The following is a 57,671-nucleotide window of genomic DNA, read 5'->3' as shown; positions in this document are numbered from 1 at the left end:
GCCGGATCTGCCGCGCCACCACCAGCCACAACAGCACGCTGAACACCAGAATCGCAGCACTCGCGGTCAGCGTGCCGGTGTAGAACGCTGCGGGCAACTCGCTGCTTGCTACCAGCAATAAATGTCCCGGTGCCCGCTCGCCTTTGGGGATGGTGATCAATTGTGTGCTGCGAAACTCGGTCAGGCGCCAGGCTTCGATGTCTTCATAGCGAAGCGGCAACGCAAGGTCTTCGCCTTGCTGAACCTGGGCCAGCCTTGTGCCGTCGTTGTCGTAGATCGCCGCCGCCCGCAACGGCCCATAGCTTTTCAGCTCCTTGAGCAACGCCTTGGCGTCGTTGGGCGAGTAGAGCGCCCGCTCGTTGAGGTTGGCGCTGCTGATCAGGCGGCCGATGGTCTGCAACGCCTGAGGCGCCATGGCTTCCTGGGATATGTAGTAGGCGGCGCTGATGAAGGTCAGGTTGGCGACCAGCAGGACGGTGGTCATCAGGACCAGCAGGGCGGCCAGCAGTTTTTGCCCGACCGGCAGGTTTTCCAGGCGTTGACGCAAAGGCATGGCAAGTCACACACGGATGAGGAACCCGCAGGGTAGCGCGGGCTAGTCGGTACGCAAACCCTTGGCGGCCAGATGAGCCGTCAATCGGTCCTGCAATGGCTGCAAGTGCGGCACCGGACAGTGATGGCGCCGTGCAGCGTCACAGGCATGGCCGAGCAGGTAGCTGATTTCCGTGCGCCGCCGGTGGGCGACATCCTGATACATGGAGGAAAAATTGCTCGCAGTGGCCTGGATGACGCGCAGCACTTCCTCGTGCAACTGGTGGGCGGCGGCAGGGTAACCGCAGCAGGCAAGCAGCTCGGCCAGTTCGGCGCATAGCGTCGCGACTTCGCCACGGTGCTCCAGAAGCCCGCCATTGCGGCACTGATAGAGCACGGTCAGCGGGTTGATCGCGCAGTTCAGCGCCAGCTTGCGCCACAGGCGGGTCAGGATGTCTGGCGTCCATTCGTGGGATATCCCGCTGTCCGCCAGCGCTGTCAAAAAACCGGGTGGGGCTGGATTGTCCGGGTCGCCCAGCCAGGTATGGCCATGGCCGGCAAAAACCACGCGCCAGTCCGCTTCGCGAAACGCGCCCTCGGTGCTGGAGGCAAAGATGCATCGCGCATGGGGCACGCATGCGGCCACGGCGTCCTGACTGCCCAGGCCGTTCTGCAACAGAATGACCTCGGCGCGCGGCGCAAGTCGCGGCGCCAGCAGCGCCACGGCCTGTTCAGCGTCGTAGGCCTTGCAGGCCACCAGCAGCCGGACGATGGGTTCCGGGCTGGCCGCGGTCTGGGCCTCGATGGCGAAGGATCGAACCCGGTCCTCTTCCACCAGCGTCAGTCGGCCGCCAGCCGCCTGGTAGGCCTGCACCCGCTCATCGTTGCGCAGTATCAGGCGCACCCGATGCCCGGCCCGAGCCAGACGAGTTGCCCACAAACCGCCGAGGCTGCCGGCGCCCACGACATGCCAGACCTCGCTCATCGAACACGCCCCGCCAAACGATTGAACAACCCCGGCACACTGAAATCAGAGAACGACATGAAAGGCTCGCAGTGAAGGTCGGGAAAGTCTCGTTATAATGACCGGTCTTTCATACCGTCAAGTCATGCGCGCGATCACCATCGTCTGCGCCGTTTACCTGGAGAACATACATGCCCTCGTTCGACGTAGTGTCCGAATTGGATAAACATGAAGTCACCAATGCCGTCGACAATGCCATCAAGGAGCTTGACCGTCGTTATGACCTCAAAGGCAAGGGGACTTTCGAGTTCAAGGAATTGACCGTCACCCTGACCGCCGAAGCCGAGTTCCAGCTCGAAGCGATGATCGAGATCCTCAAGCTGGCGCTGGTCAAGCGCAAGATCGACGTCAAATGCCTGGAAGTGAAGGATGCCTACGCGTCCGGCAAGCTGATGAAGCAGGAAGCAGTCCTGCGCGAAGGGATCGACAAGGAACTGGCCAAGAAAATCGTCGCCCACATCAAGGACGCCAAGCTCAAGGTCCAGGCCGCGATCCAGGGCGAGCAGGTCCGTGTCACCGGCAAGAAACGTGACGACCTGCAGGACGCCATCGCCGCATTGCGCGCCTACGATTCGGGCATGCCGTTGCAGTTCAACAACTTCCGCGACTGAGCCTGTGAATCGACAGACGGGGGAACCCCGCGTTCCCCGGTCAGTCCGAACCAGTTCGGTATGGCTGAAACGATTGCGCGTCTGTGACGTTTCAATGCCGGTTCATGACAGGCGAGGAGTTACAAGATGGATTTGAATGCAGAAGTCGACCAGCTGTGGAGAGCTTCCCAGGCCTGGATTCCAATGATCATGCAATACGGCAGTCGACTGCTGCTGGCGCTGGTGACCCTGTGCATCGGCTGGTGGTTGATCAACCGGGTCACCAACAAATTGGGGGCGTTACTGGCACTGCGTCACGCCGATCAGGCGTTACAAGGGTTTGTCAGCACCCTGGCGAACGTCATTCTGAAGATTCTGCTGATCGTCAGCGTCGCGTCGATGGTGGGCATTGAAACCACTTCGTTCGTGGCCGCGATCGGTGCTGCCGGCCTGGCCATTGGCCTGGCGCTGCAGGGCAGCCTGGCGAACTTCGCCGGTGGCGTGCTGATCTTGCTGTTTCGGCCATTCCGCATCGGCGACTGGATCGAAGCCCAAGGTATTCAAGGCACTGTGGACAGCATCCAGATTTTCCACACCGTGTTGCGCACCGGCGATAACCGCACCGTGATCATGCCCAACGGCAACCTGTCCAACGGGATCATCACCAATACCAATCGCCAGCCGACCCGCAAGATCGTCTTCGACGTGGGCGTCAATTACGAAGCCGACCTGAAGAAAGGACTGGAAGTGCTGCTGGACATGGCCCGAGACCCGCGTGTCCTCGAAGATCCGGCTCCGCAAGCGGTAGTGGCGACGCTGGGCGAAAGCGCAATCACCTTGTCGCTGCGTGTCTGGACCAAGACCTCGGACTATGGCGATGTGATCTCGCTGTTCAACGTCGAAGCGCGTGACCGCCTGCAAGCGGCCGGGATCGACATTCCGTTCCCGCAGCGTGTGATCCGCGTGGTTCAGGACGCTGCGCAGCAGTAAGCAGTCGCCTCTGTGGGAGCGGACCGGGCGGCGCTCCGCTTGTCCGCGAAGACGTACTTTCAGCCCATCCAAGGCTGCGGATGTACTGGCCTCTTCGCCAGCAAGCTGGCTTCCACAGATCCATTTGCAATTCAGCAAAGCGGTATTTAAAGCTTCTCCGCAGCCGCGGTCTCGTCGCTTTCCGGAGCCGGCGTGCCGCGGCCTTCCTTGCTCCACTGCAACAGGATCATCACCAGGGTTGGCACACCCAGCAGGGCGGTGATCAGGAAGAAATTGTGGTAGCCGAATTTCTCCACCATCACCCCTGAATAACCGCCGATCAGGCGCGGCAGCAGCAGCATGATCGAGCTGAGCAGCGCGTACTGGGTCGCCGAGAACTTGAGGTTGGTCAGGCTCGACAGATACGCCACGAAGGCCGACGTCGCCAGCCCCGAGCTGAGGTTGTCCAGCGAGATGGTCAGGATCAGCATCTTGATGTTCGGCCCCATGTCGGCCAGCAACAGGAACAGGATGTTGGTGGCTGCCGAACTGAGGCCGCCGATGAACAGGATCGGCATGATGCCGAAACGCACGATCAGCAAGCCGCCCGCGCCTGCGCCGAGCAAGGTCATGATCAGCCCGAAGATCTTGCTCACGCTGGCGATCTGGTCCTTGGTGAAGCCCTGGTCGATATAGAAGACGTTGGCCATGACGCCCATGACCGTGTCCGACATGCGATAGGTCGCGATCAGCCCCAGCAGCAGCAATGCCTGCCAGCGATAACGCAGAATGAAGTCATTGACCGGCGTAAGCACCGGCGCCAGGCCGCGGCGTCCGGCGGAAGACAGGCAGGCGACGGTCAGCACGGTATAAAGGATCGAGCGCAGAAAGGCGCGATCTTCCATCAGCAGGTCCCACCAACTGGTGCCGTGGAACAGCACGCTGGCGAAATCGGTGTTGTAGAACTGAGTAAACATTGCCGGGACCGACACCAGCAAAACGATCAGTACGAACACCGATGCCAACTGGTGAGTGAAACCGTAGCGGGCCGCCGACAGCTGGGTGCGCAACGGCACCGGAGGTTCGCGCATGATCAGGGTGGTGATCAGCGCCGGAATCATCAGCACGCCGAACAACACGTAGGTGCCGGTCCAGGCCGAGTGCTTGTAGGCAAAGCCCGTCGAGCCGAACCCTTCGGCGAAATACAGCGCGCCGGCGGTTGCCAGCAGTGCAGCAACCCGGTAACCGGACATATAGCTGGCGGCCAGGGCGGCCTGCTGGGTGTCCTGGGCGATTTCCAGGCGGTAGGCGTCGATGGCGATGTCTTGAGTTGCCGAGGCAAAGGCCACTACCACCGCAATGGCGATCAACCAGGAAAGATGGTACTGCGGGTCGCAGAAACCCATGCCGATCAGGCCCAGGATCACCAGCGACTGCGCCAGCACCAGCCATGAGCGGCGACGGCCGAGCCGTCCGAGGATCGGCAGGCGCCATTGGTCGAGCAATGGCGACCACACCCATTTGAATGCATAGGCCAGCCCGATCAGGCTGGCATAACCGATGGTTTCGCGAGCGACACCGGCTTCGCGCAACCAGACGGACAAGGTAGAGAAGACCAGCATGTAAGGCATGCCGGCAGCGAATCCGAGCAGCAGCAACACTAAAGTCGAGGGGCTGGCATATGCGGCGAGCGCGGCGCGCCAGGTTTTACGGGGCATGGGCTGGAATCTGCCTCAGGTTCTGAAAACAAAGGGCGCACTCTAACCGCTGTGCTACGTGGGACGCCAGCCATGGCGCTGCATATTGACCCGATTGTTCATAATGGTAAGGCCTTCGGCGCGTAACCGGGCGCGCTGTTCGTCACCTGACGCGGTTCCGGCCGGCAGACTGAGCTTGCCACCTGCGCCCAGAACGCGGTGCCAGGGCAGCGATGACCCCTCCGGCAACTGACTGAGGGTTCTTCCTACCCAACGTGCCGCTCGTCCGAGACCGGCCAATTCTGCCAGTTGCCCATAACTGACGACCCGGCCGTGCGGAACCTGAGCCAGCGTCAGGTACAGCGCCGTGCGTCGGGCCTCGGCGGCGGACAGTCCGGTTGGGTCGGCATGTTCGGCGGCGGTTTGTTTCACGATGCAGGTCCTGCCAGAGATGATGTTGATTTTTGTTTACGGGAACTACGGAAATTTCCGACTGTCAGTCATACTCGTGCCCGGCGGTCACCGATTGCCACAGGTCATCCACCAGGATAATGCCCACATTCCGCTACCAGAGCCTAGTCGTTGCTTATGTTGTCCAGAACTCTGCTGTGCCTCGCAATAACCACTGCTTCCACTCCATTGTTCGCTGACACCGTCTGGTTGAAGAACGGCGACCGTCTGACCGGCGTCATCAAGGTTTTCGACGGCGGCAAACTGCTGCTCCAGACCGACTACGGCGGTGCGATTCCCCTTGACTGGAAACAGGTCAAGACCCTGGAAAGCGACCAGCCGTTGCTGGTCAAGCAAGGTCAGTCCGAAGGTGTAGTGACCAAATCGCTCCAGGCCGCCGATGACGGCAAGGTCGTCATGGCCAATGGCGATGCGCCCAAGACCGTCGAGCTGGCCAGTATCGACCAGATCATCAAGCCCAAGCCGGTCATCACCGATCTGGTCTGGAAGGGCAACATCGACGCTGCGCTGGACTTCCAGCAGGCCGAGAATGATACCGACGATTACAACATCTCGTTCAACACCTCGGCTCGTCATGGCAACTGGCGGCATAACGCCAAGGGCGAGTACAACCGCGAGACTACCGACGAGGTGGTCGGCACCGACAACTGGAGCGCCGAATACTCGCTGGATCGCTTTTTCACCGAGAAATTCTTCTGGGATGCGCGGGTGAATTACAAGCGTGACAAGATCGAAGACCTGTCGCGCCAGCGCACGGTCGGTACCGGTCCCGGCTACCAGTTCTGGGACGACGAACTGGGCGCGTTCAAGGTTGGCGCATTGCTCAACCGAACCGACTACCAGTTCTCCAACGGCGAGAAGGAAAACTTCTACTCGGTGGCGGGCACCTGGGACTACAACCGTTATCTGGTGGGCAAGAAATTCGAATTCTTCACTAACGGCGAGCTGGGCAAGCCGTTGAGTGGCGTGGCGGACTACGCGCTGGATGTCGAAGCAGGCCTGCGCTACAAGGTCACCGACTGGGCATCGCTCAACGTGAAAGCCGAGAAGGACATCATCAGCGGTGCCGACAACGGCAACGTCGACAAGACTCGGTACACCGCCGGTTTCGGCGTGACCTGGTAATCCGTTGCAGACAGGGCGCTTCCCCGGCGCCCTGTCTGCAGCTTGTCTTACGCGACAACGTTACAGACGCATCGCGCCGTCCAGCTCCAGAATCCTTCCGCTGAAATAATCGTTCTCCAGAATGTACGCCACCGAGTGGGCGATTTCCTGGGGCGTGCCCATGCGTTTGAGCGGGATAGCGGAAGTCATCTTTTCCAGCGCTTCGGGTTTCATGCTGCCGGTCATCTCGGTTTCGATGAAACCTGGCGCAACACCTGCCACGCGAATCCCGTAGCGCGCCAGTTCACGCGCCCAGGTCACCGTCGCCGACGCTACCCCGGCCTTGGCGGCGGAGTAATTGGTCTGGCCAATGTTGCCTGCGCGGGAAATAGAAGAGATGTTGATGATCGCGCCCTGCGTCCGGGTCTCGATCATCTTCGCCGCCACCTCCCGCGTGCAGAGGAAGACGCCGGTCAGATTGACATCGATTACGGCCTGCCATTGCGCCAGGCTGAGTTTGGTCATCACGCCGTCCTTGACCTTGACCAGCAGGCCGTCGCGCAGGATGCCGGCATTGTTGATCAGGCCGTCGATGGCGCCGAAGTCGTCGGCGACCTTTTGCACCGTGTCGACGACCTGAGCTTCGTCGGCTACGTTGCACAGGTAGCTTCGCGCCTCGACGCCCAGCGCCTTGCAGCTCGCTACGGCCTGGTCGAGTTTTTCCGGATTCAGATCCACAAGGGCCAGGCGCGCGCCTTTGCCTGCCAGATAATGCGCCATTGCCAGGCCCAGGCCCTGGCATCCGCCAGTGATTATTATTAACTTGTCTTTCAATTCCATGTGCGTGCCCAATCTGCTGATCTTTTCATCATGGCGTCGCCAGCGTCTTGCTCGCGCAGTGCCATGGCCAGAGCACGTTATAAGCCTTTTCCCCGCGTGCGTCTCCAATCTGACGCTCACGCTTCAAGGAGTCACGAATGAGCGCGAAAGCCTCGAGTCAGGCGCGAAAACTCTTGCTCAACGAGTATCGCGGCGTGTTGTCCACCCATTCGAAGTCGATGCCGGGTTTTCCGTTTGGTTCGGTGGTGCCGTATTGTCTGGACGGGCAGGGCAGGCCGCTGATCCTGATCAGCCGCATTGCCCAGCACACCCACAACCTGACCCTTGACCCGAAGTGTTCGATGCTGGTCGGCGAACGAGAGGCCGTGGATGTGCAGGCGGTCGGGCGCGTTACGGTGATGGCCGAGGCGCGCAAGTTGGCCGATCCGCAGCGCATTGAAGAGTCGGCCTTGCGCTATTACCGCTTCTTCCCTGAGTCGCAGAGTTACCACACCGCCCATGATTTCGATTTCTGGGTACTGGAACCGGTGCGATATCGCTACATCGGCGGCTTTGGGGCCATTCACTGGCTGGATGACGTGGCGTTGGCCAACCCGTTTGTCGGCGCGGCGGAAACCAGCATGATCGAGCACATGAATGCCGACCATGCCAACGCCATTGCGCATTACGTGCAACTGAGCGGCCTGCCGCAGACCGAAGCTGCGCAACTGGTGGGAATCGACAGTGAAGGCCTGCACTTGCGTATCGGCCAGGGCATCCACTGGCTGGCCTTCCAGACCCCCTGCAATACACCGAAACAAGTGCGCGAAGCCTTGGTGGAGCTGGCTCACGCCACAGTCTGGCCCGTGAAAGATGACCGGCAAGCTTGATTTAACGACTTTCCGACATCACTTAGGGTCTACTGGAAGGCATTCTTCCGTTGAGGAACTGATTTGATGCGTGTTTTTTTGCTGCTGTTCTTACTGTTTCCGGTACTCGAACTGTTCATTCTGGTTCGGGTCGGGATGTCCATCGGCTTTTTCTGGACGTTCCTCCTGGTGCTGGCGACGTCGGTGCTGGGCTTCTTCGTAATGCGGGTCGCCGGGTTCGCCACGGCGCTGCGCGCCCGCGAGAGCCTGTCCCGTGGCGAACTGCCCGCCCAGCAAATGCTTGAAGGGCTGATGGTTGCGGTCGGTGGCGGCCTTCTGTTGTTGCCCGGCTTCATCAGTGACGTCCTGGGTGTGATCTGCCTGTTGCCGATCACCCGTCGGGCGCTGATCGACAAGGTTCGCCGCCGCGCCGAAGACCAGGCCATGCGCCAGCGCGCGTTCGCCGACGACCTGCAGGCCGAGGCCAATCCAGGGTCGGCCCGTCGTCCTGGCGCGATTCACCAGTCCAGCCATGAGCCGGATGTGATCGAAGGTGAATTCGAACATCGCGACAAGTGATCGATCGCAAGTCTGACACGGCACCTTCGGGTGCCGTGTTCATTTACTGAACCTGCTGAATCGCAAAAAATTTTCTTGCCTCGGACTTGTAATAGCCCGGCCCGCCCTTATGTATGGGTCACCGCAAGGTTTCTGGCCCAGCGCCAGACCGTTTTCTGCGGTTCGCTCGTCGAACCGTAACCGGCACAGCCGGATTTTTAACCCGCCGGTGCAGTCACCGGGCGTCTAAAACCATAATCAGGAGATCGACAATGAAGCTTCGTCCTCTGCATGACCGCGTCGTAATCCGTCGCAGCGAAGAAGAAACGAAAACTGCCGGCGGTATCGTGCTGCCAGGTTCGGCTGCTGAAAAGCCTAACCGCGGCGAAATCGTCGCTGTGGGTACCGGCCGCGTGCTGGACAACGGTGAAGTGCGTGCGCTGGCCGTGAAAGTGGGTGACAAAGTAGTGTTTGGCCCTTATTCCGGCAGCAACACTGTGAAAGTTGACGGCGAAGACCTGCTGGTGATGAGCGAGAACGAGATCCTCGCTGTCGTCGAAGGCTGAGTGCTCACCGCTGATTTCTGTTACTACAAAGTATTCAAGGAATAATGATCATGGCTGCTAAAGAAGTTAAATTCGGCGATTCTGGCCGCAAGAAAATGCTCGCCGGTGTGAACGTCCTGGCTGACGCAGTAAAAGCGACCCTTGGCCCAAAAGGCCGTAACGTCATCATCGAGAAGAGCTTCGGCGCTCCTCTGATCACCAAAGACGGTGTATCGGTCGCCAAGGAAATCGAGCTGAAAGATCGCTTCGAAAACATGGGCGCGCAGCTGGTCAAAGACGTTGCCTCCCGTGCCAACGATGACGCCGGCGACGGTACCACCACTGCAACCGTACTGGCTCAAGCCATCGTCAACGAAGGCCTGAAAGCCGTCGCTGCCGGCATGAACCCAATGGACCTCAAGCGCGGCATCGACAAGGCGACCATCGCCATCGTTGCTCAGCTCAAGCTGCTGTCCAAGCCTTGCACCGACACCAAGGCTATCGCTCAGGTGGGTACCATCTCTGCGAACTCCGACAATTCCATCGGCGACATCATTGCCGAAGCCATGGAAAAAGTGACCAAAGACGGCGTTATCACCGTTGAAGAAGGTTCGGGTCTGGAAAACGAACTGTCTGTCGTCGAAGGCATGCAGTTCGACCGTGGCTACCTGTCCCCGTACTTCATCAACAAGCCGGACACCATGGTTGCCGAACTGGACAGCCCACTGCTGTTGCTGGTCGACAAGAAGATCTCCAACATCCGCGAAATGCTGCCGGTGCTGGAAGCTGTCGCCAAAGCCGGTCGCCCACTGCTGATCGTTGCTGAAGACGTTGAAGGCGAAGCGCTGGCGACCCTGGTCGTCAACAACATGCGCGGCATCGTCAAAGTCGCTGCCGTCAAGGCACCGGGCTTCGGCGACCGTCGCAAGGCAATGCTGCAGGACATCGCTGTCCTGACCGGCGGTACCGTTATCTCCGAAGAGATCGGCCTGAGCCTGGAAAGCACTACCCTGGAACACCTGGGTAACGCCAAGCGCGTCGTCCTGAACAAAGAAAACACCACCATCATCGACGGTGCTGGCGAAAAAACCGAAATCGACTCGCGCATCGCTCAGATCCGCCAGCAGATCGGCGACACCAGCTCCGACTACGACAAAGAGAAACTGCAAGAGCGCCTGGCCAAGCTGTCCGGCGGTGTTGCGGTAATCAAGGTCGGCGCCGGTTCCGAAGTCGAAATGAAAGAGAAGAAAGCCCGCGTTGAAGACGCCCTGCACGCTACTCGTGCAGCCGTTGAAGAAGGCGTGGTACCTGGCGGTGGCGTAGCACTGGTTCGCTCGTTGCAGGCCATCGAAGGTCTGAAAGGCGACAACGCCGATCAGGACGTCGGTATCGCTCTGCTGCGTCGTGCGGTTGAAGCGCCTCTGCGCCAGATCGTTGCCAACTCCGGCGACGAGCCAAGCGTGGTTGTCGACAAGGTCAAGCAGGGTTCGGGTAACTTCGGTTACAACGCTGCTTCCGGCGAATACGGCGACATGATCGAAATGGGTATCCTGGACCCGGCCAAAGTGACTCGCTCTGCTCTGCAGGCCGCGTCCTCCATCGCCAGCTTGATGATCACCACCGAAGCGATGATCGCTGACGTGCCTGAAGACAAGCCAGCAGGCGGCGGCATGCCGGACATGGGCGGCATGGGTGGTATGGGCGGCATGATGTAAGCCGGCTTTACCCTCCAGCTACACCAGAAGAACCCCGCCTTGTGCGGGGTTTTTTTATGCCGGCAGTGCCTGTAGGAGCGAGCTTGCTCGCGGAAGCGGTCGGATCAGGCTTAACCGATATGTCGTGCGCAACAACGTCTTCGCGAGCAAGCTCGCGCCTACGGAATTTGCGCCGTTCCCCAGGATTTACCGCCTCCAGGCCAATCGGTACTGGCCCTCACGCGTGCTTCGTCTTAAAGTGCGGCAGCCTAAATTGCAGACGAGAAAGCCCCATGCGAATTCTTCTGGTTGAAGACAACCGCGACATCCTGGCGAACATGGCCGATTACCTGGGCATGAAAGGCTACACCGTCGACTGCGCACAGGATGGCCTCTCGGGACTGCATCTGGCGGCCACCGAACACTACGACCTGATCGTGCTCGACATCATGCTGCCGGGCATCGACGGTTACACCTTGTGCAAACGCCTGCGCGAAGACGCCCGCCGTGACACGCCGGTCATCATGCTCACGGCCCGTGACCAGCTCGATGACCGTTTGCAGGGTTTCCGCTCCGGCGCAGACGACTACTTGCTCAAACCATTCGCCCTGTCCGAACTGGCCGCGCGTATCGAAGCAGTGCTGCGTCGCGCCCAGGGCGGCGGGCGCCGGACCCTGCAGGTCGCCGATCTGGTATATGACCTCGACACCCTGGAAGTCACCCGCGACGGCCGCATGCTCAAGCTCAATCCGGTTGGCCTCAAGCTGCTGGCCGTCCTGATGCAGAAAAGCCCTCACGTCCTGCGTCGTGAAATCCTTGAAGAAGCGTTGTGGGGCGACGATTGTCCGGACAGCGACAGCCTGCGCAGCCACGTGCATCAGCTGCGCCAGGTGATCGACAAACCGTTCCCCAAACCGCTGCTGCAAACCGTACACGGCGTTGGCTATCGCTTGGCTGAGGGTCGGGATGGAGTTTAAGCAAAGCCTTGCCCAGCGGATCATCATCGCCTTTGCCCTGATGAGTGCGCTGGTCGCCGGATCCTTCGCCATGGGGATCATCTCCACTGTCCACCTGGTCGAGGAAAAACTCATCTCTGCGGGCCTTGGCGGCGATCTCAACCGGCTGATGCTGATGGACAGCGTCAGCGACTGGAGCCATCGACCCAAGCCCGACCAGTTGTTCTACTTCAGTGGCGGCCCGGGCGATTTCGATCTGCCCCAGGATCTGCGCCATCTGCAGCCCGGCTTTCATGAGGTGTTTCGGGGTGATCTGTCCTACCACGCGATGATTGAAGTGGTGGACGGGCGCCATTACGCCTTGTTGCAGGACCAGAGTGATTTTGAAGAACGCGAGCGGGTCCTGTTTGCCGTGGTGCTGGTGGGCTTCGTCCTGGCACTGGCGCTGGCCGTGTTCCTCGGCTGGGTGCTGGCGCGGCGGGTGATGGCGCCGGTGGTGCGTCTTGCCCGGCAAGTCCGCCATCGCGACCAGTTGCTGGGTCTGGCGCCGCCTCTTGCACCGGACTACGCCGCCGATGAAGTAGGCGAGCTGGCCGTGGCGTTCGATGCAACCCTGGGCCGTTTACGCCAGGCGTTGATTCGCGAGCGAATGTTCACCAGCGACGTCAGCCACGAGCTGCGCACGCCGTTGATGGTACTGGCCAGCTCCTGTGAACTGCTGCTGGAAAACCCGGCCCTGGACCAGCGCGCTCGCAAGCAGGTCGAACGCATCGCCCGGGCGTGCGAAGAAATGCGCGACCTGGTCCAGACCTTCCTGATGCTGGCGCGTACCCAGCGTGAAGACCCGGCCATGACCCCTAGTGCAACCCTCAGCGGTGTCGCCGAGCAGTTGGTTTCCCAGTGGCGCGGCCCTATCGAGGGCAAGGGCTTGCAATTGATCTACAACGCGCAGGAGGCCGACCAGCAGTCCGAAGCACGTTACAACGCCACTTTTCTGCATGCGGTAATGGGCAACCTGTTGCGTAACGCATTGCACTACACCGACGACGGCTTCATCGCGCTGACGCTCTACGATGACGGCTTCATGGTGGAAGACAGCGGCGTGGGTATTCCCGAAGAGAAGCGTGAGGCCATGTTCGAACCTTTCGTGCGCGGCAATGAGCAGCGGGGCGAAGGGTTGGGCCTGGGGCTGTCGCTGGTCCAGCGGATCTGCGCGAACCAGAACTGGAGCGTGAACCTCACGCCCAGGGAACCCAATGGTTGCTGTTTCAAGGTCAGGCTGGACCTGGCCAAGGCATGACCAGCGTGTAAAGCCCTGTACGGGGCGTTTACACGCTGGCGGAGCCTGCAAATGGCTGCCCGGCAGCTGAACATTTTTTTCACTTGTGCATGACCTGCTTACGACGATGCGCCGCCTATTTTGATGCGCATCCGAACCAGGAGCCGCTGTCATGGGCAAGCGTATTGAACTCGATTTCTCTCAAAAATACGATCGGCAGCATGCCGCTCAATATCTTCAGAAACACCAGAACGGTCTGTCGCGCCAGCTGTCTCATCAACGCGATGAGCAACTGGCCCGCAAGGCGCTGAAGCTGGTCGGCGACCCCGGGCTGGTACTCGACTTGCCGTGCGGCGCTGGTCGGTTCTGGCCGCTGCTCGCAGAAAAACCCAACCGCAGCATCATTGGTGCAGACTATTCGGCCGCGATGCTGGACGTTGCCTGCAACGCTCAATCGGCCGAAATAGCCAAACGGGTACAGCCCTTGCAGACATCTGCTTTCGCGATCGATCTGCCGGCCAATGCGGTAGACAGCATTTTCTGCATGCGGCTGCTGCACCATGTTGGTCAATCGAATGACCGCATGGCTCTATTACGCGAGTTTCATCGCGTGACCCGAGATAGCGTCATCATTTCGTTGTGGGTGGACGGCAACTTCAAAGCCTGGAAACGCAAGCGCCTCGAGCAGAAACGAATGCTCGGAAGTGGGCAGGAAAGTTACCAGAATCGCTTTGTGTTACCGGCTGCGGTTGTGGAATCGGAATTTGAACAGGCAGGTTTCAGCGTCCAGAAGCATTTGGACTTCCTGCCGCTCTACGCCCTTTGGCGGGTCTACGTATTGCGTAAAAGGTAATCAGATGAACGTCCAGGCGGCAAACCAGACAACTGCGCGACCAGAACCACTGCCCTTCAAACATTTTTGGGAACAGCGCGGCGAATGGGTGGAGGCGCCCAATGTGCGTCGTGGCGGTGAAAGCGGCGTACAGCGTTTTGTCACATGCGACGGGCAGACTCTCTACAGCAAGCGCCAGACAGGGCATCTGTATCGCAGCTGGCTGCACCCGCTGGGCCGACCGACCGTGTTGCGCGAGCGAGATGCACTGGAAGGTTTGCGGCGCCTGGATGTCGGCGTACCGGAAGTTGTGTTTTGCGGGGCCGAGCGAGACGAGCGCAATCAATGGCGTGCCTTGCTGGTAACCGCCGCGCTGGAAGGTTTCGAGGAATTGGACCATTGGTGTGCCGCCGGCGGACGAGAGCGCCACGGCGAGTTGCTATGGGAAGAGATGCTCAAGCAAATCGCGTTCACTCTGGCGCGCATGCATTTGGGGCGCTGGCAGCACAGTTGTCTCTACAGTAAGCATATTTTTGTGCAGGTCGAGGGCCAGGGCGCCGATGCTCAGGTGCGAATCGCCTTGCTCGATCTGGAGAAAGGCCGGCGTCGCTGGACGGCGCAGGGTGCCGCCCGGCACGACATGAAACAGCTAAAACGCCATTCGTCATTCATCGACGCGGACTGGAAAAAACTGGTCTACTTTTATGAGGCGGCGTTTGGCAGCGCTATCAAGGGTTTAGAGTCATGAAGCTCGAAATTGCTAGAGGTTTGTTCGTTCTCGGAGCGTTGGTAACGACAACGGTAGCCGTGGCGGCATGGCAGCAGCCTTCAACGAAGATCTTGAGTGCCCAGCACGGCGAGGGCAATTGCCCTTTGCCGCGTGTCGCCAAGGCCCAGGAAGTGATCAAACCCGATCATGACTTGTTGCTTCTCATGTACAGCCTGGCGCAGGGCACGGGATCAAAACATTGAAAATGTCCTCAACCTCAAGGCCCCATTACCGGGGCCTTTTTCATAGGTGCAGGTCGGAAAGGGGATGACGATCAGGAACGCGTGCGCTCACCGGCTCGGTGCCTGTTCTACGGGAACGGACCGCGCCGCCAGAAGGGTGTACACGCAGGGCAGCACGAACAGGGTGAACAGCGTACCCACCGACATGCCCGTCGCGATCACCATACCGATGTCGAATCGGCTTACGGCCCCGGCACCAGTGGCAAGAATCAGCGGCACCATGCCGAATACCATCGCAGCGGTGGTCATCAGGACCGGGCGCAGGCGAATCGCAGCGGCTTCTTCGACAGCCTGACGCGCGGAAAGACCGTGTGAACGCCGCAACTGGTTGGCGAACTCGACAATCAGGATGCCGTGCTTGCTGATCAGCCCGATCAACGTCACCAGCCCGACCTGGGTGTAGATGTTCATGCTCGACAGGCCCAGGAACAGCGGGATCAGCGCCCCGCAAATCGACAGCGGTACGGTTACCAGAATCACCAGCGGGTCGCGGAAGCTTTCGAACTGCGCCGCCAGCACCAGGAAGATGATCGCCAGCGCCAGGGCGAACGTTATCCAGAGCGCGCTGCCTTCCTGTACATACTGGCGTGATGCTCCCGCGTAGTCATAAGCGAAACCCGCCGGCGCTTCTTCGCTGGCGATCTGGCGGACCGTTTCGATGGCCTCGCCCATGCTGACGATGGGAAAGCCCTGAATGATTGCCGAATTGAGCTGTTGGAACTGATTCAGTTGCCGAGGCCGGGCCCGGTCGGTGACGGTGATCAGCGTGGACAGCTGCAACAGCTTGCCCTCGTTGTTTTTCACGTAGTAATTGTTCAGCCAGCCGGGGTTGTCGCGAAATGGACGCTCTACCTGGGCGATGACCTTGTAGCTTCGACCCTCGATGGTAAAGCGGTTGATCTCGGCTTCGCCCAGCAGGGTCGCGAGGGTGCCCCCCAGGTCCTGCATCGATACACCCATTTGCGCGGCCTTGGCCCTGTCGACGTCCACCACCACCTCGGGCTTGTCGAAAGCCAGGTCGATGTCCATGAACGCAAATTTGCCCGACGCCTCGGCGCGCTTTTTGATTCTCTCGGCCACTTCCAGCAAAGCGGCGTAATCGTTGGGGGTGTTGATCACGAACTGGAAGGGCAGACCTTCGCCCGTGCCCGGCAGTGACGGCAGGTTGAACCCGAAGATCTGCAAACCCGGAATCTGCGCGAGTCGGGCCTGAACCTCCGGGAGGATTTCCATTTGAGTGCGCTCGCGATCATTCCATGGTTTGAGCAGGAAGCCTCCGACACCGGTCTGCACGCCGTTGAAGCCATTGATCTGGAATGAGGAGTAGTACTCCGGGAACTCCCGGAAGATCGTGGTGAACTCCCTGGTGTAGGCGTTGATGTAGTCCAGATTGGTGGGCTGGGGAGAGGTGGACATCATGAAAATGATCCCCTGGTCCTCATCCGGTGCCAGCTCCGATCGCGTGAACATCAGCAGCACCGGGATCAGGCAGAGCACGATGACCGCGAACACGATGACCACCGGACGTGTGTCGAGCGTGCCATGCAGCAGACGCCGATAGCGGACCTTCAGACCCTCGAACACCTGATCCAGCTTGTGGGCGAAACCGCTGGGGTTGGGGTCATGACGCAGCAACAGGGCGCACATCATCGGCGACAGGGTCAGGGCCACGATCCCCGAGATCACCACCGCGCCGGCCAGGGTCAGCGCAAATTCCTTGAACAGTGCTCCGGTAAGTCCCTGCAGGAACCCGATGGGGGCATAGACCGCCGCCAGAGTGATCGTCATCGACACCACCGGCATGGCAATTTCCCGGGCGCCTTCCAGCGCTGCGTCCAGCGGAGTCTTGCCTTCCTCGATGTGGCGATGGATGTTCTCCACGACCACGATGGCGTCGTCCACCACCAGCCCGATGGCCAGGACCATGGCCAGCAGCGTCAGCAGGTTGATCGAATAGCCCATCAGTTGCATGAAGAACAACACCCCGATCATCGACAGCGGGATAGTGATCACCGGAATCAGCACCGACCGCAGGGCGCCCAGGAACAGGAAGACCACCACGATCACGATCAGCACCGCTTCGATCAAGGTCTTGACCACCTCATTGATGGACGCCTGGATGAACAGCGTGGCGTCGTAGGCGATGGACACCTTGAGGCTGGGCGGCAACTGGCTTTCCAGCTCGGGCATGATGCGCCGGACTTCCTTGATCACTTCCAGCGGGTTGGCACTGGGCGTGCCCTTGATACCGATATAGACCGAAGGCGTGCCGTCGAACGAGCTGAGTGCGTTGTAGTTTTCCGCCCCCATTTCCACGCGCGCGACATCGCCCAGCAGCACCCGGCTGTCGCCTTGGGTCTTGAGCGGAATTGCGGCAAAGGCCTCGGCGGATTTCAGCTCAGTGGCCGCATTGATGCTGGTGACAACGTACTCGCCCTTGAGCTCGCCGGCCGCTGAAAGGAAGTTGTAACTGCGTACCGCGGCGGTCACGTCGGCGGCGGTCAGGCCGAAGCCGGCCAGTCGAACGGGGTCCAGCCACAAGCGCATGGCAAAGACCTGATTGCCCAGGATCTCGGCTTCGGCCATGCCGGGCAGGGTTGCAAGCTTGGGCTGAATGACCCGCGACAGGTAATCAGTGATCTGCGGGTTGCTGAGTTCCGAGCTGTAGAAACTGATGTACATGAGGGCCGAAGCATCGGCAGCTTCCTTGCTCAGCACCGGGTCTTCGGCGTCCTGCGGCAGCTCGTTCTTGACCTCGCTGGCCTTGGCCAGCAGTTCGGTGAACAGCCGGTCGCTGTCCGCACCGATCCGCGCATAAATGGACACGATGGAAAAGTTCTGGCGGCTGACCGAGGTCATGTAGTCGATACCTTCGGCACTGGCCAGACTCTGCTGCAAGGGCTGAGTGATGTAGCCCTGGATGGTCTCGGCATTGGCGCCAGGGTAGGCAGTGGTGACGGTGATCAGCGCGTTTTCCATCTGCGGATACTGCCGGATGCTCAGCGTGCTGAACGCCTGGAAACCCAGTAGCACGATGAGCAGGCTGACCACCGTGGCGAGGACCGGACGACGGATGAAAGGGTCGGTGAAGGCCATGAGCGATTTCCTGATCAGTCAACGCGCGGCGGGCCGGCAGGATCGACAGCCAGCTTGTCCGGGCTGATGGCGACGTGCACACCGTTATCGAGCTTGAGTTGTCCGCCACTGACCACTTGTTCTCCAGCGGCGAGGCCCTTGTCGATCACGACCAGTCCGCTTCGTCGCTCGCCTGTGGTTACAAAACGTCGCTCGACCGACCATTGCTGCCGACCCTGGTCGTCCAGCTCCGGCTCGCCCTTCTGGTTTTTCCTCGGCACCACTGCGTACACCGAGTTGCCATAGAGGGTGTAGGTGATTGCGCTCTCCGGCACCACGAGCCGGACAGGCGAACCCGGCAACAGTACCTGCAGGCTGGCGAACATTCCCGGCAGGAGCCGGCCTTGAGGGTTGGGCAGCGTCGCGCGAATCAGAATGTTGCGCGTGGTGTCATCGACCTTGGGGTTGATCGCGCTGACCCTGGCCTCGAACGATTCCTGCGGGTAGGCCGCCACGCTGACCTGCGCGACCTGGCCGACGGCCAGCGACGGCAGCGCCTGCTCGGGCACGTAGAAGTCCAGATAAAGGCTGCTCAGATCCTGCAGGGTCGCGATCACCGTACCGCTGGCCAGATAGTCCCCGACATCCACCTGACGAATACCGATGGTGCCGGTGAAGGGCGCCAGGATCTGTTTTTTCGCCAGGGAAGCCTTGAGCTGGGCGACGGTGGCATCGGCCTTCTTGAGCTGGGCTGCCAGCTTGTCGAAGTCGCCTCTGGAAATGGCCTGGTCACCCACCAGCCGGCTGCCCCGGCCGTACTCGACCTGCGCCAGACCCAGATCGGCTTCGGCCGTGCCCAGCAGGGCGCGCTCGACGTCGCTGTCCAGCTGCAGCAGCGGCTGGCCGACGCGGACGGTCTGCCCGGACTCGAACGACAGGGCTTTCACCGTGCCGGCGATCTCCAGGCTCAGGTCAACACCCTGTAACGCCTTGAGCGTACCGATTGCCGGCAGCCGGCTCTGCCACGGTTGTTCGCCGACGCTGACCACGGCAACGCTGATCGGCGGCTTGGGCGCGCTGACCTGTTGAATCTGTTGATAAATCGAAAAAGCCTTGTAGCCCGCGAGCGCGAGTACCACAAGTAACACCACACCGAGCATGACCAGCATACGTCGACGCAACATGATTCCACATCCTTGGGGAAATTCTGGCGGGTGATCCCGCTGATGAAGACAGGCTCGCAGTATTTCAAATTCGTGCGGTTATGCAAGTTTTTAGAAGAACTCAAAGCGAGGACTCTCTGATCGTCAAGTTTTGAGGAAATATCTTACTTAATTGAATGGAGAGTCCTACATCCGCTCAACGTCATATATGCGATCTTCTGCCCGCCTCCGGATATGTGAATTTTCATTTATCCGTCTTTCCCGCTGTTTTTCTTGCTGTTTTTCCTGCTGTAGCGGCCTGGTGAAAAGGGACTTTTTCATGGTGCGAATCTGGACACGAATATTGACTGCCCTGCGTGGCGGTGCCCACGAGATCGGTGAGTCGGTCATCGCCAGTCAGGCACTGCGCATTCTTGACCAGGAAATCCGGGATGCAGAAGCGCAGCTCACGCACAGCCGATCGAGTCTCGCGAGCTTGATGGGCAAGGGTTTGCTTTGCGCCGCAGATGTAACCCGGACCGAGGAGCGTCTGGCGTCACTGACCACCAGTGCCGAAATGGCAATCGCTGCCGGCCGTGAAGACCTCGCGCTGGAGGTCGCGGGGCAGATCAGCAGGCTCGAGCCCGTGCTGGCACAGGACACCCGCATCGCCCGGGAATATTCGGACATGGCCTGCACTCTTCGCGACGCGGTGACAGCCGGTGAAGACAGGCTCAGGGAACTCAAGACCCAGCTCGAAGTGGTACGTGCCACTGCCCGGATGCAACAGGCCCAGGCAGCACTCTCGGCATCCGGTCATGGTTCGACGGCACGGCTCAAGGCTGCGGCGGATGCCCTGGACGAGGTTCGCCAGCGTCAGCGGGAAACCGCGGCCCGCCTGCAAGCGCAGGAGGAAGTCATGGCCGGCGAAGCCGGTCTTGAACAGCGCCTGCGCAAGGCCGGCATCCCTCCCGACGGTTCCAGCGCGTCACGGGTGTTGCAGCGGATCAAGGCAAACGCCTCGCGCTCCGCCTGCGCCGGCAAGGATCGCTGACATGGACCGCTTTCTTGAAGTGACATTCTCGTTCCCGGTGGTTGTCTTCAGCCTCGGTCTGGCCTTGGCGTTCATCTATTGGCTGCTGGTTTGCACCGGAATGCTCGACACCGAATCCGTGGAGATCGACCTTCAGGCGGTCTCAGCCTGTGACAAGGCCGCCGCCGATGCTGAAAAAGGGTTGTTTTTCCAGTTGGGAATGGCCGCAGTACCGGTTTCGGTAGTGTTCACCTTGATCAGTCTGGTTGGCTGGCTGGTGAGTTACTTCATTCAGTTACTTTTGATAGAACAACTGTCACTCGGGTTCTTTTATTACCCGCTGGGTTTTGTCAGTGGAGTGATCTCGTTATTGGCGGCATTGGTAACTACGGCGCTGATCGTCCGGCTATTCAAACCATTGATGAAGAAGATAAAAGGCCCGCCGCCAATACCTGTTATCGGTAGCGTTGCCGTTGTGCGAAGTTCGACCGTTACTTGCCAAAGAGGAACGGCCCTTCTGAACGACGGGGGCGCAGGACTGTTGCTGCAAGTTCGCGCTTTTGGCGAACGAACATTCACGCGTAATGAGCGGGTCGTCATTCTTCAATACCTCGCTGACGAGCATGTCTACCTCGTCATCGCCGAATCGGATTTCAAGGGCTGAGCCCTGGAGTGGAGTAATTCAGCATGCTGGACTTGGCTTTACCGTTTCTCATCGTTCTGTGCATCGCCGTGATGGCCCTGATCGCCCTGGCGGTGCTGATCAAGACGTTCTACGTCAAGGTCCCGCAAGGCACGGCATTGATCGTCAATGATCTGTCCAGCAGACCCAAGGTCTATTTCACCGGCGCCATGGTGCTGCCTTATCTCTACCTCATGGAAAAGATGCAGATCAGCGTCATCACCCTTGAGATCGAACGCAAGGGCAAGGGCGGGCTGATCTGTCGCGACAACATGCGGGCCGATATCACCGTCGCATTTTTCCTGCGGGTCAACGAAACCCAGGACGACGTGCTCAAGGTGGCCAAGGCCATCGGTGTGCAGCGAGCCTCGGACAAGGCGGCCGTGAATGAGCTGTTCAACGCCAAGTTTTCCGAGGCGCTCAAGACGGTCGGCAAGCAGTTCGATTTCGTCGAGCTGTTCGAGGACCGTGTGCGGTTTCGCGACGAGATCGTCAATGTGATCGGCCAGGACCTGTCCGGCTACGTGCTGGAAGACGTAGCCATCGACTACCTGGAGCAGACACCCAAGGCAGAGCTGGATCGCGACAACATCCTCGATGCCGAGGGTATTCGCAAGATCACCGAGCTGACGTCTTCACATAACGTCGTGACCAACGAACTGGAGCGGGACCAGGATCTCAGGATCCAGAAGAAAAATGTCGAAGCGATCGAGGCGAGCCTCGCGCTGGAGCGCCAGAAGGCCGACGCCCAGGCCCGGCAGAAACGCGAGATCGCCTCGGTGATCGCCCGCGAAGAAGCCGAGACCCTGAAAATCCAGTCTGAAGAGCACCTGCGGGCGGAAGAGGCGCGTATTGCCACGGCTCAGCGAATCGACATTGCGCAGGTCAACCACCAGCGTGAGGTGGATGTCGCCAATCAGAACAGCGAGCGGGTGGTCATGCTCGAAAAGGAAACGGTCGTTCGCGCCCAGTCGCTGGCTCAGATCGACCGCGAGCGGGAGGTGGCGCTCAGCCGCATCGAGCGTGATCGGCAGCTTGAAGAGAAGCGCAGCGAGATCGCCAACGTCACGCGCGAGCGAGTCAGCGTCGAGAAAACCGTTGCGCAGGAGGAAGAAGCGATCACCACCTTGCGTGTGGTTGCCGAGGCAGATCGCAAGAAAATCGTGGTACTCACCGAAGCCCAGGCCCAGGCTGAGCGCGATCTGGTGTGTCTGGTCAAGCAGGCCGAGGCCGACAGCGCGGTCTCGGAGCACCGCGCCAGAGAGCTGGTGACGCTGGCCGAAGCTGATCTGAGCAAGGCCGAGCGCGAGTCCCAGGCCGCCATGAAACGCGCCGAAGGAATACGCGCCGAAAAAGCAGCGCCGGGACTTGCCGAAGCACAGGTGCGTATCCAGACCGCTGAGGCCGCCGAGCGCGAAGGCCTGACGGAGGCTCTGGTACTCAAGCAGCGCCTGTTGTCTCAGGCAGAAGGTGATCGGGCGATCGGCGAGTCCAAGGCAGAGATCCGCATGCAGATCGCTCAAGCCACCGAACGCGAAGGGTTGGCCGAAGCAGCCGTGCTCAGGCAGCGCCTGCTGTCCCAGGCCGAAGGCGACAAGGCTGTCGGCGAATCCAGAGCGGCCACCATCCACGAAGTCGGCGCTGCCGAAGCGCAAGTCTTGCAGAAGCGTTTCGAGGCCGAGGCGGCAGGGCTTACCGAAAAATTCGAGGCCATGCAGAAGCTCACCGGTGACGCCCGCGAGCATGAGGAATTCCGCCTCGCCCTGCAAAACCAGTTCGATATCACCCTGGCGAGCATTGCCGCCAACGAAAAAATCGCTGAGCAGCAGGCTCAGGTGCTGTCTTGTGCCATGAGCAAGGCCAGCATTCAATTCGTCGGCGGTGGCGACAACTCCGTGTTTGACGCCTTCGTGAAATCGCTTTCCGTCGGCAAGGCCATCGAAGGCTTGAACCAGAGCAGCCCGCTTGCCGCGCAGGTCATTCAGGCCGGGCTCGGCATGCTCTCCAGGGTCGCCGGCGACAAGGTCGTTGCACGTCAGCCGGAGTCACAGGCCCGTTAAGCAAGGTCGTCCAGGGCGGGACTGGTGCCGCGCCCTGGATTTCAATCCCTGATCATCTTGTCCGGACGCAAGCATGTCGAACGATTTACCTCAAGCCCCGGCCGTGGACAACGCCGTCGCCGAAGGCGGCGCTTATGAGGTGTTGCTCAAGCGTTTGAGGAACCTGGGCAGCCGCCTTTCCCTGAACATCGACAGTCTCAACGAACAACGGCTTGCGGAGTTCGGCGGCAGCCGCATGGAAGTCCTCGGACGGCTACGGGTCCGCACGGAGAATAACTGCCTGTCGCGGGACATCGTGCGGGTCGGCGAGTACCTGCTGTTCGGTTACAACGTGTTCCTCGGCCTAAAAGTCGAGACGCGTATCGCAGAGGTCTTCGGCCTCTTCCGGCTGGTTGAAGGCGACGACGGCTACGATGCTCAGGCGGTAGCCCTGGAAGGAAGCTGGCTCGACGATCCGGCTTTTCGCAAGGACTTCGAGGAACTCTATACCTACTACCGCGACGCACGACTGCTTGAACTGGCAGTGCATGACAACCTGTTGCTGGCCAGCTTTCAGGTAGGCGAGCGCATCGATGACATCCGAGTGTTTCGCTGGTCCCTTGCCGATGGCGGCGCCCGGGTTCGCTATATCGACAATCGGGGAGAGCGTGACATCGCTTCTGTCGCTCCTTATGACTTCGAATGGACGTCGGTCACCCGGGACATGATCGTCAGCGACCGTCATCCGCGCGTCAGTATTCTGGACAGCATCTATGTCCAGCTCGACGCTGGCGACCTGACGCTGAAGATCGAAAACAACACCGCTGCCGGAGAAGTGCTGTATCGACACGCATTGTTCGAAAAGAACCAGTCGCTGCCTGACCTGCAGATCGCCTATGCCAGGCTCGGCAACCTGATCCTGTTGAACATCCGTCCCTACAAGGAGGAGTCTCAGCACTACCTGGTCTACAACACGCTGCTGCGCACCATCGTCCGGATCGATGCCATCAGCCAGGCGTGCCAGCAACTTCCTGAAGACCACGGAATCGTGTTCCCCGGCGGTCTGTATCTGCAAAACGGCGAATACAGGACGTTCGACGCGTCCATGCAGCGAATGCAGTTCAAGCGCCGAATCCGCTCCCCCAACGGCGAGGATGTGTTGTACATCTTCTACGATGCGCTCGAAGGGCGTTCAGCGCTTTTCACCTACAACACGATCAGTCGGCAGTTGCAGACACCCTTGTTCGGCCACGGTTATGCCCGACTGGAAGACGGGCGCATGGTGATCTTCTCGGCGCAGGACCAGCCGACTCGCAACCATCCCATGCAAATCTGGCAGACGCCCTTCAACACTGACGAGCATGCTGCGCGGCAGCCAGCGAGCAACACGTTTCTGGGGCGGATCGGCAATGCCGAACTGGTCCGCGGGATATCCGGACTCTACGCTCTGGCAAGAGAAACCCAGGCCAGCGATCTGACGGCGGCGCGCTTTGCCCTGCTGACGCCGCAGGTCAGCAGCCTGCTGGACACCTATCACTGGCTGGCGCACGAATCTACGGCGCAGACAGCCGCTCTATTGCGCGATATCGGCCAGACCGGTGAATCCATCGCCGACGAGTTCGAGAAGGTCGAGCATGTCCGCCGCCGTTCCGCCCAATTGCTGGAGCAGGCCCGGAGCCGCCACGCAGCGCTGTCCGACCAGCTGCGCAGGCCGGTCCGGGACGATATCCAGGCGTTCGTCGACCAGCTCAACGCCATTACCGGGTTGCGCGGTCATTTGCTGACGATCCGCGAACAACGCTACATCGACGTGGCGGCCGTCGATGCGCTGGAGCAAAGCCTGAACGACCCGTTCGAGCGTATCGCCGGCGATGCTGCGCAGTTCATGGAACAGCCGGAAGCGTTGCTGCCCTATAGCCAGCGCATCGAAGCGCTGAGCGCACAGGTTCAGGCGGCCGCTACTGCGTTCGACCTGGTGCAACCCGAGGCGGGGCTGGCTGATATGGCTGCGAGTCTGGACGTGCTGTCGGGTCTCGCCAATGCCTTGGGTATCGATGATGCCACCCGCCGTACTCGTGTCATCGAGGCCATTTCCCAGGTCTATGCCCTGTTGAACCAGGTGACGGCGCAGGCCAAGGCGCATCGCAAGGCGATGACCGCGTCGGAATCCATGGCGGAGTTTGCCGCGCAATTCCAGCTGTTCACCCAGGGCATCACCCACGCTCTGGGACTGGCGAGCACGCCACAGGCGTGTGACGAGCAGTTATCGAAGCTCTTGATTCAGGTGGAAGATCTGGAAAGCCGCTTCGGCGAGCATCAGTCATTCCTGGATGACATCATGCTCAAGCGCGAAGAGCTCGTGGAAGCCTTCGAGCAACACCGACAGACGCTGCTCGATACCCTGCAGCGCCAGATGCAGGCGCTGCAGGATGCGGCTAATCGAATCCTCGCCAGCCTGCCACGGCGCATGGCCGGTTTTACAGGCGCGGAACAGCTCAATGCCTTTTTCGCCGCCGATCCTCAGGTTCTCAAGTTCCGCGAGCTGGCCTTACGCCTGCGGGATCTGGGCGACAGTGTAAAGGCCGATGACCTCGACGCACGCCTCAAGGCACTGCGCGATCAGGCGTTCAGGGCGCAACGGGACAAAACCGACCTGTTCGACAGCAGCGGCAAGCTGTTGAAACTCGGGCCGCGTCATTCCTTCAGCATCAATGCGCAGGCGCTGGACCTGACCCTGGTTCCGCGCGATGACCAGCTTTGGCTGCACATCACCGGCACCGAGTTTTTCGAGCGCCTCACGGATGATGCCGTGCCTGCCATGCGGCGTTGTTTTCAGACCGGCCTCGAATCGGAGTCGGACACGCTGTACCGAGGCGAATACCTTGCCTGGCAAGTGCTGGAGGCGGGTGGCGAGCTTTCGCAGATGGACCGGAACGCTTTGGAGCGGCATATCCGCAATTTCTGCACGCCGCTCTACAAGGAGGGCTACGAGAAAGGTGTCCACGACCATGATGCGGCCTTGATTCTAGAGCAACTGATGCCGTGCATGACCGCAGCCGGTTTATTGCGCTTCAGCCCGCAGGCCCGTGCCTTGGCCCTGATCGCGTGGTATCTGCCCGGAGCATTCGAAACGCAAATGGCCAGCTGGCCGCGGCAGGTGCGGTCCGCCGACGCTGTCCGGCGACTGTTCAACCATGATGAAGCGATGACGGCGATGCGTAACGACATTGCTCTTGCCCTTGAAAACTACGCAGCCAGCGTGAAGTTTCCGGCGTCATCGCAAACGCTGTGCGAAAGCGCCGATTACCTGTTGTCGGTCCTGTCCCAGGAGCATGTCGCGTTCGAGGCCAGTGGGCATGCCTGGACGATTGTCGGGGAACTCGACCGGCGGCTGGATGCCGAGGGTTGCGGTGACTCACTGAGCGATGTCGTGCGGTCGATGACGGGCGACCTGTTCGGTCAGTGGACGGTGACCGGCCACTGGGTTGCAGGCCTGTGCCTGAACCTTGAACAAGGCACGCTCGCGCACTATGCACCCGAAGCCGTGGCGCTGTTGCTGCTGCGCATGGCCGGCAAACCCGCCCTGCGGATCAGGCCTGCTGTGCTGACTTTCCAAGTCGATGGGTTGCTGGGTGAGCATCCGACGATCCGCGAGGGCACGCTGCCCCTCACGCTGGACGATTTCTTCACTCGCCTGCGTGAGCATCGTGAGGTGTTCGTGCCTCAGCTGCATGCGTATCAGGCCTTTCGCCAGTCGACCCTTCAGCGAGAGCGCCAGACGCTGCGCATTGCCGATTTTCAATCGCGCCCGCTGGCTTCGTTCGTCCGCAACCGGCTGATCGATTCGGTCTACCTGCCCCTGATTGCCGACAATCTCGCCAAGCAGATAGGCGCGGCGGGGGAGAGCAAACGCAGCGACCTGATGGGGCTGCTGATGCTGATCTCGCCGCCGGGCTACGGCAAGACCACGCTGATCGAATACATCGCGTTCCAACTGGGCATGGCGTTCGTCAAGATAAACGGCCCTGCGCTCGGCCACGGCGTGACCTCCCTTGATCCGGCTCAAGCGCCGGACGGCCCCTCGCGCATGGAGCTTGAGAAACTCAATCTGGCTCTGGAGATGGCCAGCAACGTCTGCCTGCTGATCGATGATATCCAGCACCTGTCCCCCGGTTTCCTGCAGAAGTTCATCAGCCTCTGTGACGGTTCCCGGCGAATCGAAAACGTCTGGAAAGGGCAGTCCAAAACATGTGATCTGCGCGGCAGGAAATTCTGGATGGTGATGGCCGGCAACCCCTACACCGAGTCTGGCGAGGTCTTCAGGATTCCTGACATGCTGGTCAACCGGGCGGATGTCTACAACCTGGGCGAGGTCACGGGCGGCAATTCCCAGGCTTTTGCCTTGAGCTACATCGAGAACTGCATGACGTCCAACCCGACGCTGGCGCCGCTCGCCAACCGCGACGTCCGGGATCTCCATCAGCTCGTCGAGTACGCCGAAGGCCGTGCTTTGAGCAGCACCGATCTAAGCCATGACTACAGTCGTTCAGAAATCACCGAGCTGACCGAGACGCTGCGTCGGCTGATGACCGTGCGCGACATCCTGCTCAAGGTGAACGCGGCGTACATCGACAGCGCGGCGCAAGCCGACGAGTACCGCACCGAACCGCCGTTTCGCTTGCAGGGCAGTTACCGCAACATGAACAAGCTCGCCGAACGGGTCTGCGCGGTCATGAATGAGGCCGAGATCGATCAGCTCGTCACGGACCACTATCGGGGCGAATCGCAATTGTTGACCCACGGCGCCGAAGAGAACCTGCTCAAGCTCGCCGAGCTGCGTGGACAGTTGAGCGCTGAGCAAGCCAGGCGCTGGGCAGAGATCAAGAAAGCGTTCGTGCGCAACAAGGCCATGGGCGGCGCGGACCAGGACGTGGGCAACCGCATCGTTGCCCAGCTTGGCGACGCAGTCGAAGGCATCCGGGCGATTGCTGACGCGCAGGGCAAAGTCCGTTCTCCTGCGATGCAGTGATAAGCGTCAAACGGTATCAGGCCAGATGCAGATGGTTGTCCCAGAATCCGCTTGGCAGATCCAACGGCCTGGCCAGCAGTTCAGGCTTGCGGCAATCATAGAAGCGGCAGCGGCCCTGGCCTGAGGTCACCACGAAGCCATCGGCCACGGCGCCGACGCCTGCACAGTCGGGCAGTGGCGCGTCCAGTTTCAGTGCGCCGCTGTCCAGATCCCAGATGAAAAACCGGTTGCCGCGCGGGGCCGTCAACGCAACCAGGCGCAGGTCGTCATGAACCGCGACGCTGGCGGTGTAGTGGGCCATGGCTCCGAGCTGTTCTGGCGCAATAGGGAACGCGGCGAAGGGTTTGCCCGGACGCTTGATCGCCAGCAGTTCGGCGGATTCATGGGAATCCCCCATGAACTGCTGTCCCGCGACAATCGTGCCGTCGCCAGCAATCGCCAGATGGCGCACGCTGTTCATCTGTTGGGAAAGCGTCTCCTTGCTGAGCAATGTGCCGTCACGCTGCATCAGCACAAGGCTCGGCTCCATGGCGTCGAGGTTCATCTCGACCCGGCTATCGGCCTCGGTACGGATGCCGCCGTTGGCCACCACCAGCGTTTCACCGTCCGGCATCCACGAGACCTGATGCGGGCCGACTCCATGAGTCGGGATCTCGCCGGCATGCTCCAGACGTTGGCCGACGAATCGATACACACCCAGCAACCCGCGCCCCGGTTCGGTGGTGTCGTTTTCAGTGGCATACAACCACTCGCCATCACGATGAATGACGGCATGACCGTAGAAATGCCGGTTTGGTCGGGACGTGATGGTTTGCAGCAGGCGGCCGTCCTTCAGGTCGATCAGATAGCTCTCGGTGCCCGGCCTGCGGGCGATGAACACCGCTAGCGCGAGTGTCGGATGATTAATGATGTCGTGACAGCGCTGGCCGACCTCGGTGGCGAACACCTGTGTGCCGTCGAGCCGATAGCCGACCGCGTAGTGCCGGCCGTTGGCGTCGTCACGGGCCGACAGCAGCAGCGGGCTTTTGTCCTTGTGGCGGAAAAGCGTCCAGCCGCCCAGCGTGCAGGCGCTGAGCAACAGGCTACCGATGGTCAGGACCTGGCGTCGCAACATCATCTCAGTTACTCCTGATCAGTCGCCGTCGTGGGCGTTGAAGCCGAGCTGAATACCCAGCGCTTTGGCCAGTTCGCCTTCATGCAGGCGATGAACCACGTTCAGGCTGTCGTAAAAGCTGTTGAGTTGTTGGCGGCCTGTCTCGGTCGCCAGCAGGTCGGCCAGCGGCGGCTGAAGCTGCGCCAGCAGCTTGCGGCTGGCAGCGTAGGCGGTGTCGATTTTGTCCGCCAGCGGTTTCTGCTCGGCGGGCAGCAAGCCGCGCAGACCCTTGTTATCCACACCGGCCCATAGGGTTTCAGCGCTGACCAGACTCGCTTCCAGGCTGCTCAGGGACGCTTTGCTACGCCACGCGTCGGCCTGGAATGGTTGCGGCTGCCCCTTGGTCTGACGACCCAGCGGCGTGCCGAGTTTTTTCTTCAGTGCGTCCAGCGCGGTGACCTGAACGCGTAGTAGTTCGGCGATGGCTTCGTGGGAATCGGCGTAGCGCTGATTGGGAAACTTGCTCAACTGGGCGAGCATGCCATCGTTGCTGTTCCAGCGGCTGAGGATGTCTTCAGCCAGCATTTTCTGGTACTCGCCGATGGCCATCAATAACGGGCAATAACGGGCTTTCTGCTCGGCGTTGGCCATGTCGATACCGGCGTCGAACAGGATGTACTCGTAGGCGGAAAGGCCCTGCACCACGACACTGGCCTTGGACAGCGCTTCGGCGGTGATCTGTGGCTGGGCGGTTACCAGCTGCTCGACCTGGCGACCCACGAGGTTTTTCTTGTCCGGCCAGAACTGCACCTGCCAGGCGCGATTGCCCTCGGCCAGCGGTCCGATCAACAGGGGCTGCAATTGGGCCCAGGTCTTCTGCGCCTTGAGGAAGTCGGCACGGGCGCTCTCCAGATCGGTCTTGCCCTGACAGAACGCCAAAGCGCTGCTCGCCAGTTGGCGGTCTGCTTCTACCCAACGGCTGTAGGTCGGCAGGATGACGCGCTCGGCGATGGCCGCAGAGGTGACCGCCTGAGGATCCGACGGTGCGCAGGCGCCCAGGGCCAGAGCCGCGAGGCTGGTGAACAACAACTTGGGTCGGAACATGTCCGGCTCCTTAGATCTGAAGAGAAGAAATTATAATGAGTTCAGGAATGCCAACAGCGCCGCGCGCTGTTCGGCATCGTAAGCCAGAACCTGACGCTGCGCCGCCTGCGCTTCACCACCGTGCCAGAGGATCGCCTCCAGCAGATTGCGGGCGCGCCCGTCATGCAGGAACTGGGTATGGCCGCTGACCGTGGCGGTCAGGCCAATGCCCCACAGTGGCGGCGTGCGCCATTCGCGGCCATTGGCCTGGAATTCGGTGCGGTTGTCGGCCAGGCCTTCACCCATGTCATGCAGCAGCAGATCGCTATAGGGACGGATCACCTGATTGGCCAGTTCCGGCTCGGCCGCGTCGGCGCGGGTGGTGAATTTCGGTGTATGGCACTGTTGGCAGCCAGCCTGGAAAAACAGCCCCTTGCCAGCCAGCACCTGTGGGTCGTCGACATCACGGCGCGCCGGGACGCCCAGGTTGCGGGTGTAGAACTCCACCAGACGCAAAATGTTGTCGCTGACCTCCGGCTCGCCGTCCGGGCCATTGCCGTTCGGGGCCGCGAGGCAGTCGGTCTGCGCCGGTGTGCAATCGTCGAAAGGTCGCAGGCGGGTAGTCAACCCCATGTCGCCGGTGAAAGCGTGCACGTTCTGCTGATTGAGGTTGGGTTGGCCGGCCTTCCAGCCGAAGCGGCCCAGTACCACCTTCTGCTGCACATCGTCCCACACCCAGTTCGGGCGCCCGGAAATACCGGTGCCGGCTTTGTCGTCCGGATCGGCGTTGGCGAGGATCGCGGCATCCGGAATCGCCTCCAGCAACCCCAGCCCGATCATCGGCGGTGCGATCCTGGACGAGACTCGGGTTTCGGGATGCATAAGGCCGTAACTCAACTGGGTAATGCGCAAGGTGGGACGACGCAGCTCAACCGTGGTGCCATCCCTGAACCGCACCGTAAGAGGATCGTATTCGACCCGCACCTTGCCTTCCGGAGCGACACCCGGCACGGCCATGTCCTGCAACTGCACGCCATAAGTGGGTTCGATCCGCACGCCACCGCGTTTGATCAGCTCGGCCGCGGACGCATGATCCGGAAGCGACAGCCTGACCAGCATCGACACGGCATTGGTGGCACCGGCTTCAGGGGGATGCCCGCGACCGTCCTTGATGTGGCAGTTCTGGCAGGCATTGGTATTGAACAGCGGGCCAAGCCCGTCGCGAGCGGTCGTGGTCGACGGCGCTATCACCCAGGGGCTGCGGAAGAAACTGTTGCCGACACTGAAATCCAGACGTCGCACCGCAGACAGGTTGGCCGAGGGCATGGAGAACGCATTCTGATCGCTCTTACGAACCGTCGCAGCACCGCCCGACAACGCCTCCCCAGGCTCCGCCTCCGTGAACCGCGGAGCATCATCACACCCGCTCAGGACCAGGGTCGCGAGCAAGGCAATGACTGGGTGATACCGCGTACTCATACACATCCTGCGTCGAAGCAAAAAATGGGGCGAGCAAGCTTATCAGCCTCAAAAGGAATGAATAAGAGGGATTATCGTTTACAGGTGGTCCTGCAATCTGTTGTTACGAAATTACGTGATTGAGCCCACCTCGAGCATTGGCACCTCGAGCCTTCCGATGTTTCTCGCGAAACGATTTACTAGCTTTTACCAGTTCATCGCTTGGAGTTTTCCATTGGCGGGCAGGTAAAGGAGCTGACCATTCGTGAACAGCACGGGGCAGACTTTTAAGTGAGATTTTTTCCACCCATCTCGCAAGATACATCGGCAGGGTCCACCCTTCGAGAGCACCAGGGAGTGCTACATGAATAATATAATCCACCCTGTCGAGTTTATTGCGCAAAGTTATGTTCTTGCGTTTATGCTCCTCAACGGGGTCGAAAGCGGGCAATTGCTCGTCTTCCCGCTCCATGAAACGTCGAATAGACTCCCAGCAGCTGACCGCAGATGAACAAGACACCATCTCGATGCTGTGCCATACCTTAGTGGAGTCGGGTTTCTCAGAAAACCCGAGTTTCAACTCCTTCCACGCGTAGGGTGGAGAGCCGGGCTCAGTTTGATATACGCCAGCGCTGACTTTCTCCCATGGCACGTAAAGTGGACGGCAGCCACGTTCGGAAACGTAAACCACCTCCCGACGCTGGCGATTGAATCGAATGGGCGGATATTTAAAGTTTTGCCATGCAGCCCGCAGTGTTATTAATAGTATGCAGAGTAATCCAGGTGTCAGACTGAGCCAAAACCAAGGCCTATTGAAAATTCTGAAGAGATGCTTCGATAAGGTGTCGTCGTGATGATAGAGATCTTTGAATAGCCAGGTAAATACAATCAAGCTGAAAATGTTTGATAGTATGAATGCGACTTGCAGTGTCTCAACTATAGACCAGATTTCTTTTTCTGGTTTTTTAACTGCTATGTCGATAAATATATCATTAGCCTGTATGCAGAGTGTGTTCAGTATGCCTGAAGGTGCTCCGGTAGGCACTGGGAGCGGGGCGAGCTTTATAGGTTTGGTGTGGAGCACGCTTGATTATTCCCTGACGATAAGAGTCTTTAACTGAGTATTTGGGTTCGTGAGTGGACGGGGATTAGCGAGGTGGCTCAGTTCTCCTTTCCTTGAAATACTGGAACAGGTCGACCCCCTTTCTGAAGCTACGCCTTACCACCTTGCTTTCTTCAAGTAACTCGGCGCTTGGCTTTGCCCACTGTTCAGGCGGTAGTGGTTTCGACCATTCGCGAACCGCCTTTGGAAAGCCGGTCCTGGGCAAGCGCTCAACCCATTCGGCAATGTGATTGGGCAGCGTCCAGCCGCTGCAGAACTGAATCAGCAGAAACCCGCAGACGTAACGGATGTACGAGTGCCGCTCGCGATAATTGCGACGGCACGCATGAAAGTAAGCCACCGTGCCTTCTTCGGGCATGCCGGCCATGAAGGGAACGGGAAGGGCGGTGGGGCCTTCTTCCATGTACACGCGGATCGCTTCCCACTCGCTGACGGCAGATTCCAAGGTGGGCGATGGCACCTGTAGCCACAACAGTCGATCTTCTAAACCTGCATGTAGCCCTATTTTGAGAGCAAAGCTGTTCTGAGTGCCGTACTCGGTGATGGTCGTGCTAGTGGAGACGCAAGCAATTACATCTTCCCAAGGAACAATTCGTGGGGTGTCTCCGCGTTTGACCATGTAAGCTACTTCCCGGCGTTGGCGGTTGAAGCGAACTGGAGCAAGTTTACTAATAATATAAATAGCCTTCAGAAGCGAGTAGGTGTAATAGGATCCAAGAACAGTTACGACAATCCACAATAACCAGTTGGAAACTACGAATGGAATCGCTGTTTCGAAAACAGGTTTCCCGGTTGTGAAGTAGTCATCAAGTCCTATTCCAATGCCAACAATTGCACTGAATAGTATCAATCCCATGAGCCAGCCGATGTAACATCGTGCTGCGAACTCAAGTGAGAACACCGTTGGAACGAAATCCCAATAAATTTCGTTAGCCGTACAATCAAGGCGGTTGCTGCTGAAGGCCGCGACGCCCGTTGGTATAGGTCTGGGGGCTAGATAGAACGTCACCATGTCGGGCTTGGATTCAAGGTCACCAGCGCGGGGAGGCCAATTCAGGTTGCATGAGCTCATTGAAAGCTATCCTTCGTAATGGGCAATAGTGGAATAGAGTTCAAGCTTTCAGGAAGCGGAAACGACGGACGTATGGGGTTGCTGATGAGGTCTTGCGCCAAAGATATCCGATAATAGAGATGGCCTTGGTCCGCCTTCAAATGTTGGTGAGCTATTGAAGGTTTCGCAGCCAGTCTTAAATGAAGAATGTTGTGATGGCCTTGCCAATCCGGAGCGATCTTCAGCTCAATCGTCAGCGGAGCTGTGGCAGCTATCGAGATCAAACCGCTCAGAGCTTCAGTGACGTCTTTTTTGACATCTGCGTTATGCCAGATAGCGGCCCATAGTAAAGAATTTTCCTCGAGCATCGCTGCCGTTATGCCCGGGAGCACGAGATGGAGACTACGAACGGGTTCACTTAAAACGGTTTGTCGATGGGTTCCCCTATCCACAACAGTCGGCACTAGTGTGGCCTCAGCGAGCCTTTGGGCGTGAGTGCTCCAATCCCATCCCTGAGCTTCCAAGCCCCAGACACAACAGAGCAACCAACGTTGTTGGTCATCGAGAGATGAATAGTTGTAGAGCGCCTCGCCGCCCAACTGTAATGCGGTGAAGGCAAGGCTTATTGGTGTAAGGCGAGCTGAAAAAGCCAGAAATCGCGCCCCGCGGGTTGTCCAGGCGTAACTGGCGACACGAGCTTTCATCCAGTCTGATGCACCCCTAATCTCTCGGATGAGCCCTATCACCTCACTTCCCGCTTTGAAGGCTTGGACTGTCGCGATGGTAAGTGTTCCTGTGTCACCGGTAAGTCCCATAAACGCACCGGCTTTTTCACCGGAAGTCCCACTGATAAATGCTTCCTGCCATTTGCTCCAATTGGCCACGGATGTTCCTGCTGCGCCGACTAGTGATAGCGCTGACACGAACCCCCCTAGCGCTAACCCTATTTGCCCGATACGGAGTTGGAATAATCTGCCTGACTTCCCGCTTGTGCTAGCAATTGTGGCCTGGAGCGCTTCGTTAGTAATGCTTATGGCTACTGACTGACATACAGATAACAAAGCGGAAGTCACGGATGCAATCGCGCCGAAGATCACGACCCGCTCTTTGACGCTCCGATCAGACTGTTGCCAAGCCGCCCGGGCATCAATTAGATTTCCGGCCATTAATCCGGTAACAAGCAACGGCATCAACCCTGCTTTAAACCCCGCCATCCGGCTTCCCGCCGTGTCATACCCCTTCGATAACCCCGCCTTGAACCGCCGAATTTCATCATCAAAAGCCGCCTGCTGTGGCGGAGTCAGATTTAGTCTTACCCCGATAAACCCCGCAGGACTGTTACTGGTGGGCGTGATTCCCGCTTCCAGTTGTCGCCTCAGCGCCGCACGGTCATTGCGCGCGTTTAGTAGCATCTGATTGATGGCCTGCTTCTCGTACATCAGATCCTGACGCTGCTGCGGGCTGTGCCCATGTCTTCTGAGCTGTTTGGTCAGTTGGTCACGATCGCGAATCAACTGGTCTTCCTTGCCGAGCAATTGATTGAAGCGCGCCAGTAGGGTTTTGAAGTTCTCCACGTCAGTCTGATTGGCGATGCTCAGGGTCGCGCCTTCCACCTGCAGTGCGGACAGCATGCCGAGTCGTTGAGCGCGGTTGGTGAAGGTGCTGAACGTATCAAGGTGCCGTCGCAGCTGCGGCGTATTGAGCAACTGCTGCATTTTCGCGAGCCAGTTGTCCATATCCAAAGCGACTGACGGAATGTAAGTCGCATTCACCGCCTGATGCGCAGCTTGGGCTTCAGGCGTCAGGTTGAGGCCGTTGGTCCAGTGGTTGCCCATAATGTGAATGACTTCGTTGATGCGTTGTTGTGTCTCGGCCAAGGCTTTTGGGAAGTTCGTGAAGTCATCGAGCCACTTGATGAGGTCGCCGCTCTTGCTCTGTAGGAAACTCAGGTTCAGGCGGCCATAGAACACCGGCAGGATGAAGTGCGGGTTATTGTGGAAATACCTGCCTAGTCGCTCCATGCAGGCTTCGGTGCGAGCGATGTCACGGGTGCAGTTGAATTCCATCGCCAGCGCATTCTTTAGCTGGTCCGGATGTTCCGGGTCGAAATACCAGGCACTACGATGAAACTCCCCTTGCTCGAACAGGCTGATGCGATCTTCGGTAATCGCATCCAGACGCGCGGTCCAGCGTTTGAGATGTAAACGTTCCCGGCTCAGATAACGCTGCATTTCTTCCACGCGGACCAAGTCGTGGATACCGCGAGACCCCAGCCCCACGCCTTCCAGAGCGCCGGTGCTGCGCTTCTCCAGCGCTTCGATGTCATCTTCCAATTCGTCGTGCAGCGGTTTGCCCAGCGCTTCGATCATCTGGGCTTTGCGGCGCTCCATTTCCTGTCTGGCACCCTTGGTTGCCGGGCTTTCTTCATAGCTGTCGCTGGGGAGCGGTTGAGGCTGGCCGGGAACCGGAATGACCGGCACTGGGCCTTGGTTGCGATGGAGTCGCCACGTATTACGCGCGTCGACATAATCGTAAATCCAGGTGCGCTGCTCAGGCGTGGTTTTTTCGACCAGCTTCGACTCCCCGTTTTGCTGTCTCGTAGTATGGTCACCCACCTTGATCAAGGTATCGATGTAGCTGGCAATGGGGTAGCGAAGGTCGTTGTCGGTGCGATTGCGCCATTGCTCGATCCAGGTCACAACCCGATCCTGCTCTTCAGCCAGGTCCCGCAAGATGCCGATACTGTCTTGTACGACCAGGTAGAGATGGTTTTTCTCGTAGAAGGGGTTGATCGCGTTCTTCAACTCTCCAATATGCGCCTCGCGGAACAGCGGCTGGTCCTCCCAGATGTAGTCCTGCTGTTCTTCCTCGGGAATATCGGGCGAAGGGCACGTGGCCGCCGGTTGCTCTGCCAGCTCGGCCAGTTGTTCCAGCACTTGCTTTTCAACCCGCAGATGCACGCCGCCGGTCTGACAGTGCGGTTCGGCGAGGCTTACATGTTGCATGAAGTGGGCCCGGTCGGCGGCACTGCCCAACACGTGGGAGCATTTTGCGGCGGTCCATTGCAGCTCTGCATACGCTATGTACAGCACGCTTTCCCGAGGAAATATCAGTGCCGTTTCGCCTGTGGAAGTTTGCCGTACGTCTTGATTGACCTCCCGGTCCTGCCACAGCAGCTTGACCGGCACGCCGTTCTGAATCCGGTATTCATGCAAATAGCCGGAGGTTTCGTCGATGACATACAGATAGCCGTCGCGCAGCAAACGCAGGCCGATCGGCCGTTGCAGCTGTTCGTAAATCTCAGAGTCGGTCGGGCTGCTCAAACGCTCGACGCGGCCGTAACGAAGCGGCAGCAGCTGAACCTTGTCGCCCATCAACGGACAGGTCGACAGGCTGTCCTGTGCATCGTCGTGGCCTTGGGCTGTGGCTTCCCAGTGGGCTTTCTCGATGGGCGATAACGTCTTGCGACTCATGACTGGGCTCCGTTTTGCGCGCGGTCTCGCTCCACCACCAGCCAGTTAGCCTGCTTGATGCGTTGCGAGGGCGTCAGGCCTGACTTGTTCCGGATGACTTCAACTATCTCGGGATGGGCGCCGGGTGGCTGGGTGGAAAGGAAGTGGCTGGTATTGGCGTAATGGAAGATGTCAGCCTTGGTTCGGAAACCCGCTTCGTAAGCATGGCGCGCCAACTCGTAAAGCCGTTCAAAGCGCTCCTTTGGACTTGCGCACGGCAGATAGTCGGGAAAGAACCGGGCCATGTGTTTGTCGAGATCGATCACATTCAGCCGAAATGAGACTTCATCCAGCGCCTCGATCTGCGTTTCAGTGAGGCGGTACAGAACCTTTGGATCGTGAGCAATGACTGCGCCTTGCCGAACGTGGCGTATCCAGGTCTCAGTCACGACTTCTGCGGCGTAGATCTCATCGATCGGGCCGAACAGGCGGTTATCGGTGTGCGCCGGATATAGCCCGAACAGCGCATTGGCAGTTGCAGGATCGGAGAGGTTAAGAAGTACCGCTTTGCCGACGGGTTGGTCCACCGTCACCAGCCAGCGCAGATGCGCGAGGACGGTAGGGTGATCGGCCTCGCTGAAAAGCAGCAACCCCCATTCAAGGTGAGCATTTTCCAGAAAAGGTGTGTAGACCGGGTCGCGCCGCCCCTTGATCTGGACCAGCACCGGGGACTTCTCCAGAAGCCCGCTGAATCGTGTCTGTAAAAACAGCGGCTTGTATACCGGGCTGGGATTCCAGCTCAGTATCCGTCTCATTGGGTGGGCAAGGGTGACGCCGTTGAACAGCAGGTAGGCGTTTTTCGACCACGGTAGGTTATCGGGGCCGTTGGCAAGCTTGGTCATGGATGCGCCGTCAGGAGGACAAGGCGCAGATACTCAAGGTCGCACGATGAGCGATCAATACGTGATAGGGGGTTTCAGAAAAGCCCTACGTGGCGCGCTGAAAGATCACTCCTTCGTAAGTTCCAGCCATAAAAAATGCCGGTCAGTTCGCACCGACCGGCATTTCATTCAGCACCCAACCGCGTTGATCAGAAATCGTGATCGGCGTTGTCCGGGTTCAGGTCGGTGATGCCCAGCTTGCCGGCAGCCTGCTCGATGGCGCTGGTCTGCTTGACCAGTGCGGCGATGGCGTCTTGAACCACCTGGTTGCCTGCGGTGTTGCCGGCGGCGATCAGTTGGTCGAAGTGTTCGCCTTTCTGAGCGCGGTCTACCAGAACCTGCAGTTTGGCCTGGGTGTTGTCCAGATCGGCGCGCAGGGCGGCGTCGGCAGCCGGGTCGGCCTTGGCGACCAGCGAAGAGAGGCTTGGGCCATTGATCTTGCTGCCGTCGGTGCGGGTGTATTCGCCCAGGTAGACGTTGCGGATGCCTTTGCCGTTGTAGAAGTGCGAGTTATGAGTGTTGTCGCTGAAGCAGTCGTGCTCGTCTTCGCTGGAGTTGGCTTCCAGCGCGACCTTCATGCGCTCGCCTGCCAGTTCGCCCAAGGACAGGCTGCCCATGCCGAACAGCATCTTGCGCAGACCGTTTTCGCCTGAATCCGCTTCCAGGGTGGCGCGATAGTTGTCGGCCACGCCGGCTTTCCAGTCGCCGGACATTTCTTCCAGGTCGCTGACCAGCAGTTCGGTTACGGCCTTGAGATAGGCGCGGCGGCGATCATTGTGGCCGCCGGTGGCGCCGGCGCCTTCGAGGTAGTCACTGGCCGGGCGTGCACCGGCACCGGCGTTGTTGCCGTTGAGGTCCTGGCCCCACAGCAGGAATTCGATGGCGTGGTAGCCAGTAGCGACGTTCGCCTCCGAACCGCCCAGTTCATTCAGCGCGGCAAGGGCTTGAGGCGTGATTTCCTTGATGTCGACCTTGTCTTCGCCGACCTGGATTTCGGTATTGGCAATGATGTTGGCGGTGGCGCCCGGGTTGCCCAGGGCGTGCTGGTAATCCTTGGCGACGTAATCGATCAGGCCTTCGTCCAGAGGCCAGGCGTTAACCTGGCCTTCCCAGTCATCGATATTGGTATTGCCGAAGCGGAATACTTCGCTTTGCATGTACGGAACCCGTGCCGCCAGCCAGGCTTCGCGGGCGGCCTTGAGGGTTTCATCGTTCGGCTTGGCGAGGAAGGCGTCGATTGCGGTGCTCAGTTGCCTGGCGCCGTTTTCGGCATCTTCGAAGACCGCTGCCACGAGGGTGGCGTAGTTGGCGACCACAGCCTTGGCATCCGCGTCGTTGGCTTGAGGTGCAGCGGCGGCGGTTGGCGCGGCAGGTACCGCCGGGGCAGCGGCAGGTGCAGGCGCGGGGGCTGCAGCTTTGTCCTTTTCCTCGCCACAACCGGCGAGAGAGATAGCGATGGCCAGCAGACTTGCGGTTGCCAGAGGCATACGAATCATGACGAAATCCTGCGTCTAAAAAAGGAGGAGGCGACACGCGCCCAAAAAAGCTGCGACATAATGCGAAAGATTTGCATTCGGTGTAAAGGCGTAAGGCCGGTGAAGTCGCGTATGGACGCGGCGGTCTTGTAACAGTCGGTTACAGACCGCTGTGGGCGTGTCGAAAGGGGAGCTGCCGTCAGGAAACGGCGGTGTCGCTGTGCTGGTTCTGCTTCAGATAGGCCAGCAGTTCGCGGGAGGGCAGCGGCTTACTGTAGAGGTAGCCCTGACCTTCGTGACAACCCTCGCCGATGACATACGCTTCCTGAGCCAGGGTTTCCACGCCCTCGGCGATCACCTGCATGCCGAGGCTTTTGCCCAGCTGAATGATGGCGCGCACGATGGTCGCATCATCCTGATCTTCGATCAGATCCTGCACGAAGCTCTTGTCGATCTTGATCTTGTCCAGCGGCAGGCTTTTGAGGTAGCTCAACGATGAGTAGCCGGTGCCGAAATCATCGATGGCGATCAGTGCACCGGAGCGCCGCAGGCTCAGCAAATGCTGGGCAGCAGTGGTGATGTCTTCCATCAGGCCGGTTTCGGTGACTTCCAGCTCCAGGCTGCGCGGCGGCAGGCGGTAGATCTGCAACAGGTTGTTGACCACCCGCGGCAATTCCGAGTGGTGCAGTTGCACGGTGGACAGGTTCACCGCCATGCGCAGCTCGGTGAAGCCCTGATCGTGCCATTCGCGCAGTTGCCGACACGCCTGGTCGAGCACCCATTCGCCGATGGCGATGATGCTGCCGTTCTGTTCCGCCAGAGGAATGAACGTATCCGGCGGGACGAAGCCGTGTTCAGGGTGTTGCCAGCGAATCAGTGCCTCAACGCCCACCACGCGATGGTCGCGATAGCTGATCTGCGGCTGGTACACCAGGTGCAGCTGATTACGAGGCAACGCCTCGCGAAGGTCTTTCTCCAGCTCCCGACGCCTGCGCATCTCACTGTCGACGCTGGCGATATAGAACTGGTAACGATTTCGCGACCGGCTCTTGGCCAGAGTCATGGTCTGTTCGGCTTTCTGCAGCAACTTCTCGGTGCTGTCGCCGTCTTCCGGGAACAGTGTGATGCCGATGGTGGCGCGCAGGTGGATTCGCTCCTCACCCAGCACGAAGGGCGCCTCCAGTTCATCGAGGATCTTCTGCGCCAGTTCCGCCGCTTCATAGGGTTGCTCGATGCCGGGCTGGACCAGCGCGAACTGGTCGCCGCCCAGTCGTGCCAGTGCACCGAGTCGCCCGCTGTGCGCGCGCAGCCGTTCGGCCAGGGCCAGCAGCAGCCGGTCGCCGGACTGATAACTGAATTGCTCGTTGATGCCCTTGAAATCGTCCAGCCCCAGGCACAGCACGGCGACCCGCCGTTGCGCCCGGCCAGCGTCCTGCAGGATGTTGTCCAGTTCGGTCTGCAGACGCAGCCGATTGGGCAGGCCGGTAAGGAAGTCACAATGCGCCAGGCGCTCCAGGCTGTTTTCGGCTTCGTGGCGCAGGTTCGCGTTGCGCTCGATGGAAGCCAGCAACTGGTTGGCGGTATTGACCCAGATACCCAGTTCGTTCTTTTCATGCCCCTTGAGCAGCGGCATGAGGTGTTCGCTGGGCCGGTCAGGGTTGATGTTGGTCAGGTGTTCGATGATTTTCGACAGCGGCTTGGTCAGCAGCCAGTGATAGATCAGATACAGCACCAGGCCCATGACCAGGGCGCGCAACACGCCGGAGATGAAAATGATCACTGCATTGATCAGGAAACCCTGACCGTAGGAGGCTGTGTCCAGGGTGATGCGCAGGTCGCCGTAGTATTCGTTGAAGGGGGTGCGCCCGACCAGTTGAGTGGTGAAGCTGCGCTCCTGACCAAGAATGAGGTCCGTCAACCAGCGCGAGGACGTCTCGGTAAGCGGTCGTTCCTTTTCCGCCAGCAGGGTTTCGTTCGGGTGACCGATGGACGCCATGCGCACGGCCTTGTCCTGAAACAAACCTTCGATGACCTGCATGCCCATTTCGCGATCCAGGCTGTAGACGGCCTGGGTGGAAGGGTCGCGGAACATGTCGAGGATGCGCTCGGCGTCGCCGGCGACCGCCTGGCGTGTCTTGTAGCCATCGAAGACGATCTGCGCGCAGCTGAGCACGACGCCCACCAGGAATGCCGACAGCAGCACTACCCGCAGCAACTTCATGGACAGACTGTTCTTGAGCTCCAGCTTCAAATGGTCATTCCTTAATCCGTATCGGGAACGTGCTGCCTACTCACCATCGAAAAACCAGCTGCATCAGCCAGGGCTGCTCGCCATCGCACATCAGACCAATGTCCACCCGCCGGCAACCGCGGTGCGGCACCGGTCTTCGCGAGGTGATCCTACTATGTCGGACAGGGGAGCGTGGAACTTGAGCGTGATGTCGTGCAGTCAGCGTCTGATATTAGTCCGCTACACCCGTTTGACACTACCTCAAAGCGCGCGCAAACGGGAAAAAATGCCCGAAATGTGCGTCAGGCCCAATCAGACCATGTCAAACGACCACCCATAAAAAAGCCCGGCGCATGGCCGGGCTTTTCATGAAGCAGGGATCAGGCCGCGTATTGCTTGGCCACGAATTCCCAGTTCACCAGATTCCAGAAAGCTTCTACATACTTCGGACGCAGGTTGCGGTAGTCGATGTAGTAGGCGTGCTCCCAGACGTCGCAGGTCAACAGCGGGGTGTCGCCGCTGGTCATCGGGTTGCCGGCACCAATGGTGCTGGCCAGGGCCAGGGAACCGTCGGCCTTCTTCACCAGCCAGCCCCAACCGGAACCGAAGGTGCCGATGGAGATCTTGCTGAACTCTTCCTTGAACTTGTCGAAGGAGCCGAACGCAGCGTTGATCGCATCGGCCAGTTCGCCGGTAGGCTCGCCGCCGGCGTTTGGCGCCAGGCATTCCCAGTAGAAGGTGTGGTTCCAGACCTGAGCGGCGTTGTTGAAGATGCCGCCCGAAGAGGTCTTGATGATCTCTTCCAGGGTCTTGCCTTCGAATTCGGTACCTGGGATCAGGTTGTTCAGGTTCACGACGTAGGTGTTGTGGTGCTTGTCGTGGTGATATTCCAGTGTCTCTGCGGAAATGTGCGGGGCCAGAGCGTCTTTGGCATAGGGCAGCGGCGGCAATTCAAAAGCCATGGTCTATCTCCTTTCAGGTCAGTTGCAGTAATCGCAAGGCCGATCACGGGCGGCCAGATCCAGCATGCACCGGGAGTTTTACTCTTTTAGCGGCGCAGACCCCGGATCATAGCACCGGGCCTGCGGCTTAACCACGCAACAACTGTGTGGGATAGAGGTTCCAGAGCCGTCGACCCACTGGTCACAAATGCCTCAGCCGCCGCGGATCAACTGCGCGGCGACCGCGAACATCATCACGGCGACCATGATGTCCAGCAGCCGCCAGGTCGCCGGCCGGGCCAGCCAGGGTGCCAGCCACGCGGCGCCGAGGGCGAGGGTCGAGAACCATAGCAACGAAGCGCTGGCCGCGCCGACCACATAGGCGCCCGGCTCGGTCTGCTGGGCGCCGAGTGAACCGATCAGCAGTACCGTGTCCAGGTAGACATGTGGATTGAGCAGCGTCACCGCCAGTGCGCTCAACAGCACAGCACGTCGTGAACGCAGGCCGACGGTTTCGCCGTGGCCGAGGCTTTGGGCCGTGCACGCGCGGCGAAGCGCCTGTAAACCGTACCACGCCAGAAACACCACACCGCCCCAGCGGGCGACAGCCAGCAGCGTCGGGTTCTGGGCCAGCACGTTCGCCAGACCGAATACACCCGCCGCCACCAGGATCGCATCACAGACCACGCACAGCATCGCCACCGGCAGGTGATGTTCCCGGCGCAGGCTTTGGGCGAGTACGAACGCATTCTGCGTACCGATGGCCATGATCAGGCCCGCAGCGACCAATAACCCGTTGAGATAGCTTTGCCACATGTCTTTAGTGTCCGCCGATGCAGAAGAGGTGGCGATTGTCCGAGCAATGGCGGTATAAGAAAAACCAATAATCCTGATCGCTCATTAGGAAAAATGATGTTCGATTACAAACTGCTCTCGGCACTGGCTGCCGTGGTGGAACAGGCAGGTTTTGAAAGAGCTGCGCAGGTGCTGGGATTGTCCCAGTCGGCCGTGTCCCAGCGAATCAAACTGCTGGAAGCGCGCGTCGGCCAGCCGGTACTGATCCGTGCCACGCCGCCCAGCCCGACCGAAATCGGCCGGCGGTTGCTCAACCACGTCCAGCAGGTGCGCTTGCTGGAGCGTGATCTGCAAAGCCAGGTTCCGGCCCTGGACGAAGAGGGCATGCCCGAGCGGCTGCGCATTGCGCTCAACGCCGACAGTCTGGCGACGTGGTGGGCGCAGGCGGTAGGGGATTTCTGCGCCGAGCATCATTTGTTGCTGGATCTGGTGGTGGAAGACCAGGACGTGGGCCTCAAGCGCATGCGTGCCGGGGAAGTGGCCGCCTGCCTGTGCGGCAGTGAACGACCGGTTGCAGGCGCACGCAGCCAGTTGCTCGGGGCGATGCGCTATCGTGCCCTGGCCAGTCCGGCGTTCATCGAGCGCAACTTTCCCGACGGTGTCACACCCCAGAAGTTACAGCGCTCGGCGGCGCTGGTGTTCGGTCCCGATGACTACCTGCAACACCGCTATCTGGCCTCGCTTGGGGTCGAGGGCGGTTTCCAGCATCATTTGTGCCCGTCTTCGGAGGGGTTCATCCGCATGATAGAAGCCGGTCTGGGCTGGGGGCTTGTCCCTGAACTGCAGGTACGCGATCAACGGAAGTCCGGTGGCTTGCGGGAACTGGTTGCTGACCGCTATATCGACGTGCCGCTGTACTGGCACCACTGGCGCAGTGGCGGACAGTTGCTTACTCAACTGACCGCACACCTGATCCGGACATCCGGACAATGGCTGGTGCCGCTGGGCGGCGAATGAGCGTCAACAGGTTGATGTCATGATCGGCAGAGTTTCCCACTGCCTGCAAACGCGTTAATGGAGCGGTAAATGAAGATTCTGGTCACCGGCGCAAGCGGCTTCATCGGCGGGCGTTTCGCGCGTTTCGCTCTGGAGCAGGGCATGAGCGTGCGGATCAACGGCCGTCGTGCCGAAGGTGTCGAGCATCTGGTACGACGCGGCGCCGAATTCATCCAGGGTGATCTGAGCGACCCCGATCTGGTCCGGGATTTGTGTGAAGACGTGGAGGCGGTGGTGCACTGCGCCGGCGCCGTCGGTGCCTGGGGTCGTCGCCAGGATTTCATGCTCGGCAACGTGCAGCTCACTGAAAACGTGGTCGAAGCCTGCCTGAAGCAACGGGTTCGACGCTTGGTCCATCTGTCGTCGCCGTCGATCTATTTCGATGGCCGTTCGCACCGTGACATCAAGGAGGAGCAGGTGCCCCGGCGCATGCACAATCACTATGCGGCGACCAAGTACCTGGCCGAGCAGAAGGTGTTCGGCGCTGAGGAGTTCGGCCTGGAAGTGATTGCCTTGCGGCCGCGTCTGGTGACCGGCGCGGGTGATACCAGTATTTTTCCGCGCCTTTTGCAGATGCAGCGCAAGCGGCGTCTGGCGATCGTCGGCAATGGATTGAACAAGGTCGACTTCACCAGCATGCAAAACCTTAATCAGGCCATGCTAAGCAGTCTGCTGGCATCCGGCTCGGCACTGGGCAAGGCGTATAACATCAGCAACGGTACGCCAGTCCCGCTGTGGGATGCCGTCAACTATGTCATGCGTCAGATGCAACTGCCGCAGGTGACGCGTTACCGGTCCTATGGCCTGGCTTATGCAGCGGCTGCGATCAATGAAGGCGCCTGCATGCTGTGGCCGGGACGCCCGGAACCGACGCTGTCGCGCCTGGGGATGCAGATCATGAACAAGGATTTCACGCTGGATATCAGCCGCGCGCGGCATTATCTGGATTACCAGCCGCAGGTCAGTCTGTGGACCGCGCTGGACGAATTTTGTAACTGGTGGCAAGCGCAGCAAACAATCTGAGCAGACCAGGGTGCCCTGTAAGGGCCGACGTCCCCGTTATACTGCTCAACTTTGGTTTCACAGCTTTTGAAAGGGTTGCCCATGCGTAACGATCCCTATGACGACGTCGATGACGTTCCAAGCCTCAGTGCCAAGGACGATGACGACGATTTCGCACCACCGACCAAAGGCGCCCGCGACCGCACGACGGTCTATTCGCGGACCACGCCGGCGGTCAAGGTCAAGGCTGCGAGTACAGGCCCACTGTGGGCGCTGGTCGGCGCGCTGTTCATTGCGTTCTGCGGTCTTGGCTGGTGGAGTTTCCAGCAGGTCTCGCTGATGGAACAGCAATTGGTCGCCACCCAGGAAAGCTTCGCGCGAATCAGTGAGGAAGCGGCCGGGCGTCTGCAGGACATATCCGGAAAGGTAGTGGCCACCGAGTCGCTGTCCAGCGACGGCGAAGCGCTCAAGCAACGTATCAAGTTGCTCGAATCGCAGCTGGATGAACAGGACAAGCAACGTGCCGGTGTGGAAGGCCAGCAATCGAGCCTGGATCAGCGTCTGGCGCAGATCGCCGCCCAGAGCAGTCAGCAGCAGACGGCCAACGCTCAATTGCAGGAGCAGCTCAAGAACGTCGCCATCGAGCTGACCAACCTGAAAAACGCGCTGCCTGACCTGAAGGCCGCGCAAGCCGAGCAAGACAAGTTCGACACCCAGCTCAAAAGCCTGAGCGCCGACGTGGCGAGCCTGAAGAAGCAGGGTAATCCGGCCGCAGCCATCGAACGCCTGGAACAGGATCTGATCGTGCTCAAGAGCGAACAGGAAAATCGTCCGGCACCGGCCGCGACCGGCAATACCGCCGAGTTCGATGCGTTTCGCGCTCAGGTCACACGCAATATCAACACCCTGACCAGCCAGATCCAGACATTATCGCGGCAGGTCGGCGCACAGCGCTAAGCCCTGCCGTGTAGGAGCGACCTTGGTCGCGAAGAGGCAGGCACAAACGGACTTTGTGGGAGCGGACCGGGCGGCGCTCCGCTCCCACCCACAGGTCTTGGGCGTTCTTACATCCGCGGGTAGTCAAGGTAACCGACCGGGCCCGGTGCGTAGAAGGTTTCCGGCTGTGGGTCGTTCAACGGTGCGTCGGCCTTCAGGCGCTCCGGCAGGTCCGGGTTGGCGATGTACGGCACGCCAAACGCGACGGCGTCCGCCTTGCCTTCGGCCAGCCAGGCATTGGCGCTGTCCTTGGTGAATTTCTCATTGGCGATATAAACGCCGCCGAATTCCTTTTTCAGGCGCGGCCCGATGCTGTCGTCGGCATCACGCTCACGGGCGCAGATGAAGGCGATACCGCGCTTGCCCAGTTCCCGGGCCACGTAGCTGAAAGTTTCAGCCAGGTTTTCGTCGCCCATGTCGTGCAGGTCGGCACGCGGCGACAGGTGCACACCCACACGACCTGCGCCCCAGACGTCGATGGCCGCATCCGTCACTTCCAGCAGCAGCCGGGCGCGGTTTTCCACCGAACCGCCGTATTGATCGGTGCGCTGGTTGGTGCTGCTTTGCAGGAACTGATCCAGCAGGTAGCCGTTGGCGCCGTGGATTTCCACGCCGTCGAAACCGGCGGCCTTGGCGTTCTCTGCGCCGACACGATACGCCTCGACCACATCCGCGATTTCCGCCAGTTCCAGTGGGCGCGGCGTTTCGAAACCGGTGATCGGGCGAACCAGGCTCACATGGCCTTCAGCCTTGATGGCGCTTGGCGCGACCGGCAACTCACCGTCCAGGTACGACGAGTGCGAGATACGGCCCACATGCCACAGCTGCAGCACGATGCGGCCGCCTGCGCCATGCACTGCCTTGGTGATGTTGCTCCAGCCGCGTACCTGATTGTGCGACCAGATACCCGGGGTGTTGGGGTAGCCGACGCCCATCGGCGTGACCGAGGTGGCTTCGCTGAGGATCAGGCCCGCCGAAGCGCGCTGCACGTAATATTCGGCCATCATCGCGTTGGGTACGCGGCCTTCGTCGGCGCGGCAACGGGTCAGCGGCGCCATGATGATCCGGTTGGGCAGTTGCAGGTCGCCCACGGTAATTGGGTCAAAGATTGTGGTCATGCGTTGAACCCTCTTGAATGATCAGTTGGTAGCGGGAGCCAGATCGGGGTTACCGGTCTGACGGAAAGTAATCAGGGTGACGATCAAGGCCAGCACCGCCAGCGCAGCAGCGGCCAACGGCACGCTGGTCAGGCCCAGGCCATGGGCGATGACACTGCCGCCGACCCAAGCGCCCAGGGCGTTGCCGACGTTGAAGGCGCCGATGTTGAGCGTGGACACCAGGTTGGGCGCCGCCTGGCCGAAGGTCACTACGTTGATCTGCAACGCAGGCACGGCGGCGAAGGCGGCGGTTGCCCACAGGAACAGGGTGATCTCGGTGGGGATAAGTGCGACGCTGGTCCAGCTCAAGGCGGTGGACACCACGGCCATCGCAATGAACACGCCGATCAGCGTTGTCGAAACGCGGCGGTCGGCCAGCTTGCCGCCGATCACGTTGCCGACGGTCAGACCGAGGCCGATCAGCAGCAGCGTCCAGGTCACGCCGCGCGGCGACACACCCGTCACTTCGCCGAGCAACGGCGCGACGTAGGTGAAAAGAGTGAACATCGACGCGGAAAACAGTGCGGTCATGCTCAACGACAGCCAGATCCCGGCGCCTTTCAGCGAGGCCAGTTCGGCGCGCATGTCGAGCTTTTCTTCCTGGCGATTGGTGGGCAGGAAACGGATCAGGCCGATCAAGGCGATCACGCCGATCACGGTCACAGCCCAGAACGTCGAGCGCCAGCCGGCGTATTGACCCAGTGCGGTGCCCAGCGGCACGCCCAGCACGTTGGCCAGGGTCAGTCCGGTGAACATCAGCGCCACGGCCGAGGCCCGGCGATTGGGCGCGACCAGACCGGCCGCCACCACCGAGCCGATGCCGAAGAATGCCCCGTGACACAGAGCCGTGACCACTCGAGCGAACATCAGCACGTTGTAGTCGCTGGCCAGGGCGCACAGCAGGTTACCGATGATGAAAATGCCCATCAGCGTGACCAGTGCCGCCTTGCGAGGCAGTTTTGCCGTAGCCATGGCCATGAATGGCGCGCCGATGGCGACGCCCAGGGCATAGCCGGTGACCAGCCAGCCGGCGCCGGGGATCGTCACGCCGAGGTCGGCGGCAACATCAGGCAGCAAGCCCATGATGACGAACTCGGTCGTTCCGATGGCGAAGGCGCTCAGGGCCAGAATGAGTAGCGAGAGGGGCACGGGGCGTCTCCTTGGAAAAGGGAAAATCAGGACGGGTTGTTCAATTCTTTGACCAGGGCTTCTACGAAGGCCTGGATAGCGGGCTCGTTGCGCTTGAAAAAGTGCCACTGGCCAACTTTCTTGCTGGTGATCAGCCCGGCGCGCTGCAATGTCGCCAAATGCGCCGACACGGTGGACTGCGAAAGCCCGGCACGTTGATCGATCTGACCGGCACAGACGCCGTGCTCGTTGGAATGCGACTGGTCCGGAAAGCACACCAGCGGGTCCTTGAGCCAGCTGAGGATCTCGCGGCGCAGGGGATGCGCCAGGGCTTTTATTATTTCGTCGAGGTCGATAGGCATGTCGTTCTCTACAGGTGCAGGCTCTGATCCGACAGAGCGATGGTGTAACGGTATATCGCGATGTGGCGAACTTTATATCTGTATTTCGCGATACACAAATATGATTTGGTGCTTAACGGTGTGGGAATCGTTATATCGGGTTATAACGATATTGGCCTGCTCGGCGAAAACGGCGTAGGCTCTGCCCCATGAACTACCTCGCGCACCTTCACCTGGGCGGGCAACGGCCCGCGCAATTGCTGGGCAGCCTGTATGGCGATTTCGTCAAAGGTCTGTTGCCCGGCCGCTTTCCGGCTGAGCTGGAAGCCTCGATCCGCCTGCACCGCAGGATCGATTCGTTCACCGACAGTCATCCGCTGACTCAACGCGCCATGGCCCGATTTCCTCAGGAGCAAAGACGCTACGCCGGCATCATGCTGGACGTGTTTTTCGACCATTGCCTGGCCCGTGACTGGCAGCGTCACGCGGACATCCCGCTGGATTCATTCACCCGAAAGGTCTATGCCGTGCTGCATGCCGAACCTGCGTTACCCGAGCGGCTGGCGCTGGTTGCGCCACGCATGGCGGCACAGGACTGGCTGGGGTCGTATCGGGATTTCGAGGTGCTGGAGCAGGTGCTGGCGGGAATCTCCCGGCGCCTGTCACGGCCAGAGGGGTTGGCAGGCGGCATGCAGCAGCTGCGTGCGCTTTACCAACCCCTGAGCGAGGATTTCGACGAGTTCTATCCGGTGCTCCAGGCGTTCGCTCAAGCGGCCTTGGCCGATGGCGTTAGCACTTCGCCAGGCTGAACCTCGGCGCCGAACAACGCAACCCGCACAGCCTGCTGCGCCTGGAAGGCCAGTGCCGCGCGTTCCTGTCCTGCGGTCGGGATCGGTTCGAGCAGATGGATATGCACGTCGCTCTGTTCATTGGCGAACAGACGGCGCAGATGGGACAGCAGATCGTCATCGCCAATGAACGGTGCAATCGGGTCCGGCTTGCCGTGGCGTGAGTAGGCGATGGCCACCGGCTGCAACTCAACGTCGGCTTCAATGGCGCTGGACAGCAAGCGGCCATGGAACGTGCGCAGGTTTCGGCCGTCGGTGGTGGTGCCTTCCGGGAAAATCATCAGCGCATTGCCTTGCTGCAAATGGTTGCACATCTGCTTTTGCAGCAAACGGCTGTCGCCCGAGCCACGGCGGATGAACAGCGTACCGGCCTTCAGCGCCAGCCAGCCGGCGACCGGCCAGGTACGAACTTCGGCCTTGGACAGAAACGACAGCGGCGCGAGCATGCCGAGCAGGGCGATGTCGGTCCAGGAAACGTGGTTGGAAACCCACAACATCGGGCGGGTCGGCAACTGGCCGGTGACCGTGACGCGAAACGGCAGCGCGTTGCTCAGGCGTGCCATGAACCAGCGGCTCCAGCGCTGACGGCGCTGCATCGAACTGCCGACCTTCAGTCGCTCCAGCACCGCAAAGGCTCCGGCGATGGTCAGACCCAGCGCCACCACCAGCAATACTCGAACCACGCGGGCATAGCCGCGCAGCCGGCTCATCACACCGCAGCCTTGAAGTGACGGGCGTAACGCGGGCACAGGTCGTCGCGCTTGAGCAGGATGAACACGTCGGCCACCTGGAAATCCTCGTCCCAGCACGGCTCGCCGCAGATCTTCGCACCCAGGCGCATGTAGGCCTTGAGCAGCGGCGGCATTTCGCAGATCACGTTGCCGGGAATATCGAGTTGCGGCAGGGGATTCTTCGGTTCGGCGCGCAGGTGCTCATTGCACAGGTAGCGGTCGCGCAGGCGTTGCATGATCGCGTGAGCCTGAATGCCGCCGTCCTGCATCGGAATGCTGGCGCAGCCCATCAGGTAGCTGTAGCCGCCTTCGTTGAGGACTTCGGCCAGTTCACTCCACAGTACCGCGATGGTCCCGCCGTTGCGGTAGGCCGGATCGACGCAGGTGCGGCCCAGTTCCAGAATCGGGCCTTGCAGGTGGCCCAGGCCGTGCAGGCTGAATTCTTCTTCGCTGTAGAACCGCCCCATGGTGTTGGCGGCCTTGTGATCCAGCAGGCGAGTGGTTGCCACCAGCCGCCCGGTGTTCAGGTCGCGCACGCCGATGTGCGAGCAGTGCAGGTCGTAGTCATCCATGTCCAGACCCTGATCGGCTCCCTTCAAACGAGCGTTGAACTCCTGACTGAACACACTGAAACGCAAGGCTTGTGCCTCCTGGACCGCGCTTGGGCCAATGAGCCGCTCGGCTTGAAGACGTCGTTCGGAAGTGTTGTCACGAATGCGGGCGATCTGGGTCATACAAACTCTCCTGAGCCAGCGTAGAGGGCTGGCCGGTCGACTGAGTGGTCCAAGCGCTGTGCTGTCATTGGAGGCTATGGACATACCGTGTCACGACCATGAAAGTTTGGTGATGGTTGTGTGACGCACGCGGCGGCAGTACCGGATGTGCTGGGCGGCTTTGGTAGCAGCGCGCTTGCCCGCTAAGCCGGCCGGGCAGGTGCAGCATCGGTTTGGTCAGAGCCCTCCGTGAGCACCACGATTCCTGTGGGAGGCAGCTTGCTGGCGACGAGGCCTGGGCATCCACAGCAGGTCTTTTGGGCGGAATACCGCCGTCGCGAGCAAGCTCCTCCCACAAGGTGGCGTAGCATCATCGGCGTTCTGTCACGAACCCCTGCTAGCGTGGCTAGATGGTCTTTGCGAGTACCGGTCATGCTGCTTCGATTTGCACGTTTGTGCCTGCTGTCCTGTGCGGGGCTTAGCGCACAGCCCGCGCTGGCTGAAACCTGGCCCGGCGAGCAATGGTCATCGCGTCCCGTCATGCGAACCGCCGCGCTGGATGCCCTGGAAACCTACGCCTTCCCACACCGCGACGACGCAACCCGCACCGGCATACGAACCGACGCACTGTTGGTGATTCGTAACGGCGAAATGGTCTACGAGCGTTACGCCGGGGTGACCACCGCCGATACGCCGCATCTGACCTGGTCGATCAGCAAAAGCATTCTGGCGAGCGTACTGGGTGTCGCGTTTGGAGAAGGGCGCTTCCGGCTCGATGACCCGGTGGCGAAGTTCTATGTACCGTTTCAGGCGCACCCAGCTATTACCCTCAAAGATTTGCTGCACTGGGCGTCCGGCCTGGACTGGCAGGAAGATTACGAATACGCGCCGCTCAACTCGTCGGTGGTCGCGATGCTCTATACCCGTGGCCGTACCGACATGGCCGGCTTCACCGCCGAACACCCAAGCTTCGCCGCGCCGGGCACTACGTATCGCTACTCCAGCGGCGACAGCAACGTGCTCGCTGCCGCGCTGAAAACCATGGTAGGCGCCCAGGCATATCCGGACTATCCCTGGACCGCATTGTTCGAACCGCTGGGCATCCGCAGTGCGGTCTGGGAAACGGACGGCACCGGCACCTTCGTGGGTTCATCGTATGTCTACATGACAGCCCGCGACCTGGCACGCGTGGGCCTGCTCATGCAGCGCGGCGGACGCTGGCAGGCGCGGCAATTGCTGCCCAAAGCCTGGGTGGAGTTCACGCTGACGCCGTTTACCGGTCAGAACAGGCCGGCCGCCAGCGAAGTGGCAGGCGGTCATTGGTGGCTCAACCGTGCCGGTGATGGTCGGGCCGGGCCTTGGCCGGATGCACCGCCAGAGACCTTCGCCGCGCTGGGTCATTGGGGACAGACGCTGTATATCCTGCCTCGCGAGGATCTGGTGATCGTCCGCTACGCCGACGACCGTGACGGCAGCTATGACCACAACCAACTGCTCAAACGGGTTCGCGTGGCGTTCACTCAGGAGCACGCGCAATGAGCGACCGCACGGCGTTGATCCGGCGTCGGCCTGTGGCCGGCCTGCTGTTGCTCGGTGCCGCGACGCTGGCGCTGCTGGCGTGGCAGCACCGGGTCGCCTTGCGGGCGTTTCCCGGCATCATCAGTGCCTATACAGCCAAGGAATACTGTTCCTGCCGCTATGTGATGAACAATCCTGACGACTACTGCCGCGGCTATGTGAAACAGTATCTGCCCAGTACGCTGAGCGACGATCCTGTGCATAAAGTGGTCATTGCAACCGGCATGGGACGAAGCAGCAGCGCATCCTGGTTGGGGCCGCGGCACGGTTGCCGATTGGACCCGTAGGAAACATCGTGACGAACGTAGCGGATTGCCAGTGGTCAGACAGGCGGATAAGGTTGCGCCGACCTTGACCTCTGGAGTTTGCATGCCCAAGACACTTCGCCTGCTGCCGGCCTTGCTGGCCGCGCTGGCGTTACCTGCCCACGCGAACTGGTACCTGGATAACGAGTCATCGCGTTTGTCCTTCACCTCCACCAAAAACGCCGACATTGCCGAAGTGCATCGCTTCCTGGTGCTGCATGGCAAGGTCGATGGCAAAGGCATGGCTGAGGTCGAAGTCGAGCTGGAGTCAGTCAGCACCGGTATTCCATTACGCGATGAGCGCATCCGCGATCAGGTGTTCCAGATCGGCAAATTTCCCTCGGCACGCATCAATGCCCAGCTTGATCTGCGACCTATCAATGCGCTGGCGCCTGGCGCCCAATTGGAGCTGCGCTTGCCGTTGCGGGTGCAGTTGGCCGGGCAGAGCCACAGCTACAACGCGCAACTGCTGGCCACTCGGCTGGATGACCGGCGCTTTCAGGTCGTCACCCTTGAGCCTCTGGTGGTTCACGCTCAGGACTTTGGTCTGGGACCGGGCTTCAATGCCCTGCGCAGCTCCGCGCACCTGTCGGCGATCAGCCTGTCGGTGCCGGTGGGCGCCGTGCTGATCTTCACGGCGCGCTGACATGGCCGGAATGATCTTTCCATGGCGCGAAGACAACCGCTTTCACCTGCTGATCGACGGCCCGGCGTTCTTTCCCCGGATGATCGCGGCCATCGATGCGGCCGAGCAGCAGGTCGATCTTGAACTTTATCTGGTGGAGGCGGGTGCTTGCGCCGACGCCATCGTGCGGGCACTGGTGGCCGCAGGGCGGCGCGGCGTCATCGTGCGCTGCCTGTTCGATGATTTTGGCGCCCAGGCGTTCGACGCGGGCCTGCGCAAGCAGTTGGCCGACGCGGGGGTGATCCTGCGGTTCTATAACCCGATCCGCCTTCGGCGCGGCATTCGCAACCTGTACCGTGACCACCGCAAATTGTTGTTGGTGGACAAGGCCCTGGCCGTAGTGGGCGGCACCGGGGTTACCGATGAATTCTGGGATCCGAGCAGCGACGTCAGCCAGTGGCACGAAGTCATGGTCGAGATCACCGGGCCTCTGGTGATCGACTGGCAGGCGCTGTTCGATCGACAGTTCCACGCCAATCCGCAACGCACCGCCTGGCGCCCTGTGGAAAACTTCGGGTTGACGCATCTACCCAGGACGCCCGTGACCGGTCAGGGCCTGGGGCGTGTGGCTTATGCCGACTCACGCCAGCATCGCGACATTCTGCAATCGCTGGTCAGGGCCTTGAACAGCGGCCAGAAACGCGTGTGGCTGGCCACGCCTTATTTCCTGCCGACCTGGAGAGTTCGCCGCTCTCTGCGCCGGGCTGCTGCACGCGGCGTGGACGTGCGCCTGCTGCTTACCGGCCCACGCACCGATCATTCATCGGTTCGCTACGCCGGGCATCGTTACTATCCAAAGCTGCTGCGCGGCGGCGTGAAAATCTTTGAGTACCAGCCCTGTTTCCTGCATTTGAAGATGGTGCTGATCGACGACTGGGTGAGCATCGGCTCGTGCAATTTCGACCACTGGAACCTGCGCTTCAATCTGGAGGCCAACCTCGAAGCGCTTGATCCGGCGCTGACCCGCGACGTGGTCGCCAGCTTCGACAGGGATTTCGCTCAGAGCACCGAGATTACGCTGAAGGCCTGGAAGTCCCGGCCGCTATGGCGCCGGGTCAAACAGCGAGTGTGGGGCTGGGTGGATCGGTTGGTCGTCAATCTGTTGATCAGGCGGGATTGAAATGTCGGCATTCGCCAGTAGGTTGGCCACGAAAGTGTGAAATCGCGTAGGAGCAAGCGTGCTGGCGAACAGGTTGCATCGTTGATCGTCAGCCCCCGACTATCGCAAAGCCGACATCGGGTAAAGGAATCACGGCACTCCGGCCCCAGGATGGTCTCTGATGGATAAACCACCAGGAGAACGCTCATGGCTGCCAAGAAAATTCTGATGCTGGTCGGCGATTACGTCGAAGACTACGAAGTGATGGTGCCGTACCAGGCGCTGCAGATGATCGGCCACGTGCTGCATGTCGTGTGTCCCGGCAAGACGTCAGGTCAGACGGTCCTAACAGCCATTCACGACTTTGAAGGTGATCAGACTTACAGCGAAAAACCGGGGCATCACTTTGCCGTGAACTACGACTTCGACAAGGTCAAGGTCGAGAATTACGACGCGCTGCTGATTCCCGGTGGTCGCGCGCCTGAATACCTGCGCCTCAACGACACCATCCTTGAATGGATCCGTATGTTCGACAAGTCGGACAAGCCCATTGCCGCCGTCTGCCATGGCGCGCAGCTGCTGGCTGCGGCCGGTATCCTCAAGGGGCGGGAATGCAGTGCCTATCCGGCCTGTGCGCCGGAAGTGCGCCTGGCAGGCGGGACGTTCATGGACATTGAAGTGACCGCGGCTCATACCGAAGGCAATCTGGTTACCGCTCCGGCATGGCCCGCACATCCGGCGTGGCTGGCGGCGTTTCTGGAGTTGCTCGGGACTGAGATCAGACTTTGATCCTCGTTTCCGCAGCTGATTCCTGCCTGCGACCTCCGTTGAGTTCAGTCGAGAGGACGCAGGCAGGCTTATCTCACATCGCGTGGCGATAAAGTCGCTCGCCATATTTATGCTTGGGAATACCTTGCTTGCCGCATCTTATTTAGTTTTCAATTTTTGGCGCAGTTGGTGGGCTTTCGATCTGCCAGGTTTGAAGGCAACGTGCTTGACCGGCGTAATCAAGCGGCGTTCTCGTCGGAGCTTAGTCATCCGCGAGCACGCCGTAAGCTCAGGTTATTGAAGGTCGACCTTTTTCATATGGAAAAACGGCGACGCTTAACGAGCTGCGGAGGCTTGGTAGTTGCGAGATCCAAGGCTGGAATGCAGGATGAATGGGCACCAAGCACAGTAAGGCCTGCCATCGGGCCATTGAATTGCTGATTGATAAGCGAAACCGCCAGAGAAATGGAATCAGCGTTATTCAACATTATCCGGGTGCGCTCCAAAGGGGCTTCGCTGAATACCGAGCTGTCGAAATTTGCCGCGTCAGGTCCATCCCATATAAGGTTTGTATAACGTCCTTGGCCCCTTTGTGCTTGAGCGAGGATCTCGATTCTTCCACTGTAAGAAGCAGGCCCCACCGCTTGTGCAGCAGTTGCACTGGGTGTGTTTATGTACCAATGGTCGGCTGTGTTGAGAAACATATGCGATGCCTCATGAATGATATTCCAGGCTGCACGATGAGGGGCTTCATGGAGTGGGCCAGCTCTCATGAATAAATGGTTTTCAGGATCATCGGGATATTGCCAGGCTACCGTTTTACTGGTCCGGTCCTCACGCATTCCGACCATTCTGGCGCTATCCCAAGTTTGGAGGGATGAAGAAAGGGTCCCGATACTCTGGCTTGCCATTTTGAGGATTTGCATGTCGGTTCCAGGGCTGGCTTCAAACGGGGCTCGGTAGTAACTCAATAGTTTCTCCCGATCTGCTTGTGGCGCAGAAGGAGGCATTAATTGAGTGATGGTTTCATGTGCAAACGCCAGCCCTTTTCTGCTGGATGACAGACCTACCGCGACAGAAGACCCAAAAGTTAGGTCCTGTCGGCCGATACCTTCAAGTCCTTTTGCCTGAACCGGATCGCCCTCTTTACTGAGCGCGTCCTCTACATCATTAAAATGAAAAGGGCTCCAACCCGTCGGGTCAATCCACACCACGGGCGCATTTTTTGAGAAGCGAAAAAGGTTCAACCCGTCTATATCACCCGCAGGATCCGGATTTATCCAGCGCTGCAACCAGGGCGCGTAATAGCGAAAGCCGTAGTAATACAGCCCGCTGCCATCGCGCTCCTTGCCGGAATAGCGAACCGTTTTGTACTTGGCCTCCACGGCACTGCGCGCTGCCCACCATGATGTGCCGCCGAACGGGTAGTAACTTTCCTGGCTGATCAGGCCGCCTTGATGGTCCACTTCCAGGGTGCTCGACCCCAGGTGATCGCTCAGGCTGTAGCGGATTTGATCGTTGGTGATGCCGTTGGGCTGTCCTGCCGCCCAGTGCAGAATCCGCACGCTGCTGCGACCGGCCTGAGCGGTGATGACCTGCAGGATTTCACCATCTGCCGTGGTGCGGATTTCCAGCCCCGGCAGGTAACGAACCTCGTTGTTCAGGGTGCGGTT

At 60.1% G+C, this 57,671-nt stretch carries 49 protein-coding genes (1 of these 49 running past the window's edge); 25 read left to right on the top strand and 24 right to left on the bottom strand.

The window, feature by feature from the left end; all coding sequences use genetic code 11:
- Both EGJ27_RS15065 and EGJ27_RS15060 read right to left on the bottom strand, forming a co-directional pair.
- Window positions 1–553: the 5' end (the start) of an ATP-binding protein gene (locus EGJ27_RS15065; protein ID WP_125831554.1), read on the bottom strand. 1,484 nt of this gene lie to the left of the window's left edge; the window shows 553 of its 2,037 coding nt (coding positions 1–553); it begins with the start codon at window positions 551–553; the stop codon falls past the left edge of the window.
- Between the two features lie 42 nt (window positions 554–595).
- A complete protein-coding gene (locus EGJ27_RS15060; RefSeq protein ID WP_125831553.1) occupies window positions 596–1,516 on the bottom strand; it encodes a putative 2-dehydropantoate 2-reductase in 921 nt (306 codons plus the stop codon).
- Between the two features lie 170 nt (window positions 1,517–1,686).
- Between EGJ27_RS15060 and EGJ27_RS15055 the strand changes: the two genes are divergently transcribed.
- Both EGJ27_RS15055 and EGJ27_RS15050 read left to right on the top strand, forming a co-directional pair.
- Complete coding sequence (locus tag EGJ27_RS15055) at window positions 1,687–2,166, top strand: YajQ family cyclic di-GMP-binding protein (protein ID WP_125831552.1); 480 nt, start codon at window positions 1,687–1,689, stop codon at window positions 2,164–2,166.
- Between the two features lie 126 nt (window positions 2,167–2,292).
- Window positions 2,293–3,135 (top strand): mechanosensitive ion channel family protein, encoded by an 843-nt coding sequence (locus EGJ27_RS15050; protein WP_125831551.1) that lies wholly within the window; start codon window positions 2,293–2,295, stop codon window positions 3,133–3,135.
- A gap of 146 nt (window positions 3,136–3,281) precedes the next feature.
- Here EGJ27_RS15050 and EGJ27_RS15045 read toward each other — a convergent pair whose 3' ends face one another.
- Complete coding sequence (locus EGJ27_RS15045; RefSeq protein ID WP_125831550.1) at window positions 3,282–4,832, bottom strand: AmpG family muropeptide MFS transporter; 1,551 nt, start codon at window positions 4,830–4,832, stop codon at window positions 3,282–3,284.
- Window positions 4,833–4,886: 54 nt separating this feature from the next.
- A complete protein-coding gene (locus EGJ27_RS15040) occupies window positions 4,887–5,243 on the bottom strand; it encodes an MGMT family protein (protein ID WP_125831549.1) in 357 nt (118 codons plus the stop codon).
- A gap of 156 nt (window positions 5,244–5,399) precedes the next feature.
- Here EGJ27_RS15040 and EGJ27_RS15035 point away from each other — a divergent pair, with 156 nt between their 5' ends.
- A complete protein-coding gene (locus EGJ27_RS15035) occupies window positions 5,400–6,407 on the top strand; it encodes a DUF481 domain-containing protein (RefSeq protein ID WP_125831548.1) in 1,008 nt (335 codons plus the stop codon).
- 60 nt (window positions 6,408–6,467) lie between these two features.
- Here the strand turns inward: EGJ27_RS15035 and EGJ27_RS15030 are convergent, their stop codons facing one another.
- Complete coding sequence (locus tag EGJ27_RS15030) at window positions 6,468–7,226, bottom strand: SDR family oxidoreductase (RefSeq protein WP_125831547.1); 759 nt, start codon at window positions 7,224–7,226, stop codon at window positions 6,468–6,470.
- Window positions 7,227–7,363: 137 nt separating this feature from the next.
- On the opposite strand from EGJ27_RS15030, the gene EGJ27_RS15025 reads away from it, so the two are divergent.
- The 9 genes from EGJ27_RS15025 (at window position 7,364) to EGJ27_RS14985 (ending at window position 14,910) form a co-directional block, all read left to right on the top strand.
- The gene (locus EGJ27_RS15025; protein ID WP_125831546.1) at window positions 7,364–8,095 is read left to right on the top strand and encodes a HugZ family protein; all 732 of its coding nucleotides are present in this window, start codon (window positions 7,364–7,366) and stop codon (window positions 8,093–8,095) included.
- Window positions 8,096–8,161: 66 nt separating this feature from the next.
- Window positions 8,162–8,653 (top strand): FxsA family protein, encoded by a 492-nt coding sequence (locus tag EGJ27_RS15020; protein WP_125831545.1) that lies wholly within the window; start codon window positions 8,162–8,164, stop codon window positions 8,651–8,653.
- 251 nt (window positions 8,654–8,904) lie between these two features.
- Window positions 8,905–9,198 carry a co-chaperone GroES gene (locus tag EGJ27_RS15015; RefSeq protein ID WP_003304675.1) on the top strand — a complete coding sequence of 98 codons (294 nt, stop codon included), beginning with the start codon at window positions 8,905–8,907 and terminating at the stop codon, window positions 9,196–9,198.
- A 50-nt stretch (window positions 9,199–9,248) separates the two neighbouring features.
- Complete coding sequence (gene groL / locus EGJ27_RS15010) at window positions 9,249–10,892, top strand: chaperonin GroEL (RefSeq protein ID WP_125831544.1); 1,644 nt, start codon at window positions 9,249–9,251, stop codon at window positions 10,890–10,892.
- A 272-nt stretch (window positions 10,893–11,164) separates the two neighbouring features.
- Window positions 11,165–11,848: a two-component system response regulator ColR gene (gene colR / locus EGJ27_RS15005; RefSeq protein WP_125831543.1), complete on the top strand. Its 684-nt coding sequence runs from the start codon at window positions 11,165–11,167 to the stop codon at window positions 11,846–11,848.
- Window positions 11,838–13,127 carry a HAMP domain-containing sensor histidine kinase gene (locus EGJ27_RS15000; RefSeq protein ID WP_125831542.1) on the top strand — a complete coding sequence of 430 codons (1,290 nt, stop codon included), beginning with the start codon at window positions 11,838–11,840 and terminating at the stop codon, window positions 13,125–13,127. The genes colR and EGJ27_RS15000 overlap by 11 nt, the downstream gene beginning before the upstream one ends.
- Window positions 13,128–13,278: 151 nt before the next feature.
- Complete coding sequence (locus tag EGJ27_RS14995; protein WP_125831541.1) at window positions 13,279–13,959, top strand: class I SAM-dependent methyltransferase; 681 nt, start codon at window positions 13,279–13,281, stop codon at window positions 13,957–13,959.
- A gap of 4 nt (window positions 13,960–13,963) precedes the next feature.
- Window positions 13,964–14,686, top strand: a complete 723-nt coding sequence (locus EGJ27_RS14990) for a lipopolysaccharide kinase InaA family protein (protein WP_125831540.1) — start codon at window positions 13,964–13,966, stop codon at window positions 14,684–14,686.
- A complete protein-coding gene (locus EGJ27_RS14985) occupies window positions 14,683–14,910 on the top strand; it encodes a hypothetical protein (protein WP_125831539.1) in 228 nt (75 codons plus the stop codon). The genes EGJ27_RS14990 and EGJ27_RS14985 overlap by 4 nt, the downstream gene beginning before the upstream one ends.
- Window positions 14,911–14,997: 87 nt before the next feature.
- Here EGJ27_RS14985 and EGJ27_RS14980 read toward each other — a convergent pair whose 3' ends face one another.
- Complete coding sequence (locus EGJ27_RS14980) at window positions 14,998–18,045, bottom strand: multidrug efflux RND transporter permease subunit (protein ID WP_125831538.1); 3,048 nt, start codon at window positions 18,043–18,045, stop codon at window positions 14,998–15,000.
- A gap of 14 nt (window positions 18,046–18,059) precedes the next feature.
- A complete protein-coding gene (locus EGJ27_RS14975; RefSeq protein ID WP_125831537.1) occupies window positions 18,060–19,208 on the bottom strand; it encodes an efflux RND transporter periplasmic adaptor subunit in 1,149 nt (382 codons plus the stop codon).
- A 187-nt stretch (window positions 19,209–19,395) separates the two neighbouring features.
- Here EGJ27_RS14975 and EGJ27_RS14970 point away from each other — a divergent pair, with 187 nt between their 5' ends.
- The 4 genes from EGJ27_RS14970 to EGJ27_RS14955 all read left to right on the top strand — a co-directional run bounded on the left by EGJ27_RS14970 (window position 19,396) and on the right by EGJ27_RS14955 (window position 27,949).
- Complete coding sequence (locus tag EGJ27_RS14970) at window positions 19,396–20,220, top strand: PspA/IM30 family protein (protein WP_125831536.1); 825 nt, start codon at window positions 19,396–19,398, stop codon at window positions 20,218–20,220.
- 1 nt (window position 20,221) lies between these two features.
- Complete coding sequence (locus tag EGJ27_RS14965; RefSeq protein ID WP_125831535.1) at window positions 20,222–20,863, top strand: hypothetical protein; 642 nt, start codon at window positions 20,222–20,224, stop codon at window positions 20,861–20,863.
- A 23-nt stretch (window positions 20,864–20,886) separates the two neighbouring features.
- A complete protein-coding gene (locus tag EGJ27_RS14960; protein ID WP_125831534.1) occupies window positions 20,887–22,941 on the top strand; it encodes a hypothetical protein in 2,055 nt (684 codons plus the stop codon).
- 73 nt (window positions 22,942–23,014) lie between these two features.
- The gene (locus tag EGJ27_RS14955; protein ID WP_125831533.1) at window positions 23,015–27,949 is read left to right on the top strand and encodes a DNA repair ATPase; all 4,935 of its coding nucleotides are present in this window, start codon (window positions 23,015–23,017) and stop codon (window positions 27,947–27,949) included.
- A 16-nt stretch (window positions 27,950–27,965) separates the two neighbouring features.
- Here EGJ27_RS14955 and EGJ27_RS14950 read toward each other — a convergent pair whose 3' ends face one another.
- The 11 genes from EGJ27_RS14950 to EGJ27_RS14900 form a co-directional block, all read right to left on the bottom strand.
- On the bottom strand, window positions 27,966–29,063 hold the full coding sequence (locus EGJ27_RS14950; protein WP_125831881.1) for a DUF1513 domain-containing protein: 1,098 nt from the start codon (window positions 29,061–29,063) through the stop codon (window positions 27,966–27,968).
- 18 nt (window positions 29,064–29,081) lie between these two features.
- A complete protein-coding gene (locus tag EGJ27_RS14945; protein ID WP_125831532.1) occupies window positions 29,082–30,146 on the bottom strand; it encodes an imelysin family protein in 1,065 nt (354 codons plus the stop codon).
- Between the two features lie 30 nt (window positions 30,147–30,176).
- Window positions 30,177–31,604: a di-heme oxidoredictase family protein gene (locus EGJ27_RS14940; protein WP_125831531.1), complete on the bottom strand. Its 1,428-nt coding sequence runs from the start codon at window positions 31,602–31,604 to the stop codon at window positions 30,177–30,179.
- Between the two features lie 103 nt (window positions 31,605–31,707).
- Window positions 31,708–32,667 (bottom strand): DUF6708 domain-containing protein, encoded by a 960-nt coding sequence (locus EGJ27_RS14935; RefSeq protein WP_125831530.1) that lies wholly within the window; start codon window positions 32,665–32,667, stop codon window positions 31,708–31,710.
- Window positions 32,668–32,731: 64 nt separating this feature from the next.
- Entirely contained in the window at window positions 32,732–33,778 is a 1,047-nt protein-coding gene (locus EGJ27_RS14930; protein ID WP_256672857.1) for a hypothetical protein, read from the bottom strand.
- On the bottom strand, window positions 33,775–37,230 hold the full coding sequence (locus tag EGJ27_RS14925; protein ID WP_125831529.1) for a toxin VasX: 3,456 nt from the start codon (window positions 37,228–37,230) through the stop codon (window positions 33,775–33,777). The genes EGJ27_RS14930 and EGJ27_RS14925 overlap by 4 nt, the downstream gene beginning before the upstream one ends.
- Window positions 37,227–38,111, bottom strand: coding sequence for a DUF4123 domain-containing protein (locus EGJ27_RS14920; RefSeq protein ID WP_125831528.1), 885 nt, complete (start codon window positions 38,109–38,111; stop codon window positions 37,227–37,229). Before EGJ27_RS14920 ends, EGJ27_RS14925 begins: the two co-directional genes overlap by 4 nt.
- Before the next feature lie 188 nt (window positions 38,112–38,299).
- Window positions 38,300–39,646: an imelysin family protein gene (locus tag EGJ27_RS14915; RefSeq protein WP_125831527.1), complete on the bottom strand. Its 1,347-nt coding sequence runs from the start codon at window positions 39,644–39,646 to the stop codon at window positions 38,300–38,302.
- A 178-nt stretch (window positions 39,647–39,824) separates the two neighbouring features.
- Window positions 39,825–41,846 carry a putative bifunctional diguanylate cyclase/phosphodiesterase gene (locus EGJ27_RS14910; RefSeq protein ID WP_371920860.1) on the bottom strand — a complete coding sequence of 674 codons (2,022 nt, stop codon included), beginning with the start codon at window positions 41,844–41,846 and terminating at the stop codon, window positions 39,825–39,827.
- 389 nt (window positions 41,847–42,235) lie between these two features.
- A complete protein-coding gene (gene sodB / locus EGJ27_RS14905) occupies window positions 42,236–42,817 on the bottom strand; it encodes a superoxide dismutase [Fe] (protein WP_125831525.1) in 582 nt (193 codons plus the stop codon).
- Window positions 42,818–43,009: 192 nt separating this feature from the next.
- Entirely contained in the window at window positions 43,010–43,612 is a 603-nt protein-coding gene (locus EGJ27_RS14900; protein WP_125831524.1) for a LysE/ArgO family amino acid transporter, read from the bottom strand.
- Between the two features lie 96 nt (window positions 43,613–43,708).
- On the opposite strand from EGJ27_RS14900, the gene EGJ27_RS14895 reads away from it, so the two are divergent.
- From EGJ27_RS14895 to EGJ27_RS14885, 3 genes are all read left to right on the top strand, one after another.
- Window positions 43,709–44,608, top strand: a complete 900-nt coding sequence (locus EGJ27_RS14895) for a LysR family transcriptional regulator ArgP (protein ID WP_125831523.1) — start codon at window positions 43,709–43,711, stop codon at window positions 44,606–44,608.
- 69 nt (window positions 44,609–44,677) lie between these two features.
- A complete protein-coding gene (locus EGJ27_RS14890) occupies window positions 44,678–45,670 on the top strand; it encodes an NAD(P)-dependent oxidoreductase (protein WP_125831522.1) in 993 nt (330 codons plus the stop codon).
- An 81-nt stretch (window positions 45,671–45,751) separates the two neighbouring features.
- Complete coding sequence (locus tag EGJ27_RS14885) at window positions 45,752–46,606, top strand: ATPase (RefSeq protein WP_125831521.1); 855 nt, start codon at window positions 45,752–45,754, stop codon at window positions 46,604–46,606.
- Between the two features lie 107 nt (window positions 46,607–46,713).
- On the opposite strand, the gene EGJ27_RS14880 is transcribed toward EGJ27_RS14885, so the two are convergent.
- Genes EGJ27_RS14880 through EGJ27_RS14870 form a run of 3 tightly spaced genes read right to left on the bottom strand, consistent with a single transcriptional unit; the run spans window position 46,714 to window position 49,292 of the window.
- Window positions 46,714–47,763 carry an alkene reductase gene (locus tag EGJ27_RS14880; protein ID WP_125831520.1) on the bottom strand — a complete coding sequence of 350 codons (1,050 nt, stop codon included), beginning with the start codon at window positions 47,761–47,763 and terminating at the stop codon, window positions 46,714–46,716.
- 21 nt (window positions 47,764–47,784) lie between these two features.
- A complete protein-coding gene (locus EGJ27_RS14875) occupies window positions 47,785–48,951 on the bottom strand; it encodes an MFS transporter (RefSeq protein WP_125831519.1) in 1,167 nt (388 codons plus the stop codon).
- Between the two features lie 26 nt (window positions 48,952–48,977).
- Complete coding sequence (locus EGJ27_RS14870; RefSeq protein ID WP_125831518.1) at window positions 48,978–49,292, bottom strand: helix-turn-helix transcriptional regulator; 315 nt, start codon at window positions 49,290–49,292, stop codon at window positions 48,978–48,980.
- Between the two features lie 188 nt (window positions 49,293–49,480).
- Here EGJ27_RS14870 and EGJ27_RS14865 point away from each other — a divergent pair, with 188 nt between their 5' ends.
- Window positions 49,481–50,080 (top strand): ACP phosphodiesterase, encoded by a 600-nt coding sequence (locus EGJ27_RS14865; RefSeq protein ID WP_125831517.1) that lies wholly within the window; start codon window positions 49,481–49,483, stop codon window positions 50,078–50,080.
- On the opposite strand, the gene EGJ27_RS14860 is transcribed toward EGJ27_RS14865, so the two are convergent.
- Entirely contained in the window at window positions 50,038–50,829 is a 792-nt protein-coding gene (locus EGJ27_RS14860; protein ID WP_125831516.1) for a lysophospholipid acyltransferase family protein, read from the bottom strand. The genes EGJ27_RS14865 and EGJ27_RS14860 overlap by 43 nt on opposite strands.
- The gene (gene olsB, locus EGJ27_RS14855) at window positions 50,829–51,584 is read right to left on the bottom strand and encodes an L-ornithine N(alpha)-acyltransferase (RefSeq protein ID WP_125831515.1); all 756 of its coding nucleotides are present in this window, start codon (window positions 51,582–51,584) and stop codon (window positions 50,829–50,831) included. Before olsB ends, EGJ27_RS14860 begins: the two co-directional genes overlap by 1 nt.
- A gap of 411 nt (window positions 51,585–51,995) precedes the next feature.
- Here olsB and EGJ27_RS14850 point away from each other — a divergent pair, with 411 nt between their 5' ends.
- The 5 genes from EGJ27_RS14850 (at window position 51,996) to EGJ27_RS14830 (ending at window position 56,019) form a co-directional block, all read left to right on the top strand.
- Complete coding sequence (locus EGJ27_RS14850; RefSeq protein ID WP_125831514.1) at window positions 51,996–53,102, top strand: serine hydrolase; 1,107 nt, start codon at window positions 51,996–51,998, stop codon at window positions 53,100–53,102.
- A complete protein-coding gene (locus EGJ27_RS14845) occupies window positions 53,099–53,428 on the top strand; it encodes an amidase (RefSeq protein ID WP_125831513.1) in 330 nt (109 codons plus the stop codon). Before EGJ27_RS14850 ends, EGJ27_RS14845 begins: the two co-directional genes overlap by 4 nt.
- 82 nt (window positions 53,429–53,510) lie before the next feature.
- Window positions 53,511–54,092 (top strand): YceI family protein, encoded by a 582-nt coding sequence (locus EGJ27_RS14840; protein ID WP_125831512.1) that lies wholly within the window; start codon window positions 53,511–53,513, stop codon window positions 54,090–54,092.
- A gap of 1 nt (window position 54,093) precedes the next feature.
- Window positions 54,094–55,251 carry a phosphatidylserine/phosphatidylglycerophosphate/cardiolipin synthase family protein gene (locus EGJ27_RS14835; RefSeq protein WP_125831511.1) on the top strand — a complete coding sequence of 386 codons (1,158 nt, stop codon included), beginning with the start codon at window positions 54,094–54,096 and terminating at the stop codon, window positions 55,249–55,251.
- Window positions 55,252–55,437: 186 nt separating this feature from the next.
- Window positions 55,438–56,019, top strand: coding sequence for a DJ-1/PfpI family protein (locus EGJ27_RS14830; protein WP_125831510.1), 582 nt, complete (start codon window positions 55,438–55,440; stop codon window positions 56,017–56,019).
- Window positions 56,020–56,312: 293 nt separating this feature from the next.
- Here EGJ27_RS14830 and EGJ27_RS25090 read toward each other — a convergent pair.
- Window positions 56,313–57,671, bottom strand: a 1,359-nt coding sequence (locus EGJ27_RS25090) for an RHS repeat-associated core domain-containing protein (RefSeq protein WP_256672856.1), incomplete at its 5' end; no start/stop codon positions are given.

It is taken from the genome of Pseudomonas sp. v388 (assembly GCF_003935425.1).
Taxonomy (GTDB): Bacteria; Pseudomonadota; Gammaproteobacteria; order Pseudomonadales; family Pseudomonadaceae; genus Aquipseudomonas.
This window is presented reverse-complemented; position numbering and strand designations above follow the sequence as displayed.

Excerpts from the sequence above, each read along its gene's own strand:
- EGJ27_RS14900 (WP_125831524.1), bottom strand. The coding sequence starts at position 43,612 with ATGTGGCAAAGCTATCTCAACGGGTTATTGGTCGCTGCGGGCCTGATC.
- EGJ27_RS14980 (WP_125831538.1), bottom strand. The coding sequence starts at position 18,045 with ATGGCCTTCACCGACCCTTTCATCCGTCGTCCGGTCCTCGCCACGGTG.
- EGJ27_RS14870 (WP_125831518.1), bottom strand. The coding sequence starts at position 49,292 with ATGCCTATCGACCTCGACGAAATAATAAAAGCCCTGGCGCATCCCCTG.
- EGJ27_RS14970 (WP_125831536.1), top strand. The coding sequence starts at position 19,396 with ATGCGATCTTCTGCCCGCCTCCGGATATGTGAATTTTCATTTATCCGT.
- EGJ27_RS14940 (WP_125831531.1), bottom strand. The coding sequence starts at position 31,604 with ATGAGTACGCGGTATCACCCAGTCATTGCCTTGCTCGCGACCCTGGTC.
- EGJ27_RS14995 (WP_125831541.1), top strand. The coding sequence starts at position 13,279 with ATGGGCAAGCGTATTGAACTCGATTTCTCTCAAAAATACGATCGGCAG.
- EGJ27_RS14915 (WP_125831527.1), bottom strand. The coding sequence starts at position 39,646 with ATGATTCGTATGCCTCTGGCAACCGCAAGTCTGCTGGCCATCGCTATC.
- EGJ27_RS15015 (WP_003304675.1), top strand. The coding sequence starts at position 8,905 with ATGAAGCTTCGTCCTCTGCATGACCGCGTCGTAATCCGTCGCAGCGAA.
- EGJ27_RS15020 (WP_125831545.1), top strand. The coding sequence starts at position 8,162 with ATGCGTGTTTTTTTGCTGCTGTTCTTACTGTTTCCGGTACTCGAACTG.
- EGJ27_RS14860 (WP_125831516.1), bottom strand. The coding sequence starts at position 50,829 with ATGAGCCGGCTGCGCGGCTATGCCCGCGTGGTTCGAGTATTGCTGGTG.
- groL (WP_125831544.1), top strand. The coding sequence starts at position 9,249 with ATGGCTGCTAAAGAAGTTAAATTCGGCGATTCTGGCCGCAAGAAAATG.
- EGJ27_RS14885 (WP_125831521.1), top strand. The coding sequence starts at position 45,752 with ATGCGTAACGATCCCTATGACGACGTCGATGACGTTCCAAGCCTCAGT.
- EGJ27_RS15060 (WP_125831553.1), bottom strand. The coding sequence starts at position 1,516 with ATGAGCGAGGTCTGGCATGTCGTGGGCGCCGGCAGCCTCGGCGGTTTG.
- EGJ27_RS14880 (WP_125831520.1), bottom strand. The coding sequence starts at position 47,763 with ATGACCACAATCTTTGACCCAATTACCGTGGGCGACCTGCAACTGCCC.
- EGJ27_RS14955 (WP_125831533.1), top strand. The coding sequence starts at position 23,015 with ATGTCGAACGATTTACCTCAAGCCCCGGCCGTGGACAACGCCGTCGCC.
- EGJ27_RS14920 (WP_125831528.1), bottom strand. The coding sequence starts at position 38,111 with ATGACCAAGCTTGCCAACGGCCCCGATAACCTACCGTGGTCGAAAAAC.
- EGJ27_RS15035 (WP_125831548.1), top strand. The coding sequence starts at position 5,400 with ATGTTGTCCAGAACTCTGCTGTGCCTCGCAATAACCACTGCTTCCACT.
- EGJ27_RS14925 (WP_125831529.1), bottom strand. The coding sequence starts at position 37,230 with ATGAGTCGCAAGACGTTATCGCCCATCGAGAAAGCCCACTGGGAAGCC.
- EGJ27_RS14975 (WP_125831537.1), bottom strand. The coding sequence starts at position 19,208 with ATGTTGCGTCGACGTATGCTGGTCATGCTCGGTGTGGTGTTACTTGTG.
- EGJ27_RS14945 (WP_125831532.1), bottom strand. The coding sequence starts at position 30,146 with ATGTTCCGACCCAAGTTGTTGTTCACCAGCCTCGCGGCTCTGGCCCTG.
- EGJ27_RS14865 (WP_125831517.1), top strand. The coding sequence starts at position 49,481 with ATGAACTACCTCGCGCACCTTCACCTGGGCGGGCAACGGCCCGCGCAA.
- EGJ27_RS14840 (WP_125831512.1), top strand. The coding sequence starts at position 53,511 with ATGCCCAAGACACTTCGCCTGCTGCCGGCCTTGCTGGCCGCGCTGGCG.
- EGJ27_RS15030 (WP_125831547.1), bottom strand. The coding sequence starts at position 7,226 with ATGGAATTGAAAGACAAGTTAATAATAATCACTGGCGGATGCCAGGGC.
- EGJ27_RS14965 (WP_125831535.1), top strand. The coding sequence starts at position 20,222 with ATGGACCGCTTTCTTGAAGTGACATTCTCGTTCCCGGTGGTTGTCTTC.
- EGJ27_RS14930 (WP_256672857.1), bottom strand. The coding sequence starts at position 33,778 with ATGAGCTCATGCAACCTGAATTGGCCTCCCCGCGCTGGTGACCTTGAA.
- EGJ27_RS15000 (WP_125831542.1), top strand. The coding sequence starts at position 11,838 with ATGGAGTTTAAGCAAAGCCTTGCCCAGCGGATCATCATCGCCTTTGCC.
- colR (WP_125831543.1), top strand. The coding sequence starts at position 11,165 with ATGCGAATTCTTCTGGTTGAAGACAACCGCGACATCCTGGCGAACATG.
- EGJ27_RS14990 (WP_125831540.1), top strand. The coding sequence starts at position 13,964 with ATGAACGTCCAGGCGGCAAACCAGACAACTGCGCGACCAGAACCACTG.
- EGJ27_RS15045 (WP_125831550.1), bottom strand. The coding sequence starts at position 4,832 with ATGCCCCGTAAAACCTGGCGCGCCGCGCTCGCCGCATATGCCAGCCCC.
- EGJ27_RS14895 (WP_125831523.1), top strand. The coding sequence starts at position 43,709 with ATGTTCGATTACAAACTGCTCTCGGCACTGGCTGCCGTGGTGGAACAG.
- EGJ27_RS14830 (WP_125831510.1), top strand. The coding sequence starts at position 55,438 with ATGGCTGCCAAGAAAATTCTGATGCTGGTCGGCGATTACGTCGAAGAC.
- EGJ27_RS14985 (WP_125831539.1), top strand. The coding sequence starts at position 14,683 with ATGAAGCTCGAAATTGCTAGAGGTTTGTTCGTTCTCGGAGCGTTGGTA.
- EGJ27_RS14890 (WP_125831522.1), top strand. The coding sequence starts at position 44,678 with ATGAAGATTCTGGTCACCGGCGCAAGCGGCTTCATCGGCGGGCGTTTC.
- EGJ27_RS15055 (WP_125831552.1), top strand. The coding sequence starts at position 1,687 with ATGCCCTCGTTCGACGTAGTGTCCGAATTGGATAAACATGAAGTCACC.
- EGJ27_RS15025 (WP_125831546.1), top strand. The coding sequence starts at position 7,364 with ATGAGCGCGAAAGCCTCGAGTCAGGCGCGAAAACTCTTGCTCAACGAG.
- sodB (WP_125831525.1), bottom strand. The coding sequence starts at position 42,817 with ATGGCTTTTGAATTGCCGCCGCTGCCCTATGCCAAAGACGCTCTGGCC.
- EGJ27_RS14835 (WP_125831511.1), top strand. The coding sequence starts at position 54,094 with ATGGCCGGAATGATCTTTCCATGGCGCGAAGACAACCGCTTTCACCTG.
- EGJ27_RS14910 (WP_371920860.1), bottom strand. The coding sequence starts at position 41,846 with ATGAAGTTGCTGCGGGTAGTGCTGCTGTCGGCATTCCTGGTGGGCGTC.
- EGJ27_RS14950 (WP_125831881.1), bottom strand. The coding sequence starts at position 29,063 with ATGTTGCGACGCCAGGTCCTGACCATCGGTAGCCTGTTGCTCAGCGCC.
- EGJ27_RS14960 (WP_125831534.1), top strand. The coding sequence starts at position 20,887 with ATGCTGGACTTGGCTTTACCGTTTCTCATCGTTCTGTGCATCGCCGTG.
- olsB (WP_125831515.1), bottom strand. The coding sequence starts at position 51,584 with ATGACCCAGATCGCCCGCATTCGTGACAACACTTCCGAACGACGTCTT.
- EGJ27_RS15050 (WP_125831551.1), top strand. The coding sequence starts at position 2,293 with ATGGATTTGAATGCAGAAGTCGACCAGCTGTGGAGAGCTTCCCAGGCC.
- EGJ27_RS14850 (WP_125831514.1), top strand. The coding sequence starts at position 51,996 with ATGCTGCTTCGATTTGCACGTTTGTGCCTGCTGTCCTGTGCGGGGCTT.
- EGJ27_RS14845 (WP_125831513.1), top strand. The coding sequence starts at position 53,099 with ATGAGCGACCGCACGGCGTTGATCCGGCGTCGGCCTGTGGCCGGCCTG.